The 57327-nt window shown below is 52.4% G+C and carries 51 protein-coding genes, 4 pseudogenes and 1 riboswitch (1 of these 56 only partly in view); of the genes and pseudogenes, 25 read left to right on the top strand and 30 right to left on the bottom strand.

What is annotated here, in order from left to right:
- The 3 genes in view from K6R05_RS20495 to K6R05_RS20485 are tightly spaced (at most 12 nt apart) and all read right to left on the bottom strand, a layout consistent with a single transcriptional unit that may run on beyond the window.
- Positions 1-736, bottom strand: the 5' portion of a protein-coding gene (locus tag K6R05_RS20495) for a TIM barrel protein (RefSeq protein WP_161736490.1). Its footprint begins 44 nt before the window's first position; 736 of the gene's 780 nt are visible here — the first part of the coding sequence; its start codon is at positions 734-736; its stop codon lies beyond the left edge, outside the window.
- Positions 736-1749: a Gfo/Idh/MocA family oxidoreductase gene (locus K6R05_RS20490; RefSeq protein ID WP_222925782.1), complete on the bottom strand. Its 1014-nt coding sequence runs from the start codon at positions 1747-1749 to the stop codon at positions 736-738. The genes K6R05_RS20495 and K6R05_RS20490 overlap by 1 nt, the downstream gene beginning before the upstream one ends.
- Positions 1750-1761: 12 nt before the next feature.
- Positions 1762-3210: a sugar porter family MFS transporter gene (locus K6R05_RS20485; RefSeq protein ID WP_222925781.1), complete on the bottom strand. Its 1449-nt coding sequence runs from the start codon at positions 3208-3210 to the stop codon at positions 1762-1764.
- A gap of 185 nt (positions 3211-3395) precedes the next feature.
- Between K6R05_RS20485 and K6R05_RS20480 the strand changes: the two genes are divergently transcribed.
- On the top strand, positions 3396-5357 hold the full coding sequence (locus K6R05_RS20480; protein ID WP_374206943.1) for a sigma-54-dependent Fis family transcriptional regulator: 1962 nt from the start codon (positions 3396-3398) through the stop codon (positions 5355-5357).
- Positions 5358-5693: 336 nt separating this feature from the next.
- Here K6R05_RS20480 and K6R05_RS20475 read toward each other — a convergent pair whose 3' ends face one another.
- Positions 5694-6314, bottom strand: a complete 621-nt coding sequence (locus tag K6R05_RS20475) for a TetR/AcrR family transcriptional regulator (RefSeq protein WP_222925779.1) — start codon at positions 6312-6314, stop codon at positions 5694-5696.
- A 242-nt stretch (positions 6315-6556) separates the two neighbouring features.
- On the opposite strand from K6R05_RS20475, the gene K6R05_RS20470 reads away from it, so the two are divergent.
- Complete coding sequence (locus tag K6R05_RS20470; RefSeq protein ID WP_374206944.1) at positions 6557-7693, top strand: MFS transporter; 1137 nt, start codon at positions 6557-6559, stop codon at positions 7691-7693.
- A 266-nt stretch (positions 7694-7959) separates the two neighbouring features.
- Here K6R05_RS20470 and K6R05_RS20465 read toward each other — a convergent pair whose 3' ends face one another.
- The 5 genes and pseudogenes from K6R05_RS20465 to K6R05_RS20450 form a co-directional block, all read right to left on the bottom strand.
- Positions 7960-9384, bottom strand: a complete 1425-nt coding sequence (locus tag K6R05_RS20465; RefSeq protein WP_222925777.1) for an alpha,alpha-trehalose-phosphate synthase (UDP-forming) — start codon at positions 9382-9384, stop codon at positions 7960-7962.
- A 118-nt stretch (positions 9385-9502) separates the two neighbouring features.
- Entirely contained in the window at positions 9503-10051 is a 549-nt protein-coding gene (locus K6R05_RS20460) for a GNAT family N-acetyltransferase (RefSeq protein ID WP_222925776.1), read from the bottom strand.
- Positions 10052-10466: 415 nt separating this feature from the next.
- Positions 10467-11393 (bottom strand): annotated as a pseudogene (locus tag K6R05_RS22240) (methyl-accepting chemotaxis protein); the annotation flags it as partial.
- A gap of 332 nt (positions 11394-11725) precedes the next feature.
- A complete protein-coding gene (locus K6R05_RS22235; RefSeq protein ID WP_262390940.1) occupies positions 11726-12037 on the bottom strand; it encodes a hypothetical protein in 312 nt (103 codons plus the stop codon).
- A gap of 388 nt (positions 12038-12425) precedes the next feature.
- Positions 12426-13381: pseudogene (locus tag K6R05_RS20450) on the bottom strand (D-2-hydroxyacid dehydrogenase family protein).
- A 529-nt stretch (positions 13382-13910) separates the two neighbouring features.
- On the opposite strand from K6R05_RS20450, the gene K6R05_RS20445 reads away from it, so the two are divergent.
- The gene (locus tag K6R05_RS20445) at positions 13911-15074 is read left to right on the top strand and encodes an EAL domain-containing protein (protein ID WP_222925775.1); all 1164 of its coding nucleotides are present in this window, start codon (positions 13911-13913) and stop codon (positions 15072-15074) included.
- 79 nt (positions 15075-15153) lie between these two features.
- On the opposite strand, the gene K6R05_RS20440 is transcribed toward K6R05_RS20445, so the two are convergent.
- Positions 15154-15834, bottom strand: coding sequence for an SOS response-associated peptidase family protein (locus tag K6R05_RS20440; RefSeq protein WP_222925774.1), 681 nt, complete (start codon positions 15832-15834; stop codon positions 15154-15156).
- A 343-nt stretch (positions 15835-16177) separates the two neighbouring features.
- Between K6R05_RS20440 and K6R05_RS20435 the strand changes: the two genes are divergently transcribed.
- Positions 16178-16423 (top strand): hypothetical protein, encoded by a 246-nt coding sequence (locus K6R05_RS20435; protein ID WP_161736698.1) that lies wholly within the window; start codon positions 16178-16180, stop codon positions 16421-16423.
- A gap of 157 nt (positions 16424-16580) precedes the next feature.
- Here K6R05_RS20435 and K6R05_RS20430 read toward each other — a convergent pair whose 3' ends face one another.
- Positions 16581-17000, bottom strand: a complete 420-nt coding sequence (locus K6R05_RS20430) for a cell envelope integrity TolA C-terminal domain-containing protein (protein WP_262390939.1) — start codon at positions 16998-17000, stop codon at positions 16581-16583.
- Positions 17001-17325: 325 nt separating this feature from the next.
- On the opposite strand from K6R05_RS20430, the gene K6R05_RS20425 reads away from it, so the two are divergent.
- Both K6R05_RS20425 and map read left to right on the top strand, forming a co-directional pair.
- On the top strand, positions 17326-17571 hold the full coding sequence (locus K6R05_RS20425) for a ParD-like family protein (protein WP_161736699.1): 246 nt from the start codon (positions 17326-17328) through the stop codon (positions 17569-17571).
- Complete coding sequence (gene map / locus K6R05_RS20420; protein WP_222925773.1) at positions 17568-18353, top strand: type I methionyl aminopeptidase; 786 nt, start codon at positions 17568-17570, stop codon at positions 18351-18353. Before K6R05_RS20425 ends, map begins: the two co-directional genes overlap by 4 nt.
- Before the next feature lie 36 nt (positions 18354-18389).
- On the opposite strand, the gene K6R05_RS20415 is transcribed toward map, so the two are convergent.
- Positions 18390-19484, bottom strand: coding sequence for a sensor domain-containing diguanylate cyclase (locus tag K6R05_RS20415; protein ID WP_161736701.1), 1095 nt, complete (start codon positions 19482-19484; stop codon positions 18390-18392).
- A gap of 177 nt (positions 19485-19661) precedes the next feature.
- A complete protein-coding gene (locus K6R05_RS20410) occupies positions 19662-19970 on the bottom strand; it encodes a hypothetical protein (protein ID WP_161736702.1) in 309 nt (102 codons plus the stop codon).
- 220 nt (positions 19971-20190) lie between these two features.
- On the opposite strand from K6R05_RS20410, the gene K6R05_RS20405 reads away from it, so the two are divergent.
- From K6R05_RS20405 to K6R05_RS20395, 3 genes are all read left to right on the top strand, one after another.
- Positions 20191-20415 carry a hypothetical protein gene (locus tag K6R05_RS20405; RefSeq protein WP_161736703.1) on the top strand — a complete coding sequence of 75 codons (225 nt, stop codon included), beginning with the start codon at positions 20191-20193 and terminating at the stop codon, positions 20413-20415.
- A 2-nt stretch (positions 20416-20417) separates the two neighbouring features.
- Entirely contained in the window at positions 20418-20660 is a 243-nt protein-coding gene (locus K6R05_RS20400) for a hypothetical protein (RefSeq protein ID WP_161736704.1), read from the top strand.
- A 93-nt stretch (positions 20661-20753) separates the two neighbouring features.
- The gene (locus K6R05_RS20395) at positions 20754-21440 is read left to right on the top strand and encodes a RipA family octameric membrane protein (RefSeq protein ID WP_222925772.1); all 687 of its coding nucleotides are present in this window, start codon (positions 20754-20756) and stop codon (positions 21438-21440) included.
- Between the two features lie 215 nt (positions 21441-21655).
- Here the strand turns inward: K6R05_RS20395 and K6R05_RS20390 are convergent, their stop codons facing one another.
- Positions 21656-22705 (bottom strand): NAD(P)-dependent alcohol dehydrogenase, encoded by a 1050-nt coding sequence (locus K6R05_RS20390; protein WP_222925771.1) that lies wholly within the window; start codon positions 22703-22705, stop codon positions 21656-21658.
- A gap of 110 nt (positions 22706-22815) precedes the next feature.
- Here K6R05_RS20390 and K6R05_RS20385 point away from each other — a divergent pair, with 110 nt between their 5' ends.
- A complete protein-coding gene (locus K6R05_RS20385) occupies positions 22816-23208 on the top strand; it encodes a winged helix-turn-helix transcriptional regulator (RefSeq protein ID WP_150037431.1) in 393 nt (130 codons plus the stop codon).
- A 30-nt stretch (positions 23209-23238) separates the two neighbouring features.
- On the opposite strand, the gene K6R05_RS20380 is transcribed toward K6R05_RS20385, so the two are convergent.
- On the bottom strand, positions 23239-24060 hold the full coding sequence (locus K6R05_RS20380) for a Cof-type HAD-IIB family hydrolase (RefSeq protein ID WP_222925796.1): 822 nt from the start codon (positions 24058-24060) through the stop codon (positions 23239-23241).
- A 254-nt stretch (positions 24061-24314) separates the two neighbouring features.
- On the opposite strand from K6R05_RS20380, the gene K6R05_RS20375 reads away from it, so the two are divergent.
- Positions 24315-25577, top strand: coding sequence for a DUF1479 domain-containing protein (locus K6R05_RS20375; protein WP_222925770.1), 1263 nt, complete (start codon positions 24315-24317; stop codon positions 25575-25577).
- Positions 25578-25653: 76 nt separating this feature from the next.
- A complete protein-coding gene (locus tag K6R05_RS20370; protein ID WP_161736708.1) occupies positions 25654-26403 on the top strand; it encodes a DeoR/GlpR family DNA-binding transcription regulator in 750 nt (249 codons plus the stop codon).
- Here K6R05_RS20370 and K6R05_RS20365 read toward each other — a convergent pair.
- Complete coding sequence (locus K6R05_RS20365) at positions 26400-27416, bottom strand: LacI family DNA-binding transcriptional regulator (RefSeq protein WP_222925769.1); 1017 nt, start codon at positions 27414-27416, stop codon at positions 26400-26402. The genes K6R05_RS20370 and K6R05_RS20365 overlap by 4 nt on opposite strands.
- A gap of 258 nt (positions 27417-27674) precedes the next feature.
- On the opposite strand from K6R05_RS20365, the gene ascF reads away from it, so the two are divergent.
- From ascF to K6R05_RS20335, 6 genes are all read left to right on the top strand, one after another.
- Positions 27675-29141, top strand: a complete 1467-nt coding sequence (gene ascF, locus K6R05_RS20360; protein WP_161736710.1) for a PTS cellobiose/arbutin/salicin transporter subunit IIBC — start codon at positions 27675-27677, stop codon at positions 29139-29141.
- 36 nt (positions 29142-29177) lie between these two features.
- Positions 29178-30608: a 6-phospho-beta-glucosidase gene (locus tag K6R05_RS20355; RefSeq protein WP_222925768.1), complete on the top strand. Its 1431-nt coding sequence runs from the start codon at positions 29178-29180 to the stop codon at positions 30606-30608.
- A gap of 61 nt (positions 30609-30669) precedes the next feature.
- A riboswitch (TPP riboswitch) is annotated at positions 30670-30772 on the top strand.
- A gap of 69 nt (positions 30773-30841) precedes the next feature.
- Complete coding sequence (locus tag K6R05_RS20350; RefSeq protein WP_222925767.1) at positions 30842-31543, top strand: TenA family protein; 702 nt, start codon at positions 30842-30844, stop codon at positions 31541-31543.
- Entirely contained in the window at positions 31540-32280 is a 741-nt protein-coding gene (locus tag K6R05_RS20345; RefSeq protein WP_161736054.1) for an ABC transporter ATP-binding protein, read from the top strand. The genes K6R05_RS20350 and K6R05_RS20345 overlap by 4 nt, the downstream gene beginning before the upstream one ends.
- Positions 32277-33032, top strand: a complete 756-nt coding sequence (locus K6R05_RS20340) for an ABC transporter permease (RefSeq protein ID WP_222925766.1) — start codon at positions 32277-32279, stop codon at positions 33030-33032. The genes K6R05_RS20345 and K6R05_RS20340 overlap by 4 nt, the downstream gene beginning before the upstream one ends.
- 23 nt (positions 33033-33055) lie before the next feature.
- Positions 33056-33991 carry an ABC transporter substrate-binding protein gene (locus tag K6R05_RS20335; protein ID WP_222925765.1) on the top strand — a complete coding sequence of 312 codons (936 nt, stop codon included), beginning with the start codon at positions 33056-33058 and terminating at the stop codon, positions 33989-33991.
- Between the two features lie 36 nt (positions 33992-34027).
- Here the strand turns inward: K6R05_RS20335 and K6R05_RS20330 are convergent, their stop codons facing one another.
- Entirely contained in the window at positions 34028-35800 is a 1773-nt protein-coding gene (locus K6R05_RS20330) for a sensor domain-containing phosphodiesterase (protein WP_161736051.1), read from the bottom strand.
- Between the two features lie 161 nt (positions 35801-35961).
- Complete coding sequence (locus K6R05_RS20325; RefSeq protein ID WP_222925764.1) at positions 35962-37179, bottom strand: FAD-dependent oxidoreductase; 1218 nt, start codon at positions 37177-37179, stop codon at positions 35962-35964.
- Between the two features lie 270 nt (positions 37180-37449).
- Here K6R05_RS20325 and K6R05_RS22335 point away from each other — a divergent pair, with 270 nt between their 5' ends.
- Both K6R05_RS22335 and clcA read left to right on the top strand, forming a co-directional pair.
- A complete protein-coding gene (locus tag K6R05_RS22335; RefSeq protein ID WP_309568535.1) occupies positions 37450-37653 on the top strand; it encodes a YicS family protein in 204 nt (67 codons plus the stop codon).
- Positions 37654-37807: 154 nt separating this feature from the next.
- Positions 37808-39136, top strand: a complete 1329-nt coding sequence (clcA, locus tag K6R05_RS20320; protein ID WP_237566735.1) for a H(+)/Cl(-) exchange transporter ClcA — start codon at positions 37808-37810, stop codon at positions 39134-39136.
- 19 nt (positions 39137-39155) lie between these two features.
- On the opposite strand, the gene K6R05_RS20315 is transcribed toward clcA, so the two are convergent.
- The 3 genes and pseudogenes from K6R05_RS20315 to K6R05_RS20305 all read right to left on the bottom strand — a co-directional run bounded on the left by K6R05_RS20315 (position 39156) and on the right by K6R05_RS20305 (position 42454).
- Complete coding sequence (locus tag K6R05_RS20315; RefSeq protein ID WP_161736048.1) at positions 39156-39680, bottom strand: phenolic acid decarboxylase; 525 nt, start codon at positions 39678-39680, stop codon at positions 39156-39158.
- A gap of 160 nt (positions 39681-39840) precedes the next feature.
- Positions 39841-40041: pseudogene (locus K6R05_RS20310) on the bottom strand (VasL domain-containing protein); the annotation flags it as partial.
- Positions 40042-41773: 1732 nt separating this feature from the next.
- Positions 41774-42454, bottom strand: coding sequence for a type 1 glutamine amidotransferase domain-containing protein (locus K6R05_RS20305; RefSeq protein ID WP_161736046.1), 681 nt, complete (start codon positions 42452-42454; stop codon positions 41774-41776).
- A 161-nt stretch (positions 42455-42615) separates the two neighbouring features.
- Between K6R05_RS20305 and K6R05_RS20300 the strand changes: the two genes are divergently transcribed.
- The 3 genes and pseudogenes from K6R05_RS20300 to K6R05_RS20290 all read left to right on the top strand — a co-directional run.
- Entirely contained in the window at positions 42616-43533 is a 918-nt protein-coding gene (locus tag K6R05_RS20300; RefSeq protein WP_161736045.1) for a LysR family transcriptional regulator, read from the top strand.
- Positions 43534-43841: 308 nt separating this feature from the next.
- The gene (locus K6R05_RS20295; protein WP_222925763.1) at positions 43842-45506 is read left to right on the top strand and encodes a carboxylesterase family protein; all 1665 of its coding nucleotides are present in this window, start codon (positions 43842-43844) and stop codon (positions 45504-45506) included.
- Between the two features lie 462 nt (positions 45507-45968).
- Positions 45969-46298, top strand: a pseudogene (locus tag K6R05_RS20290) (NAD-dependent epimerase/dehydratase family protein); the annotation flags it as partial.
- A 117-nt stretch (positions 46299-46415) separates the two neighbouring features.
- Here the strand turns inward: K6R05_RS20290 and K6R05_RS20285 are convergent.
- Both K6R05_RS20285 and K6R05_RS20280 read right to left on the bottom strand, forming a co-directional pair.
- Entirely contained in the window at positions 46416-47285 is an 870-nt protein-coding gene (locus tag K6R05_RS20285; protein WP_222925761.1) for an alpha/beta fold hydrolase, read from the bottom strand.
- A gap of 182 nt (positions 47286-47467) precedes the next feature.
- Positions 47468-48211: an SDR family oxidoreductase gene (locus tag K6R05_RS20280; RefSeq protein ID WP_222925760.1), complete on the bottom strand. Its 744-nt coding sequence runs from the start codon at positions 48209-48211 to the stop codon at positions 47468-47470.
- Between the two features lie 279 nt (positions 48212-48490).
- Here K6R05_RS20280 and K6R05_RS20275 point away from each other — a divergent pair, with 279 nt between their 5' ends.
- Positions 48491-49288 carry an SDR family NAD(P)-dependent oxidoreductase gene (locus tag K6R05_RS20275; RefSeq protein WP_222925759.1) on the top strand — a complete coding sequence of 266 codons (798 nt, stop codon included), beginning with the start codon at positions 48491-48493 and terminating at the stop codon, positions 49286-49288.
- Between the two features lie 250 nt (positions 49289-49538).
- Here K6R05_RS20275 and K6R05_RS20270 read toward each other — a convergent pair whose 3' ends face one another.
- From K6R05_RS20270 to K6R05_RS20255, 4 genes are all read right to left on the bottom strand, one after another.
- The gene (locus K6R05_RS20270; RefSeq protein WP_222925758.1) at positions 49539-50246 is read right to left on the bottom strand and encodes a dienelactone hydrolase family protein; all 708 of its coding nucleotides are present in this window, start codon (positions 50244-50246) and stop codon (positions 49539-49541) included.
- 73 nt (positions 50247-50319) lie between these two features.
- Positions 50320-51159 (bottom strand): SDR family NAD(P)-dependent oxidoreductase, encoded by an 840-nt coding sequence (locus K6R05_RS20265; RefSeq protein WP_222925757.1) that lies wholly within the window; start codon positions 51157-51159, stop codon positions 50320-50322.
- Complete coding sequence (locus K6R05_RS20260; RefSeq protein WP_222925756.1) at positions 51156-52358, bottom strand: MFS transporter; 1203 nt, start codon at positions 52356-52358, stop codon at positions 51156-51158. Before K6R05_RS20260 ends, K6R05_RS20265 begins: the two co-directional genes overlap by 4 nt.
- Before the next feature lie 246 nt (positions 52359-52604).
- Positions 52605-53720 carry a metallophosphoesterase gene (locus K6R05_RS20255; protein WP_222925755.1) on the bottom strand — a complete coding sequence of 372 codons (1116 nt, stop codon included), beginning with the start codon at positions 53718-53720 and terminating at the stop codon, positions 52605-52607.
- A gap of 165 nt (positions 53721-53885) precedes the next feature.
- Between K6R05_RS20255 and K6R05_RS20250 the strand changes: the two genes are divergently transcribed.
- Complete coding sequence (locus K6R05_RS20250) at positions 53886-54833, top strand: LysR family transcriptional regulator (protein WP_222925754.1); 948 nt, start codon at positions 53886-53888, stop codon at positions 54831-54833.
- Between the two features lie 185 nt (positions 54834-55018).
- Here K6R05_RS20250 and K6R05_RS20245 read toward each other — a convergent pair whose 3' ends face one another.
- From K6R05_RS20245 to K6R05_RS20235, 3 genes are all read right to left on the bottom strand, one after another.
- Positions 55019-55954, bottom strand: a complete 936-nt coding sequence (locus K6R05_RS20245) for an IS110 family transposase (protein WP_222925753.1) — start codon at positions 55952-55954, stop codon at positions 55019-55021.
- 450 nt (positions 55955-56404) lie between these two features.
- A complete protein-coding gene (locus tag K6R05_RS20240) occupies positions 56405-56635 on the bottom strand; it encodes a YubE family protein (protein WP_222925752.1) in 231 nt (76 codons plus the stop codon).
- Between the two features lie 33 nt (positions 56636-56668).
- Positions 56669-57322 (bottom strand): DNA methyltransferase, encoded by a 654-nt coding sequence (locus tag K6R05_RS20235; RefSeq protein WP_222925800.1) that lies wholly within the window; start codon positions 57320-57322, stop codon positions 56669-56671.
- Positions 57323-57327: the final 5 nt, after the last annotated feature.

The raw sequence follows: 57327 nt of genomic DNA, 5'->3' as shown, positions 1-57327 counted from the left end.
TATCGCCGCTGGCCCAGCCCTCCATAGCCACTGTGCCGCTGTAACCCATCTCCTGCAGCGTTCGGGCGATAGCACGGTAATTGATCTCCCCGGTGCCCGGCTGCTGGCGGCCAGGTACATCGGCAACCTGAATTTCTCCGATGGCGGAACCGCAGCGCCGCAGCAGTTCAATCAGATTGCCTTCGCCAATTTGCGCATGGTAGAGATCCAGATTCATCTTCAGCGCCGGGCTATTGATCGCCTCGACCAGCGCCAGCGTCTCAGACGCCAGGGCAAAGGGTGTGCCTGGATGATCGACCGGCAGGTTAAGGTTCTCGAGTGTGAAAACCCGTCCGGCTCGTTCGCCAAGAAGCGCAACCTGCCGCAGCGTATCGGCGGCCTTCAGCCACATTGCGCCGGTTACCGTTGTCACGGGTTTTACCGGCAGACCGCGATCGTCAAGCCCGGTGCCATGCAGATTCAGTACCGGACAGCCGAGACGTGCAGCTACGGCCAGCGACGCTTCAGCGCTTTGCAGCAGTTGCTGGATTTCCGTCTCATCCGTCAGATTACCGCTCAGATAACCGGTCATAGAGGTAAAGCGCGCACCGGTCGCGACCAGCGCATCGATATCCTTGCTGGCCCATCCCCAGATTTCGACGCCAAAACCCAGTTCGTGAATGCGTTTTACGCGCTCAACAAACGGCAGTTCCAGAAATACCATTTCAGCGCATACGGAAAGTTGATAAACGGCCATCAGCGAGCTCCCAGCTTAACCGGCAGGTTGCGCTGCACAGATTCGATACAGGCCAGCGCGATTTCCAGCGCGTTTCGCGCGTCTTCGCCGGTGGCGCGGGGCGTTTCACCGCTGCGGATACAGTGAGCAAACTCACTCATTTCTGCCACGTACGCTTCGCGCAGCAGATCTGAATCCAGTCTTGACGTATCGACCGAAATTCCGCTGGCGGTATAACGCACGCAGTGATTGGCATTGATGTGGCCCGCCTGAAGCATGCCTTTGCTGCCGAAGACCTCGCCACGCACGTCGTAGCCGTACACCGCCTGAAAGTTTGCCTCAGCAATCGCGATGGCGCCGTTGTCGAAGCGAATAGTGACAACCGAGGTATCCAGCAGGCCTTTATCTTTAAAGTCTGGCCGCACCAGTGCATCGGCCAGCGCATAGACTTCAACCGGCTTCGCGCCGTGATTGAAGTGCAGCAGGGTGTCAAAATCGTGAATGAGGGTTTCAAGGAAAATTGTCCACTGCGGAATCGGGGCGGGATCGTTCAGGCCCGGGTCACGGGTTACCGATCGGCTGAGCTGCGTCGTACCATTCTCGCCGTTTTTCACCGCCGCAATCGCCGCAGCAAAGCCGGAATCAAAGCGGCGATTAAAGCCTACCTGTAACACCACGCCGGCCTGTTTTGCCGCCGCGATAGCGCGATCGGCCTCCTCCAGCGTCACTGCCATTGGCTTTTCACAGAACACATGTTTGCCGGCATTAGCCGCCGCGATCACCCACTCTGTATGTGTCCGGGCAGGAGCCGCAATCGCGATAGCGTCAATTTCATCATCCTGCAGCAGCGCATGCAGATCGCTGTACGCTTTGCTGACCCCAAGCCGGCTGGCGAGCTTTTCCGCCGCGCCAGGAAACGGATCGGCCACGGCTGCCAGGGTGGCGCCAGGCACGCGCCAGGCCAGATTTTCGGCATGAAAACTGCCCATGCGGCCTGCGCCAATTAAACCCACACGCACTGTTTGATGGTTCATAAAAACTCCTTATTATTTCGCTTTAGCCCAGGCGGGCGAGGACGGGTGTTGATGAGATGGTTGCGCATCAGCGGCGAAACGACGGGATTTGGAGAGCATCAGCGGCTCAATATGCTCAAGCGAAACGCCGCGGGTTTCCGGTAAAAAACGACGGACAAACCAGAACGCGATAAGGCATCCCACCGCACACAGCATCAGCGGGAAGGCACCATGAAAGTGTTCCATCAGCACCCGGCTGCGGTTCATCATCGGGAAGCTTTGCGTAACGATAAAATTCGCGACGTACATTGAGGCAAACGCAAAGCCCATCGCTACGGCGCGGATACGATTAGGAAAGATTTCAGAGATCAACAGCCAGGCACCCAGGCTCCAGGAAAGGCCAAATATCAGCACAAAGGCTAACAGCCCCATCACTGGCAACATCCCTCCAGCATCGGCGATAAATGCCCAGGCGGTGAAGACCATAGAGAGCACACATCCCAGTGCCCCCCAGCGCAGCAGCAGCGTCCGGCCCAGACGATCGATGGTACTCAGACAAACGGCCACACCAGCCAGCAGCGCAAGTCCAGGGAAAATGCTGTGAAACAGGGAAGACTGGGTACTGCCGGTGATGTTTTGTAAGAGTGACGGCGCGTAATAGAGCAGGATGTTGATACCGGAGATCTGCTGCAAAATGGCAATGGCACAGCCAATCAGCAGGATATAGCGTGCCCGTGCATCCCGCAGAATGCCGGGCTGGCTGGCCCGGGCGTTGTCATGCTGATGTGACGTCAGGATCTCCTGTAACAGTCGCCCGGCGTGCCGGGCATTTGAAAGACGGGTCAGCACGTCGAGGGCGCGATCTTTTTTACCGTTCAGCGCCAGCCAGCGCGGCGACTCCGGCATAAATGGCACCAGCAGCAGGAATAGCGCACAGGGCACCACGCCGGAGGCCAGCATCCAGCGCCAGCCTTCACTGACAATCCACTGATGCGGCATACCGCGTGCAATCAGGTAATTCACGATATAGACCGTTACCTGTCCACCGACCATCAGCATCTGCTGCAGGCCGAGCATGCGGCCCCGCCAGTCTTTCGGTGAAACCTCCGCGATATAAAGCGGCGTAATCGCTGATGCCATCCCGACTGCCAGCCCACCTGTCAGCCGCCAGAGAACAAACCCGGTCAGAGAACTCGCCAGCGTAGCACCTACTGCGAAGAGCAAAAAAAGTATGGCGGTGAGGATCAGTGTTGATTTGCGGCCAATACGATCTGAAATGAAGCCCACGCCCCATGCGCCAACGATGCAGCCAGTAATGACATTCGATACTGCCCAGCCACTCTCCCACGGGGTTAAGTACCGATGTTCTGTCAGCGGCTCGATAACGCCGGAGATAACGGAAGCGTCATAACCCAGAATGACGCCACTGAGTGAAGCAATGGCGCAGATAAACAGAATCAGCCGTAAATTATGTTTGCACATAACAACTTATTTCCCTTCGCTTGTTTGGTTCAGGTAACTGCATCCACAGTTGCAAAGGTGATGCCAACCGAAATCCGGGAAATTTTGTGAGCGCTGCCACAGCCCCACCTCACAAATTGGCAACAAAATTTACATGTCAACTTAACATGTCCATAAAATGGGCATTTGATCCCGTGAGGTGGCGTGTGAGTCAGCAACTGTTATTACGCGATGAGAGCGAAGCAATTTTCAGCCTGCCGGACAGGGAAGACGCTGACGGCTGGGATGCGCTGTTATGGCAGAGCTGGCAGCGTTTCATTCAAGGCGAACAGCCACCTGCGCTGCGACAAACTATTCTGCATTCCTGGCAGCGTTCGCAGCAGTACGCTATCGATCCGCACTGCTTTATCTATAGCGCCCCGCCAGCCAGTGAGCTGACGGCAATTCTCGAAAACAATGCAGAACTGATTCTTGTTGCGCGCAACATCATGGAAAATTTGCTCGCCTATAATCCGGATGGGCACATTAACCTCACCGACGCACAGGGGGTAACGCTCCATTTTTGCGGGGCCGACCTGACACCGGTCGGCAGTATTCTGCGTGAAGAGGTATTGGGCACTAACTGTACCGCGCGCTGCCTCATTGAACAGCGGCTGGTGTACGTGCTGAGCGGTGAGAACTGGAAGTTTGATCTGCGCAAACGTCGCCGACAGTGCGCTGCGGCACCGGTCCGCAATGAAAATGGAGAGTTGATTGGTGTGCTGACCCTGACCGCCACGCCGGATAATTTTAACGCCCACACGCTGGGTACGGTTCAGGCGGCGGCGGAAGCTGTCGGGCAGCAACTGATGTTACGACGCCTGCTGGCTGAACAACAGTCTATTCTGGAGACGCTGAATGAAGGCGTTATTGTCTGTGATAAACAGGGACGCATCAAAACGCTTAACCGCTATGCGCGCCAGATTTTCAGCGGGCTGGAACCACGCGATACTCCGATTGATGAACTGCTGCGACCGCAGGCCGGATCGCTGCTGACCATGCCTTTCTGTAATGACCTTGAGCTGCAGTTCAGGCCAGCAGGCCTCGCTCCCCTCTCCTGCCTGATATCGTTAATGCCCGCTCCGGATGGCGGACGCGTGCTGTCACTGCGTGAAAATCAGCGTATCCGCGCGATTACACGACGTGTAATGGGTGTGAACGCCAGTTACACGTTTGAAATGATCCGCGGCCACTCATCACGCCTGCAGCAGGCGATCCATAAGGCACGCGTCAGCAGCCGTACCGACAGCACAGTGCTGCTCAGCGGCGAAAGCGGCACCGGTAAAGAGTTGTTTGCTCAGGCCATTCATAATGCGAGTCCACGCCATCAGGAAGCCTTTATCGCTCTGAACTGCGGCGCACTCCCGCGTGATCTGGTGCAAAGCGAGCTGTTTGGCTATGCCGATGGCGCCTTTACCGGTTCACGTCGTGGCGGTTCACCGGGCAAATTTGAACTGGCTGACGGCGGAACCCTTTTTTTGGATGAGATTGGTGAGATGCCACTTGAAGCGCAAACCAGCTTATTGCGTGTTTTACAGGAGAGCGAAGTGCTGCGTATTGGCGCTGCGCAGCCGGTGAAAGTTAATGTGCGCATTATCGTAGCAACCCACTGCAACTTACCTGAAGCCGTAGAGAAAAACGCGTTCCGGCGCGATCTCTATTATCGTCTGAATGTGATTTCACTGGAAATCCCACCATTGCGCGATCGTCGTGAAGACATTCCGGAACTGGTGAACATTTTCATTCAGGCACTCTGCACGCGTCTGAAGCGTATTCCACCGGTGGTCGCGCCCGAGGCAATGACATGTCTGCAATCCTGGGATTGGCCTGGAAATGTGCGCGAACTCGAAAATGTTATTGAGCGTGTCGTTAACCTGAGTGAAGGATTTGAAATTACCCGATCCGATTTGCCGGAATCGCTGCAGGAGAATTTACCCAGTGATGTGTCCGAAGATATGCCATCCTCACTGCAAAATCTTGAGCGTATGCATATTTTACAGGTTGTAAGTGATCAACACGGGAATCTGCGTCAGTCGGCCCAGTTGCTGGGCATTTCACGAACAGCGTTATACAACAAACTGAATGGCTGGGAAATCGATTACCGTGCTTTTAGAAAAAACATGCCTTAATCTCTGCAATGGCCTGACTGATTAGCGGCATAAAATCGTATCCGCTGCTGACCAGCAAGATGCCGCAAATTATCCAAATCACGATAAATACTCCCGCCGTTATGCGACTGACAGGACCTCTGCTGGCCTGCACTGCGCTTTCCCGATGCTCATGCGTGACTTCGGCTGGAATGAGATGCACCACCAGCATGATGCCTGATGGTTCGATGATCAGGTCATTGAGATAGCCGATAATCGGAATGAAGTGGAGATCAAGTCGATGGGGGAAACGGCTTTACGCATCTGTATAGCTGCACCTTTTACACGCGTGCTGCGTGCTAAAAACGATCTTACTCATCAATTCTTAGCATCAGAGATATTCGCATCCCAGACTTTCATCACGGCGGATACCGCCGCATCCAGTTCTTTACCGCTTGCCCCATCCCGGGCTTCCGTTGACAGGCCGAGTTCAAAACTGTGGAGCGTTACCGCCAGCGCCCGCACGTCTGTACTGGCAGCCAGCTGTCCCGCCTCTTTCGCTCTCGTGACACATCGCAAAAATCCCGCCCTTGTCCGTTCGCGCTGCACAGTCAGAATTTCACGGATGTGATCATTAGCGGGTGAACAGGTATTCACGGACAGCGCAATCAGGCAGCCGCTGGGATGCCCCGGTTCTGTCTGCATTTTTGCCGAACGGCGCAATGCCAGTTCGACAGCTTCGCGAGGCTCAAACGTGTCATCCCACAGGCAATCGTTAACCTGGCCGTAAGTCGACGCATAGCATTCAACCACCTCCTCAAACAGCGCCTCTTTTGATCCAAACGCAGCGTAAAAACTCGGTGCGGTAATACCGTTACCAAGGTTCGACTTAAGCATGGCAAGCGAGGTGGACTCGTAGCCATACTGCCAGAAAAGGGTCATCGCCTGACGAATTGCCTCATCACGATCAAATGTCCGTGGACGTCCCATCTGAGCCATATCCGCTCCTGTTTTTACCTGTCAGATTTAAATACTAATCGATACATATGTGCTTGACAAGGCTCAGGCCGGCCTATAGCTTCAGATATATACCAATCGATACATTAATCAGAAAATTTTTTGCCACAAGGGTTTTCACGCTATCAACGATTTAAAAAGGGGCTCACGTGCACACCACTTCAGAATTCCATGAAACCACCCCCCAGCGGGGTCTGCCTCTGGCTTCCCTGCTGGCCTTTGCCATGACGGGCTTTATTGCCATCCTGACAGAGACACTACCGGCAGGTCTTCTTCCGGAAATCGGCGAAGGCCTGGGTGTTACTCAGGTGATGGCGGGCCAGCTGGTCAGTATTTATGCGCTGGGATCGCTGCTTGCGGCGATCCCGTTAACGGTGCTGACCGGTGCATGGCGGCGTAAAAAAGTTCTGCTGCTTGCCGTCGGCACCTTTCTGATTTTCAATACCATGACCACCCTTTCGTCCAGTTACTGGCTGACGATGGCGGCCCGTTTTATGTCGGGTGTGGCAGCCGGACTGGCATGGGGGATCCTGGCAGGCTATGCACGCCGCCTCGTTCCTGCTGCGTTACAGGGTCGCGCACTGGCTATTGCTATGGTTGGCATACCGGTGGCTCTGTCGCTAGGTACGCCGGCAGGCGCATGGCTGGGCAGCCTGATAGGATGGAGAGTGCCCTTTGGGATCATGGCAGCCCTGGCCGTGATTCTGTTCATCTGGACATGGATCGTGGTTCCTGATCTGCCGGGGCAGCAGTCAGGCCGTGGCCTCCCTGTGTGGAACGTTTTCCTGATGCCCGGCGTCACACCCGTTCTGGCGGTTATCTTTCTGTGGATGACGGCACACAACATTCTTTACACCTTTATTGGCCCGTTCCTGCAGCTGTCGGGACTGGCTGCAAACGTCGGACTTATCCTGCTGGTTTTTGGCATTGCGGCACTTATCGGCATCTGGATTACCGGAATGCTGGTAGATCGCTATCTGCGCAATCTGGTTCTGCTCAGCCTTGCGGCCCTGGCGGTTGTCTCTGTGGTGCTCGCCGCAGGCATGCGGCAACAGGTTCTCGTCTTTCTGGCCGTCATCGTCTGGGGATGGTCGTTTGGCGGCGCGTCAACTCAGATGCAGACGGCCGCTGCCGACTCGGCGGGCAATTATGTCGATGTCGTTCAGGCGATGGTGACTACCGCATGGAATCTGGCCATTGCCAGCGGCGGGGTCGTTGGCGGGCTGCTGCTCAATAATGCCGGTGCTGAGTCATTCCCCTGGGCGCTTCTGGCCTTTATGGCTGTTGCGTTTGTCATCGCCTGGCGTGCGAAAAAGCACGCCTTCAGGCCTGGCGTCAGAGGCGGTTCAGGGAAGTCGTAGCCGCGTAAATTGTCTGAAACCACACATTTCTCTAATTTGCTTTGCAATCTGCGACACGGATGTCCGCCTGAAGATGCTGAGCAAAATGCCGTTCCTGCATCGCATTGCGATGAGGAACCTTGCCTGAAACGGACTAACAAAACAGGTCACTTTTATTTCAGGAAAAGTTCTAAGGACATCACCTTTTGGCTGTCATCGGTGACGCTCACTTTTTGACGTCCGAAGATCGGGTTACTGAAGTGCTGGTTTTTATGAAATCTGACAACTCAGTACCTCGCGCGGCTACTACTCAGTCGTGGAAAAGCCGCGGGCGGCGGCAACGCTTCCGGGTCAGCAGGCACGTTGTTCAGCATCCGCAAAAATGACGCAGCCCAGTGATGGCTGTTGTGCATATGCAGGCCTTTCATCAGACGGGCGTGCTGACAGCGCCGTTCGTGTAACGGCATCTGCAGGGCGCGATGGACCGCACTGGCCATGGCATCAGGATCATAAGGATTGACGATGATGGCACCTTCCATCTGCCCGGCGGCACCGGCAAACTGCGACAGGATAAGTACCCCTGGATTTTTCGGGTCCTGCAGCGCGACGTACATTTTGGCCATCAGGCTCATGCCCGCCATGAGCGGCGTAACCAGCGCAACGCGTGAGGCACGATAGATACCGGCCTGCTCTTCCCGGCTGTAAGCGTGAGTCAGATAGTTCACCGGATACCAGTTCATGGTGCCATGCACACCATTGAGTTCTCCACATTGCGCTTCCAGAGCGTGACCGAGTTGTGACGCATCATGTGCGTGTCCGGCTGCCGGCGGCGCAAGCTGCAACAGCGTGATATTTTTCTGGTAGCAATCATGCCTCCGCAGCAGCACCTCCAGCGTGCTGATTCGATAAGGCAGTCCTGAACTCTCATCAAGATGGCCGCCGCTCAATACGCTATTTTCGGGCAGACTTTCGCGGCACTGCATTTCCATATAGGCGCAGCTGTTACTCTCACGCAGAGACTCAACATCGTCGAGGTCGATCCCGACCGGGAACACACCAACGTTGATGATCCGGCCATGAATGCGAAAGCTGTGCGCTTCCAGCCATTCCAGCCGGAATTCGCTCTCCAGCCAGACGAGGAAGTTATTCATATCCTGCACGGTCTGAAAGCCAATCAGGTCACAACACAACAGCGACTCTGTAAACCAGCGCCACTCGGGTATGGTTTCAAACATTCTGCCAGCCGGGAAAGGCTGATGCAGAAAGATGCCGACTGAATTGGGCAGGCCCTCTTCGCGGATGTAGCGGGCACAGCCCAGCAGGTGATAATCCTGAATCCAGATAACATCGTCTGGTGTGGCATTTTCACAGATGGCCCGCGCATAGGCTTTATTAATGTTTTTATATTCCTGAAAACCATTGGTGGAAAAACGGGCCATGTCCGGACGCTGGTGGAAAACAGGCCATAGCCCTTTATGAATGTAATTATGGTATCCCTCATTAAGCTCGCCCGGCGTATAGGGGAAGGTCACGGTTTCATACCGATCGTGCTGCTTCGCAACATCGGCTCTTGACGCATCCTGAGAGATAACCGTGCTTTCACCATTCCAGCTAATCCAGAGGCCGCCCAGCCGGGAGAGTATCCCGTCATAAACTGCAGTAAGCGTCGAGCGTTGCGATTGATTATGAGAAACAAGGATAAGGCCTGACATGGTGTGTTCCCTGATTGAAGGCTGTGGACAGGCGATCAAGCCTGGCAGCCTGCGGCTGTTAAGCTGAGGTCGGAGGATAAACTGGAGAAAACCGCTCATGAGTGCGCGCCCTGTCCGCTTAATGCCTGCTGGCGCTTCTGGCGCAGATTGAATCATTAATCCTATCGTGCAGAGTCGTCACCCAGACGCCAGGCAGTGAGGGAAAGGCGATGAATCCGTTTCGCTCAAAAAAATCCGGCACGGGTTCACCCATTGCAATAATACGGCGGCAGCCTCTGGTGCCAGGATGAGAAAGACAGCAGTGCAGCAGCCAGGATCCAAGCCCGACAAAGCGATACTCCGGCGAGATAAACAGATTCCGGATTACCCAGGTTTCAGCCATGTCAGTTACAACCCGGGCAAAACCGATTTGTCGGCCATTACGATAAAGCCCGAAGCACAGGCTGTTGTTGAGGGCCAGAATCAGCGCGCGGCTGTCGGGTATCGTTGTGCCCATCCATTGCGCAACCAGGCGATAGTTCAGCAGTGACGGATCGGTACTGGCCTCAATAGCATCCCGGAACCACTTGCGGGGCGAAATGAGGCGAAGGCGCTGCTGCTCAGCAAGATCGGCTAATGCCGCCTCGCGGCAGCCCGGTATGGACCAGGGCTTATTAATGCATTTCATTCACGGCTTTCCGATAAGAGGCGCACAAGCGCCCGGTGCCGTCAATTAAACCGGGAGGCCCGTAAAAATGGCGTAAAAAGAGGCTGGTGAAGTGTAAAAACGCTGCAAAACAACTGCCGCCATGGCATTAGCGGGCGAGTACGGCGTGAAAGTCAGCGCTGGATGGTGGTGAGCTAACCGGGAACTGGCCTGGATCTGCCTCTCTCAGCAAAAGTATTGTTCAGAGAAACCTGTTTAAACGGGCATAAACAAAAGGCGCTAAAGGCTTTCAGGCAATCGCTGCTGGCGGAAATGCGTCGGGGAACATAACTCTACTTAACCGTGATCCTTAGTTCTCTGAGCGGCCCTGAATATGCTCACGGAGAAAAGCCCTCTGTCAGAGGGCTTTAATTAGTGTGCACTCAAACCATGACGCTTACAGACGAAAGGCATTCACTGCTTCACGTAACGAATGTGCCTGGGCTGAAAGTGACTGCGATGCCGAAGAGGATTCCTCAACCAGTGCAGCATTATTCTGCGTGACGCCATCCATCTCATTGACCGCAATACTGACCTGAGAAATGCCCTGCATCTGCTCTGCTGAGGCAAGTGAGATGTTGTCCATCGCGTCGGCCAGTTTTCCGACCATAGCATTGATATCAAGGATGCTCTTGCCTGTTCCGGTTGCGACAACAACACCACTTTCAACCTGTGCTACGGCTTCTTCAATCAGATGTTTGATATCTCTGGCAGCCGTGGCGCTGCGCTGAGCAAGCGTCCTGACTTCACCGGCAACGACGGCAAAACCCCGCCCCTGTTCGCCCGCACGAGCGGCTTCTACCGCAGCGTTGAGCGCCAGAATATTGGTCTGGAAGGCGATTCCTTCGATAACGGCAGTAATATCCCGGACTTTCACTGCGCTTTTGGAAATATCATTCATCGTCTCTGACATCCGCTGCATATCGTGCTCGCCCGACCGCGCCAGGGTAGCGGTTTCGCGTGCAGAGTCCGCAGTCTGCTGCGCACCCGCTGCATTGCTTTTTACCGTGACGGTGAGCTGTTCGATACTGGCGGCAGTTTCCTGTAACGCGGCAGCCTGCTGCTCTGTACGGGAGGAAAGTTCGGTATTGCCCTGGGAAATTTCATCAGCAGCCATGGCTACCGAAGCGGAGGAGTCTTTGATATGGGAGACCAACTTGCGCAGATTATTTTGCATGCTATTCAGGGACGCCATCATGCTGACGGTATCCCCCTGACGAAGTGTCACCGTCGTTGTCAGATCCCCTGCAGCAATCGCGGCGGCCAGGCCCTGCGCATGAGAAGGTTCGCCACCCAGTTGAACCTTGAGCCAGCGGGTAATCAGGCCACTCATCACAAACCCCAAAATGACAAACAGGGTCGTCAGAAACGCCAGCGTTACATAAACACCCGAGAGCGCCTGCGTTGAGGTTTCCGCCGTTTTACCTGTAACCCGCGCCTGATAATTCACCATGCCGTCCACTGCGATACGATATTGAGTAAGCGCAGGAATCAGTTCGCTCCGAAGCTTATCCCGGAACGCAATAGCATCTGGCGTAAACACATTCTGCTCAGCCTGACGAAGCGGACCTGATGCTACTTCAATTTTATTGAGTTGCGTGGAAGCCTCTTCAACTTCAGCAAGATTAATTCCAGGAATGCTTTTAGCACCGTTGATCAGCTGCCGGAAATGCGCAGTGGTATTGTCATTCGTGGTCTGTAAGACAAAAACTGCGTTTTAAGTTTTTCTTCTGTCTGGGGCTGAGTGCCTGCAGCCGCAGAGACTAAAAGAAGCGCCTGCTGAGTCAGGTTATCTTTTAGCGTTTGAAGTGCCTGAAGATCGCCAAGGCGCGCGCGGGTCAACGCCTGCTGTTCGCTGGCGGTATTAAGTTTAAACCCGGCAAAACCTGTTACAAAAACGCCCGCTAAGATGACAGTGAGAAATGCTGCGGTGAGCATAACGCTTAATTTTGTTTTTTTGTTGCTCATCGCTGAACACTCCGACGTCTGATTTATTAAGTTATTACCGACGTTCCGCACCTGTGGCTCGCTGGTCCCTTCCGTCTTTATCGGCAGCGAGCATGAAAATTGCAGTAAGGAAGCATGCGAGGCGCAATAATTTCTGGGGAAGAGACTATTAGTAGAAGAGGGATGCCATAAGAGAGTGAGTTTTAGTAAGACTGAGCACCAGAGATGTGAAAGATCTTTCACCTCTTTTTACGAAGTAAATTATGCAGTTTTTGCCCAAAAGGTGTATGGAAAGCGTGAGAATGGCGCTCTGGCGCGTTGTGCATTTGATTCTGTTACTTGCTTAATTATCTGGCCCTGAACTGGCAATTTTTTTCAAAGAGTCACACCCTGAAGTTTCGCAAAGGAGTCAGAAATTAATCACATGCGACCTGTCACCGCTAAAATAACGCGCAACATTATCAAATGCCGTTCTGAAATAGAGCGCATAGCTGGCCTTTTCAACATATCCCAGGTGCCGCGTACACAGTACATTGGGCATCTGCAGGTAAGGATGCCGGGTGTTGTAAAGCGGTTCCTCTTCGTAAACATCCAACGCCGCAAATCCAGGCCGCCCCTGTGTCAGGGCATTGTGCAACGCGCCGTCATGAACCAGTTCAGCCCGGCTGGTATTGACGAATAACGCATCAGTTTTCATCAGCGCGAGATCGGCTGGCGTGATGTTGCCTTGCGTCGCAGCCACCAGCCGCTGGTGCACGGTTAACACATCGCGCGTGGCGAAAAATTGCTCCCGACTTTCGGGAACCGTCCATCCGTCTGCTCGTGCCTCTTCCTGCGCACGCGAACTTCCCCATACCTGCACCAGCATCCCAAAAACGGCAGCATAGGACGCAAGCCGTTTACCAATTTTCCATAGCCCAGAATGCCGATGACCTGATTGTGAATCGCAGATCCGATTTCTGTCTGCCAGTGCCCTTCGGCTATTGCATTCACCGACGAGACAAATTTTCGGCGGGAAGCCATGATTAACAACCAGGTTAGCTCAGCAGGCGCAACCGGTGAGGCACTCCCTTCCACAATGGCAACACCCGATCGCGTGCAGGCATCACTATCGACATTTCTCGTCAGCTTACCCGTCTGACTGATCAATTTAAGAGGTGGCGTGCGTCGCAGAAAGGCTTCGTCAATAACCGTCCTTTCGCGGATAAATATCAAAGCTTCAGCTGATAACAGCTATTTCTCTGCCATCGGGTCCATGCTGACATTGCCCAGAGCAGCGCAATGAAAGCTGTTATCACTATGTAGAAAATCCAGTTTTTGAGTGGCAAACTGATAATCATCTGGGATGACGATATGAATGGTCATTAAGAAACCTCATTATTTGACAGCTGTGCACACATTTAAACGTTAATGATTAAAAGCTTTATCAGTTTTACAACTTTGGGACTCATTACCTTTGCTAATATTCATTGTCAGCCTGTATCGTTATTTATCCTTTTATGACCACGAACATTACAGGTAACTTCCCCCACCTATCCTTATTCATCTGCTCTGAGCTAAGCGACCATTTTGAATGTGGGTTAATACCCACGTCGGTGTCGTGCTATTACGATATAATGAAAAGTAAGTCGAAGCCGATAACGATAGTGAATTAGTAGTCTTACTCACCAGCATAAGATATGAACACACAGCAAATGTAATAAAATATTGCCCAATTAAACAGTAAGCCAGTATTGAGATAAGCCGTCATATGAAGCTGTTTATCTTAATGATTATGCTGAAAAAAAGATTAAACCAGTATGCGATTGTCGACAGAGTTCGCTGAGTTTATAAAGCCTGAATTGCAGAAAAATTTTCGTTAACAGGCTGAAAATTATGTATTTACGGGAATGAAATGAAACCTGGTGTAGAAAATGATGAAACGCGCGAACGTTTGCAACAGCGTATTAAGCTGGGCGAGTTTCGCCCGTTTTTTCAGCCGATAGTTTCTCTGGAAGATTTGCGCGTGATGGGGTTTGAGATGCTCGCGCGGCACATATCCCCGGAGGGTATTGTTACGCCTCCTTCAGACTTCATTCCGGCTATGGAGCGAAGTGGTCTGCTCGACGAGCTGATGCTCAGCCTTATGGCACAGGGTTTCAAAGTTGCTGCCACATGGCCAGAACAGCAGTTTATATCGATGAATGTTTCTCCTTCGCAGCTTGATGGCAGGTATCTTACTGAAATTATAAGGAATACAGCCAGTGAATTTCAGCTCGATCTTGCAAGGTTGAAGATTGAGATAACTGAAACAGCCCTGTTAAATGATATCAATACCGCCCGGACAGAGATTGAAGCCCTGTCACGTATGGGTTGTAAGATTGCAATGGATGATTTTGGAACAGGCTATTCCAGCCTCGCCTGGCTGATTCAGTTACCGGTTAACACGCTTAAAATTGACAGCAGTTTTATTCGCTCCATGCTGCACAAAAAAGACAGCCGCAAAATCATTTCCAGCGTCGCCGGTCTGGGCCGAAGCCTTGATATGGATGTGATCGCGGAGGGCGTTGAAACCGAAGAACAGGCTGAAATGCTCCGGGGTATAGGTTGCCTCTATGCGCAGGGCTATTTGTTCGGGAAACCTGTCTCAGGAGCGGAAAGCTGCCGGATGCTTAATGCAGTACCAGATAAAGGATCGCTGCGGCGGGTTGCGCGCCTTTCCCTCGATCAGCGAGCGCATCAGATTTCATCCATGTATGCGATTCCCGGCACGTCTATTTGTTTTCTTAATCCGGAACTGGTGATCGTTGATGCAAGTGACACGTTTGCCGAACGGGTCGGCTGGGCTCCGCAGGATCTTATCCATAAATATATTTATGAAGTTATTCCGTCTCAGGCTGAAAAACTACTCTGGCTGCAGGAATTCCGATTGAAAGGACTTCCCTATCCCCCTTATGAGGTTGTGCTGCCTGACGGTTCGTCCGATCTGGTCATGGTGACCCGGGTGGAAGATGAGGCCAAGGATTTACTGGGCTTTTGTGTATTTGGTGTGAAAATGAGTGACCGCAAGCGCCATTAAGCTGAACGTTTTTTTCAGCGTGATGACACTCATTAACGATCAACATGGCAGATTGCGGTGTGCCTATCTCACCTGCGCTTCATGTGCCTTCAGGATTTATCTCTTCAATAAGCATCTCGCCCTGATTATGGATATTACCGACTTTGGCTGAAACAGGGTGCCAGGTGAAATCCTGCTCGGGTAAGGCGGCCTCATGTGCAATGTCCTGTGCCCGACCGGGTGTGGTTTCAGCACCGAGCCATTCGCGTACCGCGTCCGCCCGTAAAACCAGTGGACGGCGGTCATGAATATCGACCATGCCTTTGTTGCTCGCCGCTGTGACGATAACAAATCCCTCATGTCCATGGTCTTTACCGTAAGGCGCCCTGCCGATCGCGGCGAAAAACAGCGGTTCCTTCGCTTTGTGGTGGATAAAATATGGCTGTTTCCTGTCACCCTCACGCTTCCACTCGTACCAGCCATCGGCAGGTACAATGGCTCGTCCCTGCTCCCATAACGGCCTAAACATACGGCCGGTTGGGGCTGTTTCACTCCGGGCATTGATTAGCGGCTGCTTATTCCACCACTCAGGATCGTAGCCCCAGTAAACCGGGTCCAGGTGAAGTTCATCATCCCGCTCATTGAGCAGCAGCACGTTGGTGCCTGGCGCAACATTGAAACGCCCTATAGGTTCCGGATCATAAATGATTTCATCGGGCTTCAGTCCCAGAGAGTCAAAGTAATCGTCTCTGCTACTGTACTGCGCAAACCGTCCACACATAGGTACCTCCTGGCATAAGGATAGACCGGTGTTGATTAAGTCATGATCAAAATATCAACTTTCTGGCTGAAGATATCGCGCCAGCTGTCGAGAATATAGTAAAGGGAATGCAGAGAACGGAATAACCTGAGCGGATCCGTGTTCACCTTTTCTGATGGCAAGCCAGGTTAAGCAAACTTGCCTCTCTGCCCCGGACATAATTATTGATTGCTGACCCTGCCGACAGAAGAAGGGCGCTGAATCGATGTTACCCGGCGACTGCACTGTACAGCACATCATTAAGGCGCTGTGTGATTTCAGCTCTCAGTCACAGCGTGATATTTAACCATCAGGAAAATAACAAATGAGCCTCGTTTATATACCTGCCCTCATTCCACTCTTATTAAAAAAAGAGAATGAGAAAGGAAGCCCGCTTACAGAAGAGGAAGTCAGCAGTATCAGGGATAGCGCCACCTGTATCGAAGTGGCAAGCGATATTGCTTTTACGATGGCAGAATGCCGCGGATATTTTGATATCAACCCTGAAAAATGCTGGGATGAATGGCGAGTGTTCAGGAAGAAGGGTTTAGATTCTACTGGCGACAAATGATAACTGCATCGCGATAAACCTCTGCACCTCACGTTTTACGGGTCCGCATCTGATCGCAGTACTTCAGAGATCGACATAGTGATAGCATCAGTTCTGGCTGGCCGACGGCTTACTGCATATCGATCTGATATTCAACGCTTTCGATAGTCGTATAGGCTTACTGCGGGGCGAAATGTATCGGAAATTCGTCTTTCAGAAAGGCGAGTCTCATTGGAAAAGTCTGAGCCTCTACAGCTTGTTTAATTGATTCAATAGCAGCCGTACACAGAGCGGGATCTCCGGCCTGAACGTCGATGCTTACCGGAGGCTCGCCTGCCGGCTGCCTGATCCTTACATCACATGTTTTACCGCGATAAGAATCTGCATCAAAAAAACGATATTGTATGGCTGTTACAGCCTGGCAGAGCCAGAGCTGCGTTTCACGCTCCTGAATATGCTCTGGTGTCTGAGCTTCGCACTGACTTTTAATCTCTGACGCATCTGGAGTCTTGATTCCCTGCTGTCGGATGTGATTTGTACTCATGTGGCATCCGGAAACTGCTAATACCGCAGTCAACGCAATTATTTTTTTCATCATTACATCCCTGTTGTTTGATCAAATTTTGTCCCATCAAGGCTAAAGACTTTATATCCACAACCGCCTGATAAAAATCCTGATTTCATCTAATCAGTCATCTGCGAACCTTCAAGAAAAGACACAGTTTGTCGAGCGCCTGCACTGCGGTTACCCGATCAAACGCATCTCTGTATAAACAGTAAATTTTTCTATCCTAAAATCAAATAAGCGGCCGTAGTTAAAAACGTTGTACCACATTTCCTGCGAGCGAGAATCTTCCCCTCTTTTCAAACCACTGCGTTAGCGTTACTATATACGAAACATATACGTTTCATATAAGGCTCATATGGGTATCGTAAAGATCTCCGACCTGATGCATGAAAATTTGCGCATCGCCAGTCAGGCGATGAGCCGTTCGATCAATGCACAGGCAGAACACTGGCTCAAACTCGGTATGCTGGCTGAACTCTATCCTCAGCAGACCCAACACCAGCTGGCACAGATGCTGGTCCGGCTTGAACTGGACGGCGGCGCTGATATCCGCACTATGCTCCAAAAAGAGCGCCTCACCACACAAGGAGACGTGTTATGAACACCGTTAAAATTCATACCGCCGCAGAGATTGAGATGGCGCGGGCAGCCGGACAGGCTGCCGCTCAGGTACTGGCGATGATTACATCGCACGTTCGACCCGGCATTACCACCGAAGAGCTGGATGATATCTGTCACGACTTCATTGTGAATGAACTGAAGGTGACACCCGCGAACATCGGCTACCACGGCTATACCCGCACGACCTGCACGTCGGTCAATCACGTGGTGTGCCACGGTATACCAGCCAGCAAAAAGCTTAAGGATGGCGATATCGTTAATATCGATGTGGCGGTTATTAAAGATGGCTGGTATGGCGATACCAGCCGGATGTATTTTGTCGGCACGCCGTCAGTACGTGCAAAACGTCTGGTAGAGATTACCTATCAATCGATGGTTGCGGGGATCAAAACGGTCCGTCCAGGCGCGACACTGGGTGATGTAGGTGCGGCAATCCAGCGTGTTGCAGAAGCTGCTGGTTTCTCTGTAGTGCGAGAATATTGCGGTCACGGCGTGGGTGAGATTTATCACACTGATCCACAGGTGCTGCATTACGGCACGCCAGGCGAAGGGCTGCCACTGAAGGCAGGAATGATCTTTACCATTGAACCGATGATTAATGCCGGTAAAGCCGGAACCAGCGTGCTGTCAGATGGCTGGACGGTCGTTACCAGGGATCGCTCGCTCTCGGCGCAGTGGGAACATACCATCGCCGTCACTGAAGAGGGTTTCGATCTGCTGACGCCGTGGCCTGAAGGCACTGGCGACTACCCGACAATTTGATCACTCAGCCTGAGGACGCGTCCCAGGCTGACTTCTTCATTTGCTCCTGACTGCACTGAGTATGTTCAGCGAGTCTGAATGCCATATCTTCACATTGTTGCGGCCGGCGCGCTTAACCTGATAAAGCACCTCATCAGCACATCTCAGCCACTCATGAATCGATGCCGCATCATGTGCTGCTGCAATCCCAATACTCACCGAACACTGAAATGTGGATGACGCTGGCAGCCGCAACAGGGCAATCCCCTGCCTGATCTGCTCTGCCAGCAGCAGGATGCTGGTTTCATCCGCATCCCGTACGATCACACACAACTCATCACCGCCAAAGCGGGCGGGCACATCTTTCAGGCCGACGCTGTCACGCAGCAGTGCCGAAATCTCTGTCAGCAGAAAGTCACCCGCTTCATGCCCATAGGTATCATTAACCTGTTTGAAGTGGTCGACATCCAGCAGCATTAACCAGGCTTTGCCCTCGCCTCGCTGCGTGCGCAAAAACTCACTTTCAAGCCGGCGCTCAAACAGCCGACGATTAGGGATTTTCAGGCCCGGATCCATTAGCGCAATGCGTTCCAGCTCGCGGTTCTTCTGGCGCAGACTCAGCGTCAGATTATATGACACCACGCTGAGTGCCAGCAGATACAGGCTGGCCAGCGGCAGTGTCAGCCAGACGGTTCGGGTACTGAACGTCAGCACCAGCGGAGCCTTTTCCGCTGACCAGACCAGCACAAAGGCAAACAGAAAGGCCTGCAGCGCAGATTTCAGTTGAACCCAGCCGCCTGCCGAGTAACGATCGGAGATCAGCACCGCCATGATAATAATTGAGGGCAATGGACTCAGGGCCATCGCAGCAACCCAGACGCCGCCAAAAGCGGCATCCAGTGTCAGATTCTTACGCTCAAAGCCGGTAGAGTCGCGTGATCGTAACGCCATTCTGTAAGCGATATACGGCCAGATAAAGGCATTGGTACACAGAAGAGCACAAAGTGCCGTGCTTTTTCCCATCTCCATCAGAACAGACAGAATAGGCAAAAAACAGAGAACGGTGCCGAGCTGGCGCATCATGAACATACGACGCACAAATCGCATCGAGCGGTGCTTCAGTTGAACATCATCAGGAGTGTAATAATTCATAGGTGAACTGAAGCAGCGACAGGTAAGGCATTTTATCGGCATTAAGTAAAATAAGATAAACCTTTTTACAGAATGTTCTTATTGCCTGTCTGTTAAATTACCAGATCGTAATCATATTTCTTTGGAGCGAAGTTGTGGCGAAAAAATGCCGCGCGACTTGTTGCGCGCGGTAGCAGACTATCTGCGGCCTTTGACAATCGAGGCAGACCAGCTGAAATCACTGACTTCACTGGCGGTGAGTGACTCAGGTTTCTTTTTGCGAACCGGTTTTTTCTTCTCCTTTTCTGCCTTTGCTCTCTCCTTTTCCAGCTTGCTGGTCATCACCATCTGCCGGGCTTCGCTGTTGAATTCTTTCTCTTTTTTACTATCCGGTTCTTTACCGGTTCGCTGACGGTACTTTTCAGCCAGCCCTTTATAGGTTTGTTCGACGGCCAGACGTTCATCAGCATTGAACTGATCAATGGAAATCATCTTCTTATCGCTCATAGCGGCGTGTCCTGTGGCAAATTGTCCGCTCAAGTGTACCGCATCCAGGCCCCATTAACGCAGCAAATGGCAGGCTCATATTCCCTCACGTCCCTGCTATCAGGTAATTTCTCTGAAAGGCGCGCCTTAGCCCTGTTAAAAATAAGGTTATCTCTTAATATAAAACTAATGTTCATCAGGTTTACTGGTAGTGACCACGTACTGCCGAGGAGCTGAAGGAATGATTAAAGAGACCGATCGTCTGTCACAGGCGTTATTACGGCGGCATGGGATTGGCGTTAAGCAGAAACGTATACACTTTCGTGGCAGGGATTTATTGTTTCAACTGCATAATGCCCGCTATGAAGTTTTCAATGGCGATCGCTGTATCGCGACCGTTGAAACGAATAATATCAATGACGCGATTAAGCAGTTTAAAGCGCTGGACAACCCTGCGGAGAAATAAGCATGCCAGCTTACCGTCTGTTCCAGAAAAACCAGACAGTCAGGGCCGTGAATCATGTCAGCCAGGATCAGCAGGACCGGTTAGTAGCGGAAGGCTATAAAGAAGTATGGGACGTGGTCAATGCTGATAACGCTGATGCGGCGCTTTTGCGCTATCAGCAGTTGCGTCACGATGAGGGTAACGCTGCGCAGAACTTTGCAACGGATTCGCTGTTCAGCTCTCTTCTGGGTCTGATATCCCGCTGAGTCAGCATGGGGCTGCAGGTTTACGGGCGAAGTTACTGTTAATTCATGCTGTGCTGATTAGAATAGAGAAAATTTCCCGTACACAGGTTTCTGATGAAAATCACTATTCACAAAGAAGATGAGCTGTTTATGCACAACTTCTTTGCTGCACCCTGCGATACCTTTGATACAGACTCACTTGAGGCACAACACATTCAGCAATCGCTTCAGCTGGCCATCCAGCAGAAGAATGCAGAGGCAGACAGCGACTGGAAGCGCAGCCTGACTTTTCTGCTGTTGTTTCTCTTTTTATATGCTGCGCTGGGTGCCTCGCTGACGCTGGATCTTAGCACCAGAGGCGCTGCGCATAAGAGTATCGAATATGCGCTGGAAGCCATTCCGGTGCTCATCGCCTTCTCGGGCTTCTTCATCTCCATTCTTTATCTCTTCCTCACTCGCGCCAGCGCGCGGAAGCAGCGTAACTGGGAAAAAAGTATTCTGGTGCTGGAGAAGTACGCCATCGGTAACCTGTTTAAAGCAACGCATACTCAGGGTGGCGGCACCAGCAATTACTCTGTGTCCAGTCTTTCAATTTCGCTCGCACTGTTTATCTGTGTGACCTGGCTGGTGATTTATAACTATCTGACGTTTACCACCAGCGGCGTTTTTGGCAGTGTGATTTCGCTTTTCATCAGCACGATGGTTTATGTCATTCTGGATATCCAGCTGCTCAAGCCGTTTATTCATGTAGTTGAGCAGGATGAACCCGAAAAGAGTAACGCGGATAAAAAGCAGGATTAGCTGACAGCGTCAGGTAGCAATGCAGATACCCGGTCATCGAGCCGGGTATTTTTTTGCCCGGCTTTTGCTGTCAGACTAACTGAGTATCGGGGCTGATGCAGGCACGCTGTTAAGCTTACGATTAAAAGTATGTTGTAACTATAAACCTTACTTTTTTCGTGTTCACCTCTGCCGACGGAGGGAAAATGACCCGCCTTTACGGCGGGCCAGGCGAATCACCAGCAGGTTTTCTGCATATCGATAACGAAACGATATTTCACATCGCTGGTCAGCATGCGTTCAAAAGCAGACTCCACCTCTTCACCGGTGATCATCTCTACGTCAGCCGTGATGTTGTGTATGCCACAGAAGTCGAGCATCTGCTGTGTCTCCTGAATGCTGCCGATCGAGGTTCCCGTAATACTCAGTCGGCGGAACACCATTGGCGTGACATTGGGTGACGGATGCGGTTGATCGGGTATCCCCACCAGCACTAACTGACCGTTGGTTTTCAGCGTGCTGAGATAAGGATCGAGGTCATGAGGGGCAGCAACACAGTCGAGGATAATATCCAGCGACGCCTGACATCCTGCCATCTGGGCTGCGTCTCGCGAGATCACGACGTTTTTGGCACCCAGCCGACGCGCATCTGCCCCTTTCGCCGGAGAGGTCGTAAACAGGGTCACTTCTGCACCCAGCGCGCTGGCCAGCTTAACCGCCATATGGCCCAGTCCGCCCAGACCGACCACCCCTACACGATCGCCTGCTTTAACATTGAAGTGCTGTAAGGGTGACCAGACGGTCACGCCAGCGCACAGCAGTGGAGCCACCGCGTTCAGCGCCAGATTATCCGGCACTGTGACCACAAAATGCTGGTCGGCGATAACGTGCTGCGCATAGCCGCCAAACGTCGTGTTGCCGGTATATTTATCGGTGCCGTTGTAGGTCGGCGTGAAACCCGCCTCGCAGTACTGCTCTTCGTGCTGCTGGCAAAAGTGACACGTCCGGCAGGAATCGACCATCACGCCAACGCCAACCGTCTCTCCAACAGAAAATTTAGTGACGTTGTCACCTATTGCTACCACACGACCCACAATCTCGTGACCGGGCACCAGCGGATAACGGCTGACGCCCCATTCATTGCGCGCCATATGCAGGTCAGAGTGGCAGACGCCGCAGTAGAGAATCTCAATTTTTACATCATCAGCCTGCAGATCGCGTAACTCAACCTCACCTGTCCGGAGCGGTTGATCTGCCTGAGTAGCGACCAGCGCGTTAATTTTCATCTGTTGCCTCTTCTTACCTGATGGTCGTAAAGAAAGCGGCACACTATAGACACACGGAACCGCTTTTGATAGTAGTTACCTTTTGGTTACCATGAAATGGGATGGCGATTATGCCGGTCTGGGTTGACGGGAAACTCTGTTTTTACGCGGACTCACCGCCGCGCCGCCTGCTGGAACTGTTTTCGGTGAAGTGGAGCACAATGGTGCTGCATGCGCTTTTTCACTGGCCGGACAATCGGGCGCGCACTGGCGAACTGGAGCGTAGTCTGCAGGGCATCTCGAAGAAGATGCTGATTCAGACGCTGCGTGAACTGGAACAACGCGGCCTCGTGTCACGCCATGTCTGGCAGGTGGTGCCGCCAAAGGTGGAATACAGCCTCACCGCGCTGGGCCATACCTTCGCACAGCCGATTGAGCAGATGTATCAGTGGGGACTGGAGAATCAGGCTGCGCTGGATGAAATGGAAAATCATGCGCGCAGCCATCAGGAGAGTGGCGGATAACACGCCGTCCGTTATGCAGGTTACCGCCTCTTAGTCGAACGGGAATTCACGCGCCAGCACGCGCGCAATCACATTCAGCGCGCCTTCATCATTGTTGCTCTGCGTCTGGTAGCGTGCCACGGCGGCGACAGCGTCGGCCGCATTGGCCATTGAGAAACTGAAGCAGGCCTGGCGCAGCATCTCGATATCATTCGCGCTGTCACCAATCGCCAGCACTTCACAATCACTGATGCCCCATTTTTCCTGTAACAGCGCGATGCCGTGGGCTTTATGGCAACCGGGAATGATGAGGTCAATAAAACCAAAGCCGCTGGAAACCGGATGCATGATATTTTCCAGCTCGCCCAGACGGGCATGCAGGCGTTGCAGCAGTGCCTCTACCCCTTCATGTTCCAGCTTAAGCGAAAACTTGAAGATGGTGTCGTCAATGGCATAGAGGTCATCCCGCTTTTCCAGACGATGATAGTGGTTTGCCAGCTGGTCCATCACCTCGTCAGAGGCAGAAGAATGCATATAGGCACCCTTCCGTCCACACACCACCACCGCGATGTCCGGTTCATGTGCCAGAATATCGAGAATCTTGTGCACCTTCTCCTGCGCTAACTCACCACAGAAAATCTCTTCATTGCAGTCAGAGACCCAGGCGCCATTTTCTGCCACGAAAGCGATCTCATCTTTGATGTCGGGAAAATAGCGCTGCAGCTGGTAATACTGATTACCACTGGCCACCACAAAACGGATGCCCTTCTGCTTCAGCAGCGCATACTGACGTGAAAACCGCTGAACGTTGTACTGCTTATTATCGTCCAGAAAGGTGCCATCCATATCCACCGCAATCATCTTAACCGCCATCTCGCCTGCCCCTTTACGTTCGCCGTTCTGTCCTGTCGGCTGATTGATTTGATTCATAAAGCTTACTCGCTGTGTGGATTAATGAGAATGCAAATAGTGACTTTGCTAACGGCTTTCAGAGCGTTCCGGTTAAGAAGTTGTGTTACAACGCACGTTTTTTATCGTTAAAAGGATGTTAACCTCGACCGCAAATTACGAATGAAGGTTATTTTAATTACATTCGTAACTCTACCCCAAATTGTGAGGAGTGTGAAATGCGTAATGAATCCCGAGCAACACCTTTGCCTGATGACGTTAAGCGCGCTATCCGCGAAATAAAACAGCAGCTACGCCAGCAAATCGGTGACGTGGACGCCCTTTTCCAGCAGGTGTGCGATAACATCACTGCTGCAATTGCTGAAGCAAAAGCGGACGAGACGCGAACCGGCACTGCCTGGCCGATCGTGCCGTTGCAGGACATTACAGAAGGAAAGGTTTCGGATGAAACCCGTTCACTGATTAAACGTCGCGGCTGTGTCGTGATCAGGCAGCACTTCGATCGTGACCAGGCGCTGGCGTGGGATAAGTCGATGCTCGACTATCTGGATCACAACCGTTTTGATGAGCAGTACCGCGGTCCCGGTGATGACTTTTTCGGCACGCTCGCTGCCTCACGTCCCGAAATCTATCCGATTTACTGGTCACAGGCGCAGATGGAAGCGCGGCAGAGTGCGGCAATGGCTGATGCGCAATCTTTTCTGAACCGGTTATGGACAGTTAACTCTCAGGGCAAACAGTGGTTTGATCCCAATGTCAGCGTCATCTATCCCGATCGCATCCGTCGCCGTTTGCCGGGCACCACGTCGAAAGGATTAGGTGCCCATACCGACTCCGGTGCGCTGGAACGCTGGTTACTGCCGGCTTATCAGCAGGTTTTCAGCAAGCTGTTTCACGGTGATTTTGCCGCTTACGATCCCTGGGATGCGGCACATCGTACCGACGTTGATGAGTATGATCTGCCTGGCACGACTAAGTGTTCTGTGTTCCGCACGTTTCAGGGCTGGACCGCACTCTCCGATATGATCCCCGGTCAGGGTCTGCTGCATGTGGTGCCGGTGCCCCAGGCGATGGCGTATATTCTGCTGCGACCGCTGCTTTCCGATGTACCTGAAGATGAACTCTGTGGCGTCGCGCCGGGTCGGGTATTACCTGTCAATGCGCAGTGGCATCCGCACCTGATCGCCGGACTCTGTTCAATCCCGGCTCTGGAGGCGGGCGATTCAGTATGGTGGCACTGTGATGTGATCCATTCTGTTGCACCGGTGGAGGATCAGCAGGGCTGGGGCAATGTGATGTATATCCCCGCTGCGCCGATGTGCGATAAAAACCGCGCCTATGCCCGGCGGGTTGCGCAGGCACTGGAACAGGGACGTTCGCCGGATGATTTTCCGCCGGAAGATTATGAAGCCGGGTGGAAGCAACGTTTTAAGCCGGAAGATCTGAATAGTAACGGACGTTGTTCACTGGATTTAGACTGACCCTGACCCCGCGTTGTGCACCGGCGCGGGAGATTCCCTGATACACTGCTCCTTTTATTCCTGACGAAACCCAATTATGAATCCGCGACATCACCAGATTATTCAAATGGTTAACAGCCGGGGCAGCGTAACGGTTAGTGAACTGGCGCAGCTGACCGGTGTTTCTGAAGTGACGGTGCGCCAGGATCTCACGCTGCTGGAACGCGACCGGCTGCTGCGCCGGGTGCATGGCTCCGCGCTGGCGCTGGACAGTGACAATGTCGGCACCCGCATGAATACCCGCTATGCCACTAAGCAGGCGCTGGCGCAACATGCCGCCAGCCTGGTGCAGCCGGGTGAATCGGTGTTCATCGAAGGGGGCAGTACCAATGCGCTGCTGGCACGTGCGCTGGCTGACCGTGCCGATCTCACACTGATTACCGTCAGCCACTATATCGCCCAGCTTCTGCGGGACGCCACCTGTGAAGTGATTGTGCTGGGTGGATTGCTGCAGAAAAGCAGTGAGTCGGTGGTAGGCCCGCTGACGCGTTACTCTATTCAGCAGGTCCATTTTCACAGAGCGTTTGTGGGTGTGGATGGCTGGCACCCGGAGACCGGTTTCACCGGCCGCAATATGCTGCGCTGTGATGTGGTGGATGCCGTGCTGGCGAAAGGTGCTGAAAGCTATGCCCTGACCGATTCCTCTAAATTCGGGCAGATTCGCCCTTATCCGCTCTCATCCGGTTACCAGGTCGGCCATGTGATTACCGATGAGACGCTGGATGCCGGAACCATCGCACACCTCAGGGAACAGGCCATTGAGGTGATACAAATCGCGTCAAATTAAGCGGACCAGGGGCCTTTAGTAACGGAATCGCGCAGCATCAGGCTGGCCGTAAAAGGCGCCTGACTGTGCCAGTCACCGCCATCCAGCATGGTCAGCAGGCGGTTAATCGTTTCATCGATCATCTCCGTCACCGGCAGCTTCATACTGGATAAAGACGGCGTGATATAAGGTGCCAGCGGAATATCATCGAAGCCTATCACCGATACCCGATCGGGCACCGCGATGCCACATTCGGTCAACCGCTTGATGGCACCAATCGCCATCTCATCATTACTCGCCACCAGCGCAGTAAAGGGGACGTTGCGGTCCAGCAGACAGTCCATTGCCGCCATGCCGCTTTGCGCCGTCCATTTCCCAGCCACAATACGGCGGTCGTCGGCTTCAATACCTTTAGCAGCCAGCGCAGCGCGATAGCCGGAAAGACGCTCGACGCCGGTCGGGGAATCCAGCGAACCGGTGATAAACGCGATATCGCGATGTCCCTGACTCAGCAGATGGCTCACCGCTTTCGCGCTGCTGGTATGCTGATCGCTGTAAATGCAGTAGCTCTGGTTGACGCGTAGCCGCCGGTTAATGACCAGTATCGGCTGTTTATGGCGGGAGATAATCGCATCCAGCGCGTCGATACTCAGAAAGCGCGGGTAGATAATGATGCCGTCACAGCGCAGGTCGAGCAAAAACTGAATCGCCGCTTCTTCCTGCTCAGCGGTGTGTTTACCATCTGCCAGAATCAGCTGGCGGCCCTGCTGCTCCATGATGCGTGCGGAGTGCGCCATCAACTCAGTGAAATAGCTGCCGCTATAGAGCGTATTGGTGATCACCAGTCCGATGGTCTGAGACGTTTTAGTCGCCAGGTTGCGGGCCAGCAGATTGGGACGGTAGCCGGTTTCGGCAATCGCTTTTAACACCCTTTCACGCTTCTCCTGCCCGACATAGCCATTGCCAGAAAGCACACGTGACACTGTCGCTTTTGAGACGCCTGCTCTCTCTGCCACTTCCTGAATCGTTGCCATGGTGAATTTCCCTCGCTGCGTCGCTCTGCAGTCTACCCAAGCCTCTCAATATTGGAAATATTTACCCTGTCCGCTGGCGCAAATACCTGATTCGCTGGGAGTGATGAAGTTCACAAAAAAGAAATCTGGCTGATTTATCACCTTGTCGGCTCAAAGAAAGCACTTCATGATTTTGTGAAACCGGTTTCCTATTTACCTGATAGCAGCCGCTAAAAACATAAAAATGCTAACCGATTTACCCTACAGAGAAGAACGATCATGCCCATGAACTATGCCGAGGTGTCACGCGCCATTGTCGATGCGCTAGGCGGCCTCACCAATATCGAAGCTGTCACTCACTGCATGACGCGTCTGCGGTTTGTGGTGAAAGATGAAACTCGGGTCGACTATCCCCGCCTCAAAGCGATTAAAGGTGTCATGGGTGTGGTGCACAACGACACGCAGTGCCAGGTGATCATTGGCAATAACGTCTCTCAGGCTTACCAGGCGGTACTGGCACTGGGATCGCCCGGTGCGGTAGCCCCTGAACCGGTGAAGCGCAAAATCACCCTGCGAAGCATCGGCGCGGGCATTCTGGATGCGCTGGTGGGCACCATGTCACCACTCATCCCGGCGATTATTGGCGGGTCGATGGTTAAGCTGCTGGCGATGATTCTGGATATGGCTGGCGTGTTTGAGAAAGGTTCGTCAACGCTGGTGATCCTCAACGTGATTGGCGACGGCGCATTCTTCTTTCTGCCTGTCATGGTGGCAGCCTCTGCGGCGCTGAAATTCAAAACCAATATGTCGCTGGCGATCGCGATTGCTGGCGTACTGGTGCATCCCAATTTTGTTGAGCTGATGGCAAAAGCGGCGCAGGGTCAGCACGTTGAATTCGCTTTCATTCCGGTGACGGCGGTGAAATATACCTACACGGTGATCCCGGCACTGGTGATGACCTGGATTCTGTCGCACATCGAGCGCGGCGTGGACCGTATTACCCCGGCCGTTACCAAAAACTTTCTGAAACCGATGTTGATTGTGCTGATTGCTGCCCCTATCGCGATTGTGCTGATTGGCCCGATTGGCATCTGGATCGGCAGCGGCATCTCTGCGCTGGTTTACACCGTGCATGGCTATCTTGGCTGGCTTTCCGTCGCGATTATGGGTGCCATCTGGCCGCTGCTGGTGATGACCGGGATGCATCGTGTGTTCACACCGACCATCATCCAGACCATTGCTGAAACCGGCAAAGAGGGCATGGTGATGCCGTCAGAAATTGGTGCCAATCTCTCGCTGGGCGGATCGTCGCTGGCAGTGGCGTTCCGCACCAAAAACCGCGAACTGCGTCAGACGGCACTGGCAGCAGCAGCGTCTGCCATCATTGCCGGCATTTCTGAACCGGCGCTGTATGGTGTGGCGGTTCGTCTGAAACGTCCGCTGATCGCCTGTCTGATCAGCGGTTTTATCTGCGGCGCGGTCGCGGGCATTGGCGGGCTGGCCAGCCACTCAATGGCCTCACCGGGTCTTTTCACCAGCGTTCAGTTTTTTGACCCCAGCAATCCCATCAGTATCGTCTGGGTCGGTGCGGTTATGGTGTTGTCGGTGGTGCTGTCGTTTGTGCTGACGCTGCTGTTAGGGTTTGAAGATATTCCTGAAGCGGAAACTGAAACGAAATCCGAATCCGCTACCGCCGCGCATCCCGCGCCGCTTACCGAACGCACCAACGCGATTAATAGCCACTAAAGGAAAGGGTCATTCTGACCCGGAAAAGAGGATTGCATGTCTGATTCAAGGTTCCCGCAAGGATTTTTATGGGGCGGCGCGTTAGCCGCCAATCAGAGTGAAGGCGGTTTTCGTGAGGGCGGAAAGGGCGCAACCACCGTCGATATGATCCCGCATGGCCCACACCGACTGGCGGTCAAACTGGGTCTGGAAAAGCGCTTTACGCTGCGGGATGATGAATTTTATCCCAGCCATGATGCCATTGATTTCTATCATCGCTATCCGGAAGATATTGCGCTGATGGCGGAAATGGGATTCAGCGTATTTCGTACGTCAATTGCCTGGAGCCGCCTCTATCCAAACGGTGATGAACTGACGCCCAATCCAGAAGGCATCGCTTTTTACCGTGCCGTCTTTGAGGAGTGCCGGAAATATAATATCGAACCGCTGGTTACGCTCTGTCATTTCGATGTGCCGATGCATCTGGTGACCGAATATGGCTCATGGCGCAATCGCAAAATGGTCGACTTCTTTGCCCGCTATGCCCGCAGCTGTTTCGAGGCGTTTGATGGCCTGGTGAAATACTGGCTAACCTTTAACGAGATCAATATCCTGCTGCACAGCCCGTTTTCCGGTGCGGGTCTGGTGTTCGAACCGGGTGAGAATAAGGAGCAGGTGAAGTATCAGGCGGCGCATCACGAACTGGTTGCCAGCGCGCTGGTTACGCGGATCGCGCATGAAGTGAATCCAGCAAATCAGATCGGCTGTATGCTGGCAGGCGGCAACTTTTATCCGTGGTCCAGTAAACCAGAGGATGTCTGGGCGGCGCTGGAGAAGGATCGTGAAAACCTGTTCTTCATTGATGTGCAGGCACGCGGTGCCTATCCGGCTTACGCCGCCCGCGTGTTCCGGGAAAAAGGCGTTACGCTTGAGATCGCTGATGGCGATGCCGATATCCTGAAAAATAGCGTCGACTTTGTCTCGTTCAGTTATTACGCCTCTCGCTGCGCCTCGGCGGAAATGAACGAACAGAACAGCAGCGCAGCCAATGTGGTGAAATCCCTGACCAATCCCCATGTGCCACGCAGTGAGTGGGGCTGGGGCATCGATCCACTGGGCTTACGCATTACTATGAATATGATGTATGACCGTTACCAGAAGCCACTTTTCCTGGTAGAGAATGGCCTGGGGGCGCGCGATGAAATCGACGCGAATGGCGAGATCAATGATGATTATCGTATCAGCTATCTGCGTGAACACATCCGCGCCATGGGCGATGCCATTGAAGATGGCGTGCCGGTGATGGGTTACACCAGCTGGGGCTGCATCGATCTGGTTGCCGCCTCAACCGGTGAAATGAGCAAGCGCTACGGTTTCGTCTACGTTGACCGCGACGACCTGGGTAACGGCACGCTGGCGCGCACGCGCAAAAAGTCTTTCTGGTGGTATAAGAAAGTGATTGCCAGCAACGGGGCCAATCTTGAGTGACATTGTCACTGAATAACGCGTACTGGTGTCGTTGTACTCCAGCAATAAATATCGTATAACGAATGTCTCCGAGGGGTGTCCTGTCATGGGCTGAGATGGCGCAAGCCGAACCCTTTGAACCTGATCTGGGTCATGCCAGCGAAGGGACGGGTCGGCAGATGTTCTGCCTCATCTCCTGCTTCATCCCCTGTTCCAGACCTTATGCCCGGATCTCCCCTGTTACTGGAGATCCTATGTCACATCCGCTTTTCGAAACCGGTTTTTATGGTCGTCTGCGCCAGCAGGCGGGCACGCAATGGCACGATTATGTCAGGCACAATTTTGTGCAGCAGCTCGGTCAGGGTACGCTGCCACCCGCCGCTTTCCGCCACTATCTCACCCAGGATTATCTGTTCCTGCTGCACTTCGCCCGTGCGTGGGGCCTGTTGATCAGTAAGCTCTCTGAACCGGCTGCGTTACGCAGCGCGACGGCATCGCTGAACGCCATTATCAGCGAACTGCCGCTGCATCTGGCTTACTGCCAGCAATGGGGCATCAGCGAAGAGGCGGTGGCGAGCGAACCTGAGGCAATGGAAACAATCAATTATACCCGCTACGTGCTGGACGTGGGTCACACCGGAGATGCGCTGGCGCTGATGACGGCGCTGATGCCCTGCGTCGCCGGTTATGCGGAAATCGGCCTGAGGCTGCTGGACAATCCTGCGACCTGCTTTGAGGGGAATCCTTACGCGGCATGGATTGAGAATTACGGCGATGAGTCCTACCTGACGGGCGTCGGTTCCTCACTGTTGCTGTTTGAAACTTTGGCTCAGCAGCGCGCCGGTGAACAACGTATTAACTCACTGTCGGAGATTTTTACGACCGCAACCCGGCTGGAAGCGGCGTTCTGGCAGATGGGTCTTAATCATGCTGACGGTCTGCGGGGCAGCTCATGAAGCCGCTGAACGATGCCGTGCCGCCGGGTATTTCCGTTCGCCAGCTCTGCCTGACGCTGGATCAGCAGCCATTGTTCAGCGAGCTTAATCTGGAGATCGCGGGTGGTGCATTTACCGCTTTGCTGGGTGCCAGCGGCGTAGGTAAAAGCAGCCTGATGCGAGTGATTGCCGGTCTGACGCCGCCCACTTCGGGACAAATTAAGGGCAGCGATGGTCTGCCGCTGGCCGGGCGCATCGCCTGGATGGGGCAACAGGATTTGCTCTATCCCTGGCTGACGGTGGAACAGAACGTCTGCCTCGCCAGCCGCTTGAAAGGTGAGAAAGCCGATCGTGATCTGGTGCAGCATCTGCTGGCGCGGGTTGGCCTGAGCCACTGTGCCCGTGCGCGACCTGCGACACTTTCGGGCGGTATGCGTCAGCGGGTAGCGCTGGCGCGTACCCTCTATACCCGTCAGCCCATTGTACTGATGGATGAGCCCTTCTCGGCGCTGGATGCACTGACCCGGACACAGATTCAGACTCTGGCGGCAGAAGTGCTGGCCGGACATACCGTGCTGCTGATCACTCATGATGCCGCGGAAGCCTGTCGCCTCGGTCATCACCTGCTGGTAATGGGTTCAGCAGGCATTGAAACCTGCCCGCCACTCCAGGGCCAGCCACCACGGGCAGCAGACGATACCAGCGTGATCCAGAGTCAGGCCACCTTGCTGAAACAGCTAAGCAGGCTGGGCGGATGAGATTACGTTTCGCCGCGCTTCGCCGTGGAGTCATGCTCTCTGCCGGATTGATTACGCTGTGGTGGCTCGCCACACTCACTTCCGTTCCGGCCTTTCTGCTGCCCTCGCCCGCTGCGGTTGCTACCGCACTGTGGGACAACGCTGGCTATCTCGGCCATCACAGCCTGATCACCCTGACTGAAATCCTCATCGGTATGGCGCTCGGCGTGCTGCTGGGCGCGGTGCTGGCACTGGGCATGACCTTTTCGCCGTGGTTACAGCGCTGGATGATGCCGCTGGTGATCACCAGCCAGGCGATTCCGGTATTTGCCCTGGCACCGCTATTGGTGCTCTGGTTTGGCTTTGGCATGAGCGCCAAAGTCGCGATAGCGGTACTGGTGATCTTCTTTCCTGTTACCTCAGCTTTTTTTGATGGCCTGCGTCGCGTCACGCCTGGCTATCTCGATCTGGCTCGCACGATGGGCGCTTCACACATAGCACAACTGCGTCATGTCCGGCTGTTAGCCGCACTGCCCGCCCTGGGTTCGGGCTTACGGATGGCAGCGGCCGTCGCGCCGATCGGTGCCATCATTGGTGAATGGGTCGGATCGGCTGAAGGGCTGGGCTACGTGATGCTGAATGCCAACGCCCGGATGCAGAGCGACCTCTGTTTCGCTGCCCTGTTTATTCTGGTGCTGATGACGCTGACTCTCTGGCTTATCATCGACCTTCTGCTTCGCCGCCTGATTACCTGGATTCCCGAGCCACACTGACGACCCTACTGATGAGACAACCTATGACTAAAATGCCCCTGTTTGTCCTGCTGTTCAGCGCCTCCTTAGCCTCGCAGGTTCAGGCGATGGAAAAACTGACGCTGGTGCTCGACTGGTATATCAACCCCGACCATGCACCCATTATGGTGGCTCAGCAAACCGGTGCGTTTGCGGCAGAGGGTCTGGAGGTTAACATTGTGCCGCCTTCCGACCCTGCGCTGCCGCCGCGTCTGGTCGCCGCTAAGCAGGCGGACTTAGCGATAACGTATCAGACGCAGCTGCATTTTTTCGCCGACCAGGGCCTGCCGCTGATGCGTGTGGGCACGCTGATTAATACGCCACTGAATACGCTGATGACGCTGGACAAAACGGTGAAAAAACCAGCGGATTTGAAAGGAAAACGTATCGGTTATTCCGTCAGCGGCATTGAAGAAGCAACGCTGGCGACCATGCTGAGCCATGACGGCATTAAGGCCGATCAGGTAAAGCGGGTTAACGTCAATTTTCAGCTCACCAGCGCCCTGATGACCGGGCAGGTTGATGCGGTGATAGGTGGCTATCGCAATATCGAAGCTCTGGAGATGAAACTTGCTGGCAAAGATCCGGTGGTGTTAAACGTCGAGGATTACGGCGTGCCGGCCTATGATGAGCTGATTATCGTTGCTAACCGTGATGAGGCGCATGCAGAAAAAATTAAAAAGTTTCTGCGGGCACTGAAAAAGGGGAATGCACAGTTGCAGGCTCACCCTGAAGAGAGCTGGCAGGCATTTGCACAGGCGCATCCTGAGCTGAATACACCGCTAAACCATCAGGCATGGCAGGCTACGCTGCCGCTGTTCGCCGCCGATCCGGCAAAACTGGATCGCGCACGCTATCAGACTTATGAGCAGTTTTTGTTTGATAATAAGCTGATTAAACACATCACTCCGGTTGAGCGTTACGCTATCGGCAGTGAGTGATAAGCGCGCCCGCAGCGAGTGCTGCGGGCGGGTTGACTAGCGTGACTTCTGATAAAGCCAGTGTTCAATGTCGCTGGCTGGCAGCGGTTTTGAAAAGAAGTAGCCCTGAATCTGATCGCAGCCGTAGGTTTTCAGCAGTCCCAGCGTAGCTTCTGCTTCCACACCCTCGGCCAGCACGGTGTAATTCAGCTCTTTCAGCATTTGGATAATGCATCTGACGATGATTTTAGATGCGTCGTCTTCGCCCATACGCGAGATCAGCGATCGGTCGATCTTAATCACATCCAGCGGGATATCCTGCAGGTAGCTGATATTGCTGTAGCCGGTGCCGAAATCATCCAGAGAGACCATAAAGCCGTGCGACTTCAGCGCTTCCAGCCCTTTGATCGCCACATCACTTTTGGTGATCAGCTCATTCTCAAGACACTCAATACCCATAATCGAGTTAGGTAACTGCGCTGCCGCTAATTTCGCCACCAGCTGATCGGCAAAATCGGGCCTGGCAAAGTCGCGTTCACTGACGTTGATCGAGACCGGAATCAGGTCGTACTCGCGATTCCAGCGCGCCAACTGCTCAACAGCGTGATCGATAACCCAGTTGGTCAGATCGGAGATCAGGTTGGTTTTACCGGCTAACGGAATAAATTCTGATGGGAAAAGCTCACCCCGCTCAGGGTGATTCCAGCGGATCAGGGCCTCCAGCCCGACCGTTTTACCGGTTTTGAGACACACTTTAGGCTGCCAGGCGAGATACAACTCTTCATCTTTATTCAGCGCCTGAGCCAGATCATTCATGATCAAAAAGTCTTCGGTGCGCCGCGAGTCGTAACTCTCATCAAACGACATCGCACTGATGTTCTCATCAATCGCTTCATGTAGCGCGCTAACGGCCTGACGTACCGTTTCGTTGGCATCCATCTGTCCCGGTACAAACTCTGTTTCGCCGGTAAAGACATCCAGATCGAGCGTGATATTTTCCGCCAGATCGGCCCGCATGCCTTTGAACAGATCGCTTATGTTATGCGCTGAATAACGGCCTGAGTAGGGCTGAACAAGGGCGAAACGGCCTGGGGCGAAAGTATAGAGCGTCTCATTCTCCGGAAGATTGAGCCGGTGTGCCACATCCTGCGCCATCTGCCTGAGCAATTTCTCCATCGGCGCAATACCCACCGCACGGGAAAGCTCATAGGCACGAATGATGTCGAGGCAGTCGATAAGAATCAGGCGAAAGCGGCTCTGCGGTGCGACAAGGGTAAGTTGCTGAATATCACGAATCAGGCGTGGGCGATTCGGCAGGTGCGTAATGACGTCGGCAAAACCCGCGTTGTTCCAGGCATCCAGAAAAGAGGTGACCAGCGTAGCCAGTGAGCGCAGCGTGGCGAGTTTCTCATCCGTAAAGGGATGTGGCTGGGTATCGGTGACGCAGAGCGTGCCCAGCACCGCACCGTCGAGGTTCTGCAGCGAGACACCGGCATAGAAACGAATATGCGGATCGCCTTTCACAAACGGGTGCGTGACAAAGCGCTCATCCAGTAAGGTGTCAACCACCACCAGATGTCCCTCACCATCAACGACGTGGCGGCAAAGAGATTCATCACGGGTCGATTGTTTAAGATCGAAGTTCCGTGACGCTCTTATGTATTGATTATTATCGTCAATAATCGAAATGAAGCTGCCTGAAATACCCAGCACCTGACTGGCGAGATTCACGAATCTCTCCAGCACCTTATCCCGGGTTTCATCCGGCGACAAAAGTGCCTTAATTGCACTCAGGCGTTTTACGTCGCTGCCGTTTTGCTCGTTATGCACTGAAACCTCTCCTTTGCAGGCGCAAAAATCGAAAATAATTTAGCTTAATAATGCTCAATTAGCGCCCAATTATCAGATAAATAGCGGCTCAATCTGACAGTACTTTCACAGTGAAACAGTGTCGCACGATATCTGATTGCTGTCGAAATCATTTAACGCACTTACTTCATACGCGCAACCTGTGGCGACTCCGTTCGGAAGCCCAGACCAATCAGACGACCCAGCACAAAACGCAGAAACGGCAGGCGTTGGATAATCGCGGGAACCTTGCTGCTTCCCGCAGGTTTTCTTCTGGCTTTATTACGGCTCATCTTGATCTGCAAAAACTGCGTGGCAACGGTAGGGAACTGACGGCGCTTCTGCACTTTTTCCAGGTCGCGCAGCTGCAGTTCTCCCCGCTTCAGAGGATCGGTCAAAAGATTCGCCGTCGCCACCGCATCCTGAATCGCCAGATTGACGCCAACCCCGCCAATCGGCGACATGGCATGCGCCGCATCACCAATGCAGAGCACACCGGGTTTCGCCCACTTGTTCAGGCGGTCGATACGTATCGACAACAGTTTGAACGCCTCCCAGCTCTCGATTTCCGTCATGCGCGCCGCCTCAAAAGGCGACACCGCCGCCACCTCTGCTTTAAACGCGTCGAGACCGGCGGACTGTTTCGCCTCAAACTCCCCTTTCGGAATGGTCAGACCGCACTGCCAGTAATCGCCACGATCGATAACAATAAAGTTCTGCTTCGGCCCTTTATGCCCCATGCCCAAATCGGGATCCTGCGCCTGCTTACTTAAGCGGAACCAGATGACATCGCGCGCGGCGCCAAATTCCTGTCCGATCAGCCCGGCCGCGTCGCGTACGCGCGAATGGCGACCGTCAGCACCGACCACCAGTTTGCAGCGGATATGCAACTGCTGATTGCCGCGTGAAGCCGTCACGCCGATGACCGTGCCATTTTCTTCAATCAGCGACCCGAAGGCAGTCGACTGCAGCAGACTGAAGCCCGGATAGCGGGCACTCTGCTCTGCCATATAGTTCAGGAAATCCCACTGCGGCATGAAGGCAATAAAACGACACTTAACAGGCAGACGTGAGAAGTCGGCCATCGTAATGCTTTGTCCTGCAATTTCCGCTTCCAGCTTTTCGGCACGCTGATGCGGCAGCGTCAGGAAAGATTCCAGCAGTCCGAGCTGATGCATGATTTCCAGCGTCGAAGGGTGGATGGTGTCTCCGCGAAAGTCGTGAAGAAAGTCAGCATGCTTTTCGATGACGACTACACGCACTCCCGCGCGGGCAAACAGATAACCCAGCATTAACCCGGCCGGGCCACCGCCGACGATACAGCAGTCAGCGGTAAGAATTTCAGTGGAATGTGGCTGCATGTCAGCTCCCTGTCGCGCCAGTATTACTATGATTATTGCGTCAACCGTGGCGACATTGCTGCACCCGGTCGATGGTGCTGTGCTCAGGCTAATCACTCAATGCGATTACACTCAACTGAAAACTGCCGAAGAGCCTTTCCTGTCCTCAGCAGTCAGGAGATCATCATGAACGTGATTCGCAATACGTTATTTATACTGCTTTCAGTCTGTCCCATGCTTGTGGCCGCCGGGCCTTATCAAAGGCTGCAGTTTACACTGCGTCAGTAGCAGATAACCGACGATCTGCGCCAGACGTGTCAGCTACCGCCAGCCTTCTCCGATGAAAAACTGCGCCAGACATTTCTCAATGACAAGCATAACCTGAAACAAAATCAGCCCACGCTGACCGCCGCGGCTCAGGCGCTGAAAAACCAGGACAATCCAGCCTACCGCGAACGCATGGCACAAGTGGTTTGTCCACCGCAGACCGAATAACTCATTTCCCGGCTGAAATTGATCCTGACGTTTGTTTTCACCTTATCACTCAGTAAACTGGCACGCTGGTCTGATTGAACAAAGATGCCTCTCAATGAATGAAGAATCACCGCAGCCGGTTTACGTTCCCCGTTCTATCGCGGCGCGCAGCCGGATGTTTCGCGCCCTGCTCTATCGTGACAAAACGCCGCTGGCGATGCTGTTTTGCGCCGCGCTGGTCGGTACGCTGGTCGGTCTGGCGGGCGTGGCGTTTGCCCGGGCCGTTGAAACAATACAGCAGTGGCGCGCCGCTACGCTTATCCCCGCACAGTTTCAGGGCTGGCTGCTCTACGCCGCCGCTTTTGCCATTTCGGCCTTGCTCGCGATGGTCGGCTATTTTCTCGTCAGACGTTTTGCGCCCGAAGCGGGTGGTTCCGGCATTCCTGAAATTGAAGGGGCGCTGGAAGAGCTAAGACCTGTGCGCTGGTGGCGGGTGATTCCGGTAAAATTTTTTGGCGGCATGGGCACGCTGGGTGCCGGGATGGTACTGGGACGTGAAGGCCCGACAGTGCAACTGGGTGGCAATATCGGCCGCATGGTGATTGATGTTCTGGGGATGCGCAGCAACGAAGCGCGTCATACGTTGCTGGCAACGGGTGCGGCAGCAGGCCTGGCCGCCGCGTTTAATGCGCCGCTGGCAGGCATACTGTTTATCATCGAGGAGATGCGTCCTCAGTTTCGTTATAACCTGATTTCGATTAAAGCGGTGTTTACCGGTGTGATTATGGCAAGCATCGTGTTTCGCTGTTTCAACGGCGAACAAGCGGTGATCTCCGTTGGCAAACTGGCTGATGCGCCAGTACAGACGCTGTGGATGTATCTGGTGCTGGGTATGATCATCGGCATGGTAGGCGTGCTGTTTAACCGCCTGATATTTATTACGCAGGACCTCTTTGCTCGCTTTTATGCCGGCAAAACGGCACGCGTAGTGCTGGCGGGTGCATTACTGGGTGGTGGCTGCGGTGTTCTGGCGCTGCTGTTCGCGCCTGGCGCAGGCGGCGGCTCAGAACTGATTCCACAGGCGGTTCATGGTGTATTTCCGTTCACCCTGCTGCTGCTCATCTTCATGGTCAGGCTGGTCACTACCCTGCTCTGTTTTGGCTCAGGTGCGCCGGGCGGTATCTTTGCGCCGATGCTGGCACTGGGAACGCTGCTCGGGACAGCTTTTGGGGTAGCGATGACGGATCTGTTCCCGTTATATCATCTGGACGCGGGAACCTTTGCTATCGCCGGGATGGGCGCACTGTTTGCGGCTTCGGTAAGGGCACCGCTAACCGGGATTGTGCTGGTGCTGGAGATGACCGATAACTATCAGCTGATATTGCCGATGATTATTACCTGCCTTGGGGCTACGCTGCTGGCGCAGTTTCTGGGGGGGAAACCACTCTATTCATCCATACTGGCCCGCACGCTGGCACGCCAGGCAGAAGCGACCCGCCCATAGCGGCGGGCCGTGCTATCAGTTACTTACCATCAAAATAGTCAGCAGGCATCTGCCCCGGTGCCTGATTAATGACTTCATCATTATCCGGCCCTTCGTTTTTCATGTAAGTCACTTTCGCAAACTCAGGAATGATCACATAAGGATAGGCCGGGCCTTCGTCGCGGAATCGGTGCATATCTTCAATGAAGTCATTCTGATAGCAGATGGTTTTTTCCGGATGCTGACCTTCTCCGGCAATCCACTGCGGGAAGAAAATTGTCCCGTGAAGCAGGGTACGATTGAGATCAAACAGCAGGCTGACGCAGGTGCCGGTGGGTTCATGCCAGTCTACTTTATAAATGCCGGGTGCAAACTGCACTGCGTGCATTTTCTGGTTAGTCACCCAACGACCGCCCACCAGCCCCTGATGAATACGATAGTCGCAGGTCGTTTCATTGCGGGCGTACCACTCATATTTCCAGCCATTATCGTAGGTATAGACAAAATGTGTGCCAACGAACTGGGAGAGATCGCCGGAGATATCTTCTAAAGATTCTGTAGACATTTTAACCTCTGTTAAATAGCGCATAACCTATGCGCCGATGGATTTAATAAAAGCTAAAGCGCAATTAATCGGTGAATATTGACTATGGCGCAGATTATCGATTTTGCCATAAGCGACCCGGCAGACATTTGATCGCCCCAGTGCTTATCGCTGTCCGTCATCACTCTGACTGGTTTTTAATCAGCGCATAGCGGTTCTGCAACTGAGTAAACTGCATATCGACCTGCGCCAGCTGTGCTGCTCTTCCTGATGTCGTACTTTCTGACTGCCCCAGCTGATAAAGCTGCTCTTCGAGTGGAACTGAACGGCTGAAGTCCTGTGTTATCGTGAACACCATCGATTTCAGTTCCGAGCCGGTGGATACCTGCCTTTGCGCTCATCAAGCATATTCAGGCGGTATGTCAGTGCCTGCAATCTTCCATCCCCTGATGCCAGCCGGATAATGATTCTGTGGGTGTGCATTTCCCATAAGGTGCTGCTGCCACTGCGCTTTAAGCGTCTCTGTTTGGACAGGTCCAGCTCTGGCGGCGAGCACAAAGCCATACACCTGTTGCCACAATGGCGGCAGCTGCGCCAGCGTTGTCAGTACGTGCGCATCGACGATAGCCGGTACGGGGCTGAGCGGCTGCGGGGCGACTTTTAGCAGCTCCACAGACCGCCCGCACCCAGAACCAGCATGGTCAGCATACCCGCAGCGAAAGTCCGCCATGCCCGCCGGAGAGACGCTATCGGGGGTATCACCAGGTTCGCTGACGTCACTGTCAGTGGGAAATGTTGAAAATGGCTTACCCTGCCATGAAACATTTCTGATTTTAAACATTGAGTGATGAGCAGAACCGGGATCAGAAGCGAGTACATTCCATTTACTGACTGAATTATTAATGTTGTTAATTATTTTTGATTTTTACGGATCAGCGCTGGACGGTATTCGTCAAAGAACGCCTTGCGATGGTACAGCCGCATCTGCTCTGCCATATAGTGGATATGTCTTGTGATGAGTCAACGTGATGTTCATTGCTGATCTCAGCGATGAGGGTGTTGCGCCGAGTAAATGCCCGCAGTCATTCCAGATGACAGTGCTAAAGCCACACCTTGTGAATACTCTCAGCAGAGCAAGGAGCCCTGATGCGAAGCGATGGAGAGGATGCATGAATAGGAGTAAAATTAAGCATGCGCGAATGCGGCAGGTAGTGGTTAACGGGAAAGAATTCGAAAATGACAACGAATAATGAGACCCCTGAAAAATCTGACAGACAGGCTCAAACGATAAAAGCCCTGACTGAAATAGTCAGGGCTTTTAAGGTACTACAGATTTAGCATTTAACATTAATTAACTTAATTGATAGGTACTGCTTCGGTACTGCTATTTATGAACAGATCCTGCGGATAATAATGATCACGATACAGAAATGTCACTATTATTAGCGGTTTCAACCACCTGATAGTCTTTCAGGAGACAAAGACAGGTCAGGCCCGTATAAATCTGCACACCCCCATCGCGATATAGACTCTTTGATGCGTTGCCTTACTTTCATTACGACGTTTAAACCGCAATCGTATCCTGTCGTAACGTAACGTTCAGAACTACGAGGCCTTACATCATCGCGACGCGATACTACAAGCGTCCTGTTGCATGCTTTTTGCTACTAACATCCAACTACAGACTTCTTAAAGACTTACTTCGACTCCATTTAACAGGGTTATCATTAACTTACGAACAGTTTCAAAGAACAGTGTTTAACAGAACCACCGACAACTTCAACTGAAACATTTGTCGGCACCTTTACTCATAACGCCTTTGGTTTTTCAGTCTATCAGGGCAACTGCTTGCCGCTGATGAGTCCTACTTTACGGATATGAAAAATGATGTCAACACTGGTTTTAAAAACATGTTTATATTTTCAGTGGAACTCGAGGACTTATATTTTCGTCTGAAAACACATCTCAAATTTATTATCAATGTTAAGAAAAATAAAACCCTGATTTATTAAATACAAATAATTTACACCGTCACTATCAATCTTCTCACTTAATACCCGCAATAAAGAAAGGCGCCCGCAGGCGCCCTCAGAACACAGCATGCTGTAAAACGCTTATTTCGCCAGTTTTGCCAGTAAAACTTTGGCAGTCTCGGCTGAAGAACCTGGGTTCTGTCCGGTAATCAGCAAACCGTCCTGCACAGTGTAGGATTGCCAGTCATCACCACGTGAGTAAAGACCGCCATTCTGTTTCAGCACATCTTCCACCAGGAAAGGCACGACGTCAGTCAGGCCAACGCCCTCTTCTTCGCTATTAGTAAACCCGGTTACTTTCCTGCCTTTTACCAGCGGTGTGCCATCGGCGTTTTTCACATCACGCAGAACACCTGGCGCGTGACAAACCAGCGCCACCGGCTTACCAGCCTGCAGGGTTTGCTCAATCAGCGAAATGGAGTGTTTGTCGTTTGCCAGATCCCATAAAGGACCATGACCGCCCGGATAGAAAACGGCATCAAACGTTTCCTGATTAACCGTATCAAGCCTCACGGTCGAAGCCAGCGCGGCCTGAGCTGCAGAGTCCGCATGAAAACGGCGAGTTTCATCAGTCTGAGAATCCGGCTCATCACTTTTTGGATCGAGTGGAGGCTGTCCGCCCTTCGGTGAAGCCAGGGTAATTTCAGCGCCCGCATCCAGGAATGCATAATAAGGTGCCGCAAGTTCTTCCAGCCAGAAACCGGTCTTCTTGCCAGTGGTGCCCAACTCATCATGCGAGGTCAAAACCATTAAAATTTTCATTTATGCTCCGTATAACAGTCAGTCGGTCTCACGTGTAAGGATAGTCAGAACCAGCGCGTGAACCGCTATCTTCTGTGTTGACCCGTTAATCATGGCGCGTTTCAGAATATTTATGAAATTTATTTCTTTAATTTTAGATATTCACATAGAATTATAACTTAATGAAATATGATCTGAATTTACTGCCAGTTTTGCTGGTTATGATAGAAGAGCGCAACGTCACTCGCGCCGCAGAGCGGCTGGGTATTACCCAGCCGGCACTTTCTAATGCATTAAACCGGCTGCGGGAAACGCTCAACGATCCCCTGTTTATCCGCGAGCGCTACGGTATGCGCCCGACACCGAAAGCGGAACAGCTGGCCCAGGTGGTCGGTACTGCCCTGTCATCCATCGACAAGGTGATCCTTGGTCAGCAGGACTTTGATCCGCTGCACGCCACCCGACTCTTTACCCTCGCACCTAACAGCTATGTTGAATTCATCATGATGCCTGCCATTGTGGCGCGTCTTCATGACTGCGCACCCGGTATCAGGCTTCGCCTTACCCCTTTTGGCAACGACGTAACGGAAACCGGCGTAATTTCAGGCAATACTGATATGGTGCTGGGTCGTATCGTTGAACCTCCTGATAATCTGGTTGTGCAGCACCTGATGAATGAAGGTCTGGCATGTGTGATACGCGCAGATCATCCGCTGGTAGGCGAAAACCTCAGCGCAGAACAGTATGAGCAGCTCAAACACGTTAATGTCCTGCCGCCTGGCCGCATGCGCGCAGGTTTATATCAGGCACTTGAAAAGCGCGGCCTGCGTCGGCAGGTTGCCGTGTCAGTGACACATTTTCTGGCTGTACCGGAGATGATTGCGGTCACGGACTACTGCGCGACCCTGCCTCGCCTGATCTGTCAGCATCTTTCCCGAGATCAGCGGCTCAGAATTGTTCCCGCGCCTGTTGATCTCGGCATTTTTCCGGTTGAAATGGGGTGGCATGCGCGCTATCGCGACGATCCTGCACATCGCTGGTTCAGGGGTTTAATTGCAGAAACAGCCCACGCGCTGGCCGACCCTCAAATAAAGAGTTAGCACGCTCACCGCTTCCTGACTAATAGTTAATTTTGATAGGGTTAACAGGGGTTACTACTGTCCCCATCGGAGGCTAATACCCTTGACATGCTACCCGCAGATCAGTACATGCCGGTGTTAGCAACGTCCGCTTTTGGCACAAAGCGGACGCGCATGTCAGGTCCGCTATGAGCGAGGAACGGACATTGAGTGCAAAAGAACAGCAACACGCGATAATGGGGCTGGCTTTATCTTGTTTTGTGAGCCTGACATTACCGGGCATTACGACATTTCATGTATAAGAAATATTTCCCCAGAGCACGGTACGCATGAAAAATTCTATGTTCAGATTTTCCCCGACATTTTTACTCTTTTTGCTTGCCTCTTCAGCCACCGCACAAAATATCTCCCCCGAAATTACGACGCAATTTGGTAAGGTCAAAGGCGAAGACCATCACAATACGCTGTCATGGACCGGTATTCCTTATGCGAAAGCCCCGGTCGGAGAACTGCGCTGGAAAAAACCGGTTTCTCCGGACGCATCAAACACCGTCTTCGATGCGACCCGGCCCGCCGCCGACTGTATCCAGGTATCCCCTAACGGAGTCAAAGGTAATGAGGATTGCCTGAATCTCAATATCTATCGCCCAACTGGGACCAGCACCCCGCTTCCGGTGCTGGTTTATATACACGGCGGCAATAATCAGCTGGGCAGTTCCAGTGAGTTTGCTCCGGCGTTTATCGCTGAAAAATACAATGCTGTGATTGTTACCGTAAATTATCGTCTGGGCGCACTCGGCTTTAATCCATTAAAAGCCCTTAACGATGGCAACCCGCTGAATGATTCCGGAAACTACAGCTTACTCGACATCAAAAAATCACTGGAGTGGATCAAAGATAATATTCAGGCTTTTGGTGGTGACACAAATAATATTACCGTCTCCGGATTTTCGGCTGGCGGCAGAGACGTGATGGCGATGCTTATATCACCCTATTTTAAAAATACCTTCGACAAAGCCATTGTTTTCAGTGGCGGCATGACCACCTCTGACAAACATGAAGCGGAAAGCGTGTTCGCGCAAAGACTAGCACCTCTGGTAGTCAAACATGGCATTAAACCAGATGCCGGAGCGGCGAAAATCTGGCTCCTGTCAGGCTCGCCAGAGGTCCGTCATTTTCTCTATCAGCTCCCCGCCGCAGAACTGGCAATGCTGTTTGGCGATGCGGGGATTCGCATGAATCAATTTCCCCATCTCTACCGCGATGGTGTGGTGATCCCGAAGGATGGCTTTGAGACCAAAAAATATAATGCCGTCCCAGCCATTATGGCCACAGGGCAACAGGAGTTTTCTTTCTTCGCCCGTAACGACCCTATGTTTGCCACACAGGTGAAAGACGGTACGCTTGAAAACAACACCACCCTGCTGAATAAATACACCTTTGCAAATCACTATGGCGGGCTGCTATACAGCCTGTTTAATGTTAATCAGTCTGCTGAGGTGATGTATAAAAATTATCACGCGCCGCTGTATGGCATGGAGTTCCGCTATGGCACGGATGCGTTTGTTACTGGTGACAAATTATCCGCCATTGGTTCTTTCCACGGCGTGTTTATGCCTTTTTGGGATAAAGATAAGTATGCTGAATTTACGCAGGATGCGCTGAAGCTAAAAGGCTCCAGGGCACTAGGAGAATCTTTTAATACCTACATTAAAAACTTCCTGGCAACAGGGTCACCAAACGATCAGACCCTTCCGGAATGGAAGAAATGGACTCCGGAAAATGCAGCTGCGGGGGAATCACTTCTGATGATGGATGCCAACAGGCAGAAAGCCATCATCTACATGAGCAACAAGACCTATAGTTATAAAGATATTCTCACCCGCATTGAGCAGGACAACTCCTTGTCAGCTGTAGACAAAAACTTTGTTATCAAAAACGTGCTGAACAATCGCTGGTTCAGCGCACCGCTTGATCAACACTTTAGCCACTAATCCGATGCCTCCTGCTATTGCAGGAGGCAAATTTTTACTCAGCGAGCGAACTGTAGATTATTTTGCGTACTTTGCTGTTATTAGCTCCTGTTAATGTGCCACCGTATAGCTTTGCCGCAACCTTCATTCCAGGGCTTCCAGCATCACCCCTTCGGTTTGCGACACATTACGCTGAATGTAAATCGTGCTCTGTGCTCAGATGACGCCATATCGATTTAAACGCCAGAGCCCGAAAGCTGATTGATGTGATTTCTCTTTTTCTCGCTGGCTCTGGTCATAAAATCTGGCTCAGTATGCTGAGTTAACCGCCTTTGCAGTCTTTTTCCCGAATGTCTGCCGAACGAACTTCACACACTGCCAACTTGTTCAATTAAACCTATCAACCTGACTGCACCAGCCTGGCATTAAACTGAAGACAACGCTGACAACGGTAAGTGCGTAGTCCGCTATGAGCGAAAAGCGGTCATGAACCCTGAAGAATATGCAAAATTTGAGGAATGGCAGGACGACCCTACACAACGACTGTGGAATATGTGGACATACGTGCATGTGCGTGACGTTGCGCAGTCCATTGAGATTGCCATTGAATATGATGCGCGGGGTAAGGATGAATTTTTTATTCCCAGCGACGTAACTTGCATGCGTACACCTACCCAGGAGCTGCTGGAGAGATATTATCCTCATACTGAATGCCGCAAACAATTTGAAGGAAATGAGTCGGTGCTTTCCAGCGAAAAAGCGATGCGCGTGCTGGGCTACAAGCCTCAACATCGCTGGATGGATAAGTCGTAAAGGCATCTGGAAGGCGCTCTTCAGGATAATAATAAGCCTGTGATCAGCGCCTTCACCTTCAGCCGGTTGCAGACAGGTTTTCTGCAATCGCTCCGGCTGAGTATTGCCAGTCTTTAATCAGACTGGAATGTCCTGGTCGTTCAAAAACGTAATCATGTGTTTAGCCAGTTCCTGAGGATTTTCCTCAGGGATCCAGTGCCCGCTGTGTTCTATCACCACATGCTCCCAGTTTTCTGCAACTTCTGCCATCATTCCTGGCATTATTCTGGTGAAGTCACTTCCCTCTCCAGTCGCTGCCAGTAAGGGCATCTGCAGTTTGCCTTGGCTGATGACAGCTCTGTTATCTTCTGCATCCTTTCTAAAGGCGCGATAAAGCTCAAAGCCTGCACGCATTGCGCCGGGCTGGCTGAAAGCCCGGACGTAATGTTCAAAAGCAGCTCTGTCGATTGCCTGATAGTCCCATGCCAGATCGTGAAAAAAACGCTCCAGATAGAAGGCCTCATTTCCACGCGTCAATGCCTCCGGAACATCTCTTGCCTGATGGAAATGGAAGTGCCAGCAACGTGTATCATCCGCATTCGCAGTATCAAAACCAGCCGTACCCGGAATTGGCGCCTCCATAAGAACCAGCTTTTTAACACGCTCCGGGAAAAAAGCCCCCATAGCAAATGCAACCATCATGCCAATATCATGGCCTGCAACGTATACTGGCCCTGATATTTGTTGCTCGTTCAGTATGCTGACCATATCAGACGCCAGTGTCTTTTTATCGTAGCCACAGACGGGGCGGGATGAACGTCCTGCTCCACGCATGTCAGGAATTATCAGTTTAAACCCTGCCTCTGTCAGGGGTTGAATCATACGGCGCCAGGCCAGCGAGGTCTGGGGATAGCCGTGGATCAGGAGCAAGATTTTTTCCCCGTGACCTTCAGTTGAGTAACCGATTTTTACATTCTGTTCTGTCTCAAGTGAGAACACATCAGGCATTGTCAGATCTCCTTATAAAAAACTCCGGTCGTAGGGGCGCATAAACGACCGTAACGAATTATCGGAAAGCTGGCTGTGCATCCAGAGTAAAATGCATACAATCCTTTTATCTGGATCAGAACAGCCAGAGTAACTTGTCCGCTTTACCGCGCAGAGACGGCTTACGGTTGTTGAATGCAAAATTACCAGTCCTGACGCGTGGGATGGATCACGATATCGTTAATGGTAAGATCTTTCGGCTTATCGAGCACGAAAGCGACGGCATCAGCCACCTGCTCAGGTGTAATGGCAATTTCATTGAGTTTTTGAGCAGCTTCTTTGCCTTTGCTGTTATTTACTTTGTCGGCCCAGCCCGTATCGATAACGCCCGGACTGACCATAGACACCTGAATGCCGTTCGTCACGCCAACTTCTTTTCTCAGGCTTTCGGTGACGCCGCGGATAAAAAATTTGGTTGCGCTGTAAACGCCGCTGGATGCACCAGTGTGCAGGCCCGCGACGGAGCTCATATTGAGAATATGACCGCGTTTCTGTTCCAGAAACACCGGCAGCGTGGCTGCTATGGCATTCAGATAGCCGTGAATATTGGTGTCAATCATCTTATTCCAGTCTTCTACTGCCACATCTGCCCAGTCGGAAAAAAGCATCAGCCCCGCATTATTGATGAGATGATCAATACGTCCGTATTTGTCTGTCACGCCACTAATCAGGTTAAATACATCCTGCTTGTCCGTTACGTCTGTAATGCGAAACTCTGCATGCCCACCCTTTTCGTTAATCTCATCTGTTATTTTTTTCAGTTTTTCTTCACTTCGCGCAGCAAGGACAATACGGGTGCCGGACTGCGCAAGCCTGCGAGCGGTAGCCGCTCCAATACCTGACGATGCACCGGTAATGACAGTGACGGTCTCTTTATTCAACGACATATATAAAACACTCCTGGCTTTAAGTTGACTAAAAAAATGAATGCATATGTTTGTTATGAAATATGGAAAAGCAACGCACAAAGTGTGGCATTAATTTCAGAAAAACCATTTTAATCCACTCAATATAGCATTGAATAAAAATCAACTATTGCAGTATATTGATTTTATTGAGTTTTTTATTTAAATCTCTGTCAGAGGTATTTCTTAGTCCTTTTCCGGCTTCAACTTCTCATTTTACCTGCCAGGCTTACCGTGAATTCACAAATAAAGGAAAGAGAAATGAGCAAGAAACTGGCTTTTATTACCGGGGCATCTAACGGAATTGGGTTTGAGCTGGCAAAAATCTTTGCCAAAAATGGTTACGATATTATTGCTGTGGCAAGAAATGAAGAGAAGCTGAACAATGCATGTAATGAGTTTCGTCAGTCTGGGGGCACCGTGCACGCCTTCTCAGCCGATCTCAGCCGCTTTGAAGAAGTTGAGTTGCTTAAAAAGAAAATCGATGACGGCGGGCACCACATTGACGCTCTGGTTATTAACGCTGGGCAGGGACTGGGTGGCTGTTTTATCGGCGGCACCGAACTTGAAAAAGAGCTTCAGCTCATCCGCTTGAATGTTGATTCTTACGTACATATGTCCAAAATTTTCTTGCCGGACATGATTAAGCGGGGCGGGGGACATGTTCTCATGACCTCTTCTGTTTCAGGTACGGCGCCTATCCCTTTTGAGGCTGTTTACGGGGCGTCAAAAGCCTTTGTTAACTCATTTTACTGGGCGATCCGTAATGAGCTAAAGGGCGCAGGCCTGAACATGACTCTCCTGATGCCTGGCGCTACTGAGACTAACTTCTTTAAAAACGCTGGCCAGTCCGATACCAGCGTTGGCGCCGCTCAGACGACCAAGCCAGCGGAAGTGGCAGAACGGGCCTGGTATGCCCTGATGAGTGGGCATGAGTATGTATACGGTAATGATGAGGCTGAGCATGAGGGAGATGTGCTGAATCGTCTGCAAAGCGAGTCGCAAAAAGCGCAGCGTCATCGCATTATTTCTGAACCGGGTTCAGCCAGTAAAAAATAAGTTATTTTACCGGTAAATGAACATTGTATCGGCCGGTCTGAAGATCGGCCGATACTTAATCTGCAATGACATAAATAAAAAAATAAGGCGGCATCATGGTGTATAGATTACAGATTCAATCTGTACATTTCTCCAGCTTTTTCCGGGTTCTCATCATCAAAGTGTTACCACTCCATTTTTAATGAGGCGTAAATACAGCCATTTTAAAACTCATCTCCTGCCAGTAGCAGATGATATATTCGCAAGAGCATTATAAGAAGGCATCGGCAAGCACATAAAACGCCATCCGAAACGCACGGTTGCTGACGTTCTCGTTATATTGCATTTTCCCCGGAATATCCGCACGCGGATAGGTAAATGAATGCACCGCCCCTGCGTAATTTACCAGCTGAAAGCCTGCACCTGCAGAAGCCATTTCATGACTGAACTGCGCAATCTGATCCGGAGAAACGAAGGGGTCGCCCGCCCCGTTAAGAACTAAAACCTGTCCTCTGATATCCCCTCTGACGGCCGGCTGTTGCGTACTGAGTGTCCCATGAATACAGACAGTAACGCGCAACGGCGCCCCACTGCGGGCAAGTTCCAGCACACAGTGGCCACCGTAACAAAAGCCTATGGCTCCGAGTCTGGACGCATCTGTCAGGGGATTTGCAGCCAGGGCCTGGAGTGCGGCTTTCATCCTGTTTCGTTCTTCAGCCGTATCCTTGAGCGCATTCATTTCAGCTGAAGCCTTTTCCGCGGTGGCAGGCAGAGAGCCATATAAATCGGCAATCAGGACAATATAGCCTTCCTGTGCCACTCTTACCGCATGCTCTCTGTTCGACTCAGTAATGCCCATCATGTTTGGCGCAAGAACGATACCCGGACGTTGCCGCTGACTGTCGGCGTCATAGACAAGAACGCCCCTAAGTCGTGTTTCGCCACAACAGTAAAAAGTCTCTTTTTGTATAATACTCATTTGTCCTTCCTGCCCTCAGATAAACGCGATCGTCAAAACCGGGCCAGCGCCCGACATTACTGGCAACCGTAGTTTATTTATTCATCCACTGGCTGAATGCGCCTTTCCACTGGAAATGCCAGCGGGACAACGCAGGCCGGTTTTCGATAATGTCCTGAAAGGACCAGGTAATACGCTTTGCATCCATTTCGGGGCTGACAGCGTTATCCGGACAGATAATATAAAAATCGCCCTGCTCATAGCGCTCTACAAAGTGTTCGATTACCTGGTCAGGCGTCCACGCCTCAGCCGGCTTACTGTCTTTATCCGGCTGCATACCCGGAAAGTTCATATCAGTCCAGGTAAAGCCAGGAACCAGCAGGTGCGCGGTTATCCTGTCTCCGGCTACGTTTCTCAGCTCATGCGCCAGCTGTTCAGTCAGCACCTTGATACCAGCCTTCGCTGCGCTGTAAGCCGCGTTTCCAGGTGGTGTAGTGATACCTTCTTTTGAGCCCAGGTTCACAATAGCCGCCCTTTTGTTCATACCCAGCATGGCGGGTACAAAAAGGTGCTGCACTGTAACCATGGAGAGGAGGTTCGACTCTATCTGAATGCGCCAGTCCGCAGGTGCATCCCATGGCCCGCCGCCCTGCTTTATGCCGGCGTTGTTCATCAGCAGTGCCACCTCGCCGAACTCATTCAAGGTAATGTCCCGCAGACGCATCAGATCCTGTTCGTTCGTGACGTCCCCTGTGACCAGCCGGTATTCAGTGTTCAGTGTCTTTGCCAGAGCCTCCAGCGCAGCGCAATCACGATCAAACAAACTCAGGCGCATACCTTCCTGCGCAAAGCGACGTGCGGCGGCGGCGCCTATTCCTTTTGCCGCACCGGTAATGACCGCAACGCGGCCAGCCTTAATTACTGATTCAGTCATGACTGACTCCTTCTGGTGATGTGTACTGAGAGAAACATCAGGACAAGTGCAATGACGGCAAAAGCTGCGCCAACCCAGCCCGTTGAAATCCACGATCCGCCGGACGCGATGGCCAGCCCGCCAAATGCCGCACCCAGCGCATTAGAAATATTAAACGCGCTGTGCGTGAGCGATGAGGCAAGTGTCTGTGCGTCACCGGCAATGTTCATCATGTGTGACTGCAGTGCAGGCACCAGCGAGAACCCGTTACCCAGTAAAAAGAGCGTAATGAGCGCAGGTACTTTCCATTGGGATACCAGGGCGAACAGAGCAAGCGTAATCAGATTCCAGAACAACATGCCGTAAATGGCCGGTACAGGAGCCTTGTCGGCCACCCGTCCACCAATAATATTGCCCGTTGCCATTCCCACGCCCCAGAGCACCAGAATCCACGGAACTGACGAAAGCTTAAATCCGCTCACCTCTGTCAGAGCTGGCGTAATAAAACTGTATACGGCGAACATGCCAGCAAAGCCTACAGACGCTACAGCAAACGTCATAAGTACTTGGGGGCTGCGCAAAGCACTCAGCTCTTTCAGGGGGGAGGCTTTGCGATCGGCCGGCACCGCTGGAACAAAAAGCGAGACCATAACGCCGGTCAGCACCAGACCGGCAGTGACCACCGAAAACGACATCCGCCATCCGAGCGATTGTCCTGCCCAGGTTACCAGCGGCACACCTGCAACATTCGCAATGGCAAGGCCGAGCATGACATAACCGATATAACGCGCTTTTTGTTCTGCAGGCACCATGGATGCAGCAACGAGGGCAGCAACGCCATACCACGCGCCGTGAGGTAGCCCGGCAATAAAACGCGCTGAGAGCATAGATGAATAGCTCCAGGCTGCAGCACTACAGCCGTAGCCGATAAGCGCAATAACAAGCAGCAGCAGCAGCAGCGCCTTTCGTGGTAAGCGCGCAGCCAGTACAGCGATAGCCGGTGCACCAATAACCACGCCTGCAGCATAGGCACTGATATAGGCTCCGGCAGCAGGCACTGAAACACCGGTTCCTTTAGCAAGGGCGGGAAGCAGACTCATCGGCGCAAATTCACCGGTTCCTATACACAGTCCACCGGAGCCAAGAGCAAGCATGGCAGGGAGCAGGCCAGAAGGGGCTTTCACCCGACTCTGCCCGTCGCTGTATGTGTGTTCGGTCATAACCTGAGCGCCTCCAGAAGCTGAAAGATTGTCACTTCAGTTAGTCAGGAATCCTGAAAGGGAACCGCTGCTCTTTGAAGAACAGCAGTTCTCAGCCAAAAGGGCTGATATTATCTCTGTTAGCGGTTAAGCTGAGAAAATGCAGTGATATAGTTGAAACTAAGTAAACTATAACTCAGCTCCAGGCCGATATTGTTGAAATAGATACCTTGATTCATTGACTTATATTCAACCATAGTGGCCAGGTTACGGTGCGTGTAATGTAATGAAGGTAATTTCAGAAGGTTTTCCCAGTCGCAGCGGGAACCCATTCCACAGTCCGGCACCATTACTGACGTAAAGTGCCATATCCCCGACCTGATAGAGGCCTGACACAAAACCGTTATTCGCAGGTGCTGCGACTGTATCAAGTCCACTAATCATGCCGCCGTGAGTGTGACCTGAGAGCTGAAGACTTACGCCGGTGATCGCGCTGTATGCAGCAGAGCCTGGCCGATGATTCAGCAGGATTACAGTGTCTTCTACGGACTCTCCACTTAGTGCTTTCATAAGGTCAGGTCCCTCGCCGCCATACTCAGGCGCTACTTCATCAGTTACGCCAGCCAGAACAATCGAGGTGCCACCTTTTGACAGACGGACATGTGAGTTGTTGAGGAAACGCAGGCCAAGCCGTGTGTATTCCTCCGTCCAGGCGGCAGCGTTGAAGTAATATTCATGATTACCCGTAATGGCATATACCCCATAAGGCGCCTTCAAAGAGGACAGGGGGGATACATCAGCCCGGCGGTTCCTGACCGTCCCGTCAGCTATATCACCGGTAACTACAATCAGATCAGGATGAAGTGCATTGGCCTTATCCATCACGCTCTGCATCCATGAATGAGGCAGGAGGCGGCTGGCATGAAGATCGGTCAGTTGCACAATGGTAAAGCCATCAAATTCACGCGGCAGCTTCCTGAGCGTAAGTTCAGAACGTTGTACACCAGGCGTTTTTACGGCGTTATGCACACCCGCTGCGGCAAGCAGACATGAAGCAACCAGCATTAGCATCCTTCCACCCGCTCTGCCTGTAACGGAACGATGTAGAAAGACACGACAAAAAATAAAACAGCTGTCCTGAAGCAACAGCATGATGGCTAAAAATATAACGCTGCCAAAAATCCATCCAAGAACGATCATGATCGGTTGGGGCAGTTCGGGAGAAAACATCGTGCCAAAGACGAGACGGCTCAGTAAATGAAATTCACATACTACCGCTATAAAAAGGACCAGTAACATCTGGATTTTATTACTGCATTTCAGCTTCTTTATAAAGCGCAGGTATACATACACTGCCGGGAGCAGTGTCCATACGTGAAACATCCTTTCATCTCCAGACTGAAATGTAACCGTCCGACTGTCACAGAGACATTGTACTGGTTGCATATAATTTGTGAATTTAACTAAACTTATTACCTTTGAGATCGGGTTATATTTAGTGTCCTGCAATGGGGCGTTGAATTTTTCTCACGTATAGAAGGCGCTTTTATGTCAGTCACACCTACTCCCCGTCTTTCACGTAGCGATCTGGCAGATTTGAATGCTTTTCGCGTTGTTGAACGATTACGCAGCTTCACCAAAGCTGCCGTTGAGCTTGGGATCACCACCTCTGCTCTCAGCCACGCAGTGCGTAATCTTGAAACGCGCCTGGGTGTTCGGTTGCTGAACCGTACGAGCCGTACGGTTGCTCCGACCGAAGCGGGTGCAAGCCTGGCCCTGCGGCTGGATGCAGGCTTTCGTGAAATAGGGGACGCTTTAGACGAAATTAACCGGATGCGTGATCGGCCAGTCGGGCGGTTACGAATGAACGTCCTGAGTGACGGGGCAAGGTTAATTATGGCTCGTCACCTGCCGAAATTTCTGAGTCAGTATCCAGAAGTTGAAGTAGAAGTCAGCGTTGATGATCGAATGGTGGATATTGTTTCTGAGGGGTTTGATGCTGGCATTCGATTTGGCGGGACAGTTCCTGAGGATTTAGTTGCCGTCAAACTGGGCCCTGAATTGAAATGGGTTGCCGTCGCGTCTCCGCGTTACCTCTATCATCGTTCCCTTCCTGCCACGCCGGATGATTTGCGCGCTCACTCCTGTATTCAGCTGCGAACGGGCCAGGGGATAATCTATAAATGGGAATTCAGCAAGGGGGATGATGATCGTGCAATCGATGTCCCTGGACAGATTTGTGTCAGTGAGACAGCGTTAGCCATTGAGCTTGCCCTTGCAGGAACCGGCATTGCGTATTGTCTGGAAAACCGGGTATCACATTATATCCGGGAAGGCAGTCTGAGGATCGTGTTGCCTGACTGGGCTCCAATAGAACCGGCTATGCATCTGTATTACCCTGGACACCGACGCATTCCTCAGGGGCTAAGAGAGCTCATTGATGTGTTGCGCGAAGAAATTGCGGCTGAAAGCCGCAGCAATGAGGGGCGGCCATAAATCTGGCAGTATTCCTGATTTTCATTAGATCACTATACGTGGCGGCGCTGCTGCCGCAAGAGTTGACCTGTTCAGTTCAGTAGTGTCCGCTTCTGGCACAAAGCGGACCATGTATTCGTTCGGATTGAATAGTGTTACGTATCATCTGCTTTATCCAGATTTATCCAGAGTCGTAAATTATCTTTTCAGCTGTATACCCAATCCTTTTGGTCCCTGAACATAGCATTGAGTATCGTTATGAATTTTCTGATACAGGCTGTGATCGCGACTTTTTTTACTTTTCCACGTGCAATGAGTGATGTATAGAAGTCTTTAATCTGAGGGTTATATCGAACCGCTGAAAGCATCGCCATATATAGTGTTGCCCGCTGGCCAGCCCTGCCTCCCCAGATAGCCCTTTTCCCGCGAAGTTGCCCGCTGTCTCTGTCATACGGGCATACACCAACCAGCGCCGATATCTGCCTGCGCGTCAGCGCTCCCAGCTCAGGAAGTTGGCTCAGGATAGCCGCCTGAGTTACTGGCCCAATACCCTTAACTTTTTCAAGCATTTTTCGTTTTGTAGAAAGTGCAGTGTTCTGATTAAGCTGGTATTTTATTTCCTGGTCCAGAGTATCAATCTGTGAGTTAAGCCAGGCAATGTGCTCTGCAATACCCATCTCAATATATGCCCCGTTTTTTTCCTGCAGCCTGTTAGCTTCCATGACACGATTCTGTACCAGTTGACGCCGCCGGGTAAGAAGCAGTGCCAGATCCTGTAGCTCTTTTTCCTTGGCAGGTCTGAATTCCGGTTTCATACGACGACCATATTCGCAGATTATCCTGGCATCGATAGAATCACTTTTTGCCACCTTTCCCATTGCCCGGGCAAAATTCTTTATCTGTCGCGGGTTAATGACAGCAACAGACAGACCAGCTGAAATCAGCATTGATTCAGCAAGAGAGTGATACCGGCTTGTAGCCTCCATGATAACGCCTGATACATGAAGGCCTTCCAGCTCCGTCAGCAGCTGCATGATGCCGGATGCGGAATTGTCCACATGAATCAGTCGCTCGCAGGTATCAATAAAGACATCTAAAGCGAACTTTGAGACGTCAATACCAACAGTTGTTTTATCGCTCATTTCAGTTCTCCCTGCCTTGCAGATACGGGCTTCTGATGCACCAGGCAATTGTTCGGGCTATAGCTGAAAGTGATGCTGCGCTTAGTGCTCACCCGCGGGCTTGTTAATCCCTGGATGTCGATCGTGCTGCAGCATCAGTAAAAACACAGGATAAGTTTAGACCCATCCCGGTTCTGCTTTAAACATACAAGGATGGCGAGCGAAGCGATCTCTTGAACACGAGCGGCCGGGCTAAAGTGAAGTCACGGCACCGGCCGCAGTCCGCACGGACCCGGTTTTCTGCCCTGTCCCGCCGCAAGGCGGAATATAGCGGCGCGCAGCAACTTCCTTATTTCATTCTGTCCACAGCCCGGGTGCATACCCTGGCTATAACCCTGTGGACAAAAGCGCAGCAGCGGCAGTATCCGCGCACAGACAGCAGGCGGTCATAAAATGACCGCCTGCTGTCTGTTATTTCAGGTGCCCGCGCATCTCGGCAGCGCGCCTGTACAGCGCCACAAGTTCGGTATCGATCTGCTCGATCAGCATTCCGGCCATTTTCTGTGCCGGCGCCGCGCCGCGGAACAGATGCCGCTTAGTCATATCCCGTAACCGCAGGTGAAACTCGTAAAGTGATTCTTCCAGATCGTTAATGTCGTCGGTAAGCTCGGTGTTGTCAGTTGTCATTATCTGGTCTGTCATGGTGCTGTCCTCTTGGTCTGGTTACGGAAAATGTTATGCGGCATGGGCAGAACGGGCGGCGCGCAGTTCTCCCAGGCGGCGCAGGCCGGCGGTATGGTATTGCTCAAGCAGTTCGATACCGATCCAGCGGCGGCCACACTGGTCTGCGGCAACGCAGGTCGAGCCGGAGCCTGCAAACGGGTCCAGAATTAAATCTCCGGGTTTCGTGAAGGTTTCGATCAGCGGCTGTAACACGCTCACCGGCTTTTCGGTCGGGTGGTGCCGGTTGCCCGTGTACTGCCAGGGCATCACGTCAGGTAAGGGCTTAGCCGGCAGCGGTGGGCGCCCTTTGGCCAGCAGGTAGGCGCTTTCATGCTGATACCCGACAAATGCCGATTTCGATGCGTAGGTTTTGGTGAATACAAGGTGCCCGACGACACGAAAGCCCGCCGATTTCCATGCCTGCATGAAGACGTCCACGCGGTTCCAGCCGTAGAAACTCACCGCCAGGCTGTTGTTTTTGAGCACGCGATACATTTCATGGCTGGCCGGCAGCACCCAATCGTCGCTCACGTCATTAGCGATTGAGCGGCCGGAGCGGTCCTTAAAGCCAACGAGGTATGGTGGATCGGTCAGAATGAAGTCGATGCTGTCGTCCGGAAAGCCGGCCATGATCTCTACGCTGTCGCCACGCATGAATCGGGACATATTTC

Source organism: Pantoea alfalfae (genome assembly GCF_019880205.1).
GTDB classification, from domain to species: Bacteria; Pseudomonadota; Gammaproteobacteria; order Enterobacterales; family Enterobacteriaceae; genus Pantoea; species Pantoea alfalfae.
The sequence above is the reverse complement of the archived record's forward strand: the minus strand, read 5'-3'. Positions and strand labels throughout refer to the sequence as shown.

Coding starts and splice junctions, on each gene's coding strand:
- K6R05_RS20490 (WP_222925782.1), bottom strand. CDS start 1,749: ATGAACCATCAAACAGTGCGTGTGGGTTTAATTGGCGCAGGCCGCATG.
- K6R05_RS20485 (WP_222925781.1), bottom strand. CDS start 3,210: ATGTGCAAACATAATTTACGGCTGATTCTGTTTATCTGCGCCATTGCT.
- K6R05_RS20475 (WP_222925779.1), bottom strand. CDS start 6,314: ATGGCTCAGATGGGACGTCCACGGACATTTGATCGTGATGAGGCAATT.
- K6R05_RS20470 (WP_374206944.1), top strand. CDS start 6,557: ATGACGGGCTTTATTGCCATCCTGACAGAGACACTACCGGCAGGTCTT.
- K6R05_RS20465 (WP_222925777.1), bottom strand. CDS start 9,384: ATGTCAGGCCTTATCCTTGTTTCTCATAATCAATCGCAACGCTCGACG.
- K6R05_RS20460 (WP_222925776.1), bottom strand. CDS start 10,051: ATGAAATGCATTAATAAGCCCTGGTCCATACCGGGCTGCCGCGAGGCG.
- K6R05_RS22235 (WP_262390940.1), bottom strand. CDS start 12,037: ATGAGCAACAAAAAAACAAAATTAAGCGTTATGCTCACCGCAGCATTT.
- K6R05_RS20445 (WP_222925775.1), top strand. CDS start 13,911: ATGAAACCTGGTGTAGAAAATGATGAAACGCGCGAACGTTTGCAACAG.
- K6R05_RS20440 (WP_222925774.1), bottom strand. CDS start 15,834: ATGTGTGGACGGTTTGCGCAGTACAGTAGCAGAGACGATTACTTTGAC.
- K6R05_RS20435 (WP_161736698.1), top strand. CDS start 16,178: ATGAGCCTCGTTTATATACCTGCCCTCATTCCACTCTTATTAAAAAAA.
- K6R05_RS20430 (WP_262390939.1), bottom strand. CDS start 17,000: ATGATGAAAAAAATAATTGCGTTGACTGCGGTATTAGCAGTTTCCGGA.
- K6R05_RS20425 (WP_161736699.1), top strand. CDS start 17,326: ATGGGTATCGTAAAGATCTCCGACCTGATGCATGAAAATTTGCGCATC.
- map (WP_222925773.1), top strand. CDS start 17,568: ATGAACACCGTTAAAATTCATACCGCCGCAGAGATTGAGATGGCGCGG.
- K6R05_RS20415 (WP_161736701.1), bottom strand. CDS start 19,484: ATGAATTATTACACTCCTGATGATGTTCAACTGAAGCACCGCTCGATG.
- K6R05_RS20410 (WP_161736702.1), bottom strand. CDS start 19,970: ATGAGCGATAAGAAGATGATTTCCATTGATCAGTTCAATGCTGATGAA.
- K6R05_RS20405 (WP_161736703.1), top strand. CDS start 20,191: ATGATTAAAGAGACCGATCGTCTGTCACAGGCGTTATTACGGCGGCAT.
- K6R05_RS20400 (WP_161736704.1), top strand. CDS start 20,418: ATGCCAGCTTACCGTCTGTTCCAGAAAAACCAGACAGTCAGGGCCGTG.
- K6R05_RS20395 (WP_222925772.1), top strand. CDS start 20,754: ATGAAAATCACTATTCACAAAGAAGATGAGCTGTTTATGCACAACTTC.
- K6R05_RS20390 (WP_222925771.1), bottom strand. CDS start 22,705: ATGAAAATTAACGCGCTGGTCGCTACTCAGGCAGATCAACCGCTCCGG.
- K6R05_RS20385 (WP_150037431.1), top strand. CDS start 22,816: ATGCCGGTCTGGGTTGACGGGAAACTCTGTTTTTACGCGGACTCACCG.
- K6R05_RS20380 (WP_222925796.1), bottom strand. CDS start 24,060: ATGGCGGTTAAGATGATTGCGGTGGATATGGATGGCACCTTTCTGGAC.
- K6R05_RS20375 (WP_222925770.1), top strand. CDS start 24,315: ATGCGTAATGAATCCCGAGCAACACCTTTGCCTGATGACGTTAAGCGC.
- K6R05_RS20370 (WP_161736708.1), top strand. CDS start 25,654: ATGAATCCGCGACATCACCAGATTATTCAAATGGTTAACAGCCGGGGC.
- K6R05_RS20365 (WP_222925769.1), bottom strand. CDS start 27,416: ATGGCAACGATTCAGGAAGTGGCAGAGAGAGCAGGCGTCTCAAAAGCG.
- ascF (WP_161736710.1), top strand. CDS start 27,675: ATGCCCATGAACTATGCCGAGGTGTCACGCGCCATTGTCGATGCGCTA.
- K6R05_RS20355 (WP_222925768.1), top strand. CDS start 29,178: ATGTCTGATTCAAGGTTCCCGCAAGGATTTTTATGGGGCGGCGCGTTA.
- K6R05_RS20350 (WP_222925767.1), top strand. CDS start 30,842: ATGTCACATCCGCTTTTCGAAACCGGTTTTTATGGTCGTCTGCGCCAG.
- K6R05_RS20345 (WP_161736054.1), top strand. CDS start 31,540: ATGAAGCCGCTGAACGATGCCGTGCCGCCGGGTATTTCCGTTCGCCAG.
- K6R05_RS20340 (WP_222925766.1), top strand. CDS start 32,277: ATGAGATTACGTTTCGCCGCGCTTCGCCGTGGAGTCATGCTCTCTGCC.
- K6R05_RS20335 (WP_222925765.1), top strand. CDS start 33,056: ATGACTAAAATGCCCCTGTTTGTCCTGCTGTTCAGCGCCTCCTTAGCC.
- K6R05_RS20325 (WP_222925764.1), bottom strand. CDS start 37,179: ATGCAGCCACATTCCACTGAAATTCTTACCGCTGACTGCTGTATCGTC.
- clcA (WP_237566735.1), top strand. CDS start 37,808: ATGTTTCGCGCCCTGCTCTATCGTGACAAAACGCCGCTGGCGATGCTG.
- K6R05_RS20315 (WP_161736048.1), bottom strand. CDS start 39,680: ATGTCTACAGAATCTTTAGAAGATATCTCCGGCGATCTCTCCCAGTTC.
- K6R05_RS20305 (WP_161736046.1), bottom strand. CDS start 42,454: ATGAAAATTTTAATGGTTTTGACCTCGCATGATGAGTTGGGCACCACT.
- K6R05_RS20300 (WP_161736045.1), top strand. CDS start 42,616: ATGAAATATGATCTGAATTTACTGCCAGTTTTGCTGGTTATGATAGAA.
- K6R05_RS20295 (WP_222925763.1), top strand. CDS start 43,842: ATGAAAAATTCTATGTTCAGATTTTCCCCGACATTTTTACTCTTTTTG.
- K6R05_RS20285 (WP_222925761.1), bottom strand. CDS start 47,285: ATGCCTGATGTGTTCTCACTTGAGACAGAACAGAATGTAAAAATCGGT.
- K6R05_RS20280 (WP_222925760.1), bottom strand. CDS start 48,211: ATGTCGTTGAATAAAGAGACCGTCACTGTCATTACCGGTGCATCGTCA.
- K6R05_RS20275 (WP_222925759.1), top strand. CDS start 48,491: ATGAGCAAGAAACTGGCTTTTATTACCGGGGCATCTAACGGAATTGGG.
- K6R05_RS20270 (WP_222925758.1), bottom strand. CDS start 50,246: ATGAGTATTATACAAAAAGAGACTTTTTACTGTTGTGGCGAAACACGA.
- K6R05_RS20265 (WP_222925757.1), bottom strand. CDS start 51,159: ATGACTGAATCAGTAATTAAGGCTGGCCGCGTTGCGGTCATTACCGGT.
- K6R05_RS20260 (WP_222925756.1), bottom strand. CDS start 52,358: ATGACCGAACACACATACAGCGACGGGCAGAGTCGGGTGAAAGCCCCT.
- K6R05_RS20255 (WP_222925755.1), bottom strand. CDS start 53,720: ATGTTTCACGTATGGACACTGCTCCCGGCAGTGTATGTATACCTGCGC.
- K6R05_RS20250 (WP_222925754.1), top strand. CDS start 53,886: ATGTCAGTCACACCTACTCCCCGTCTTTCACGTAGCGATCTGGCAGAT.
- K6R05_RS20245 (WP_222925753.1), bottom strand. CDS start 55,954: ATGAGCGATAAAACAACTGTTGGTATTGACGTCTCAAAGTTCGCTTTA.
- K6R05_RS20240 (WP_222925752.1), bottom strand. CDS start 56,635: ATGACAGACCAGATAATGACAACTGACAACACCGAGCTTACCGACGAC.
- K6R05_RS20235 (WP_222925800.1), bottom strand. CDS start 57,322: ATGTCCCGATTCATGCGTGGCGACAGCGTAGAGATCATGGCCGGCTTT.